Genomic DNA, 56,819 nt, shown 5'->3' on the forward strand with positions numbered 1-56,819 from the left:
CTGCTGATCTTCGCGCGTACCTCCTCGGCGCGCGCGTGGCCCAGGCCGTCCAGCCGGTCGGCCGCGCGCCGCCAGGAGCGCTCCGCCGCCTCGGTCGCGCCGAGCCGGGCGTACGCGTCGCCGAGGTGGTCGGCGGCATCGGCCTCGTGGAAGGGATCACCGAGATCAGCCAGCATCCCGACCGCGTGTTCGAGGCAGTCGACCGCCTCGCGTACCTCGCCGAGGGCCAGGTAGGCGTAGGCCAGGCTGTCCCAGGTGAACGCCTCGGTCCGCCGATCACCGAGCCGGTGCAGCAGATCCAGCGCGGCCCGGCAATGGGTGACCGCGTCCCACGGCCGCCCGAGCAGGCACTCGTACCAGCCGACGGCGTTGAGCGCGCGGGCCTCGCCCGGCTCGTCGCCGCACTCGCGGAACAGGTGCAACGCCGATGCGCTGTGCTGCAACGCCTGTGTCAGTTCGCCGCCCTGCTGTTCGTGGAGGTAACCGAGATTGTGGTGGGTCCGGGCCAGGCCGTCGATGTCGCCGATCTCGGCGTACGCGGTCAGGGCCAGGCCCAGCCGTTCATGCGCCTCCACCCACGATCGCCGCCACATCGCCGCCCGCCCCGATCCGGCCAGGCACCGCGCTTCGGCGGCGCGATCGCCGAGCCTGCGCGCGGCGGCCAGGGCGATCTCGTGCGTGGCCGACCAGTCCTCCCACCGGCCGAGCCGCTCGAACACCTCGGTCAGGACACAGGCCAGCTGCCAAGCCTCTCTGTCCAAACCGGACTGTGCGGCGAGCGGCACGGCGTTGACGAGGGCGGCGTACTCCGTCGTGAACCACGCGAGCGCCGCCGCGTCGTCGGCCGCAATCTCCTGCGTCACGCCGTCGACCGGCGGCGACACCTCCAGCGGATCCCGGAACTCGTCCAGGACGGCGGCGTTGGCATGCGCACTGTGCAGGTAATGGTCGACGAGCCGATGCCGTGCGGCCGTCGACTGCTCATCGGTCTCGGCCAGCTCCGCGGCGTACAACATCAGCAGATCGTGGCTGGAGAAGCGCGGTCCGTCACTGATCAGCTGCGCGGTGGCCAGTTCGCGGAGCAGCCGGCGCGTCTCGCTGAGCGTGCATCCGGCGGCGCTCGCGGCCGCAGGCGCACTGACCGACGGGCCGGGACGCACCCCGAGCAGCCGAAACATCCGCCGCGCCGGCTCGCTCACCGCACGATACGACCACGACAGCACCGCGCGGACGTCGGCAGCCGGATCGCCGCCGTCGAATCCGTCCAGGTCGGCGAGGTCCGCGGCCAGCTCGCGCAGCGGCAGCCCGGTGGTCACGGCCCGCGCCGCCACCACCGCCAGCGCGAGCGGCAACCGCGCGCACGCGGCGATCAGCTCGTCGGCCGCCTTCGGCTCCGTCTCAACGCGATTACCCAGGCGATACGCCAAAAGCAGCCGGGCGTCGTCCTGCGACGGAAGTTCGAGCGGGACGGGGGTCGCGCCGTCGACCGCCACGAGACCGGTGAGCCGATGACGGCTCGTGACGAGCGCGAAGCACCCTGGCGTGCCCGGCAGCAGGGGCCGGACCTGGTCGGCCGAGGCGGCGTTGTCGAGGAGGAGAAGCATGCGGCGGCCCGCGAGACGACTGCGCAACGCGGCGGCTTGAGCGTCCGCGCCGTCCGGGTGCGTCACCCCGAGCGCGCTGAGGAAGTCACGGACGACGTCGGACGCGGGCACCGGCCCGGCCGCGTCGAAGCCACGCAGGTTCGCATGCAGTACGCCGTCCGGAAACCGGCCGGCGACCCGATGCGCCCAGTGCAACGCGAGCGAAGTCTTGCCGACGCCGCCCGTGCCGCTGATCGCCGCTACGCGTACGCCCTCGTCGAGGAGCTTGTCCAGAAGGGACAGTTCGTCGGCCCGGCCGGCGAACCACGGGATCGCTGCGGGAGCCTGTCTCAGCGTACGCTGCGGCAGCTCGATACGGGGATCCCGGGTCAGGATCTGCTGCCGAAGGCGCTGCAACGCCGGACCGGGATCGAGGCCGACCTCTTCGGCGAGCGCTCGCTCGACGACGGCGTACGCGTCCAGCGCCGCCGGGGCGCGCCCGGCCCGATAGAGCGCCAGCATCAGTTGCCCGGCCGGACGTTCCCGCAGCGGATCAGCCGCCACGGTCGCCGACAACTCCGGGAGCAGTTCGGCCTGGCGGCCCAGCCGGAGCAGGGCGTCGGCCCGATCGTCGACCGCTTCGATGCGCGCCTGCATGAGCCCGAGGCAGAGCTGTTCGCGTACCTCGGCGGGCACGACGCCGGCGAGGACCTCGCCGTGCCACAACGCCAGCGCGTCTTCCAGGAGCCGCACCGTCTCGGTGTCGTCGCCGGTCTGCGCCGCCTGCTGGACGAGGTGCTGGAATCGGTGGGCGTCGACCGTCATCGGGTCGGCCCGGAGCAGATAACCGCCGCCACGTGCCTCGATCTCGGCTCGCCCCTGCAACGCCGTACGCAGATCGGAGGCGCACACCCGGACGGCGTGCACCGCCGTGCGCGGCGGATCGACCGGCCACATCAGGTCGACGATGCGGTCCACCGGCAGCGCCCGGTTGACCTCCAACGCCAGCAGCCCGAGCAGGTACCGTCGCTTGCGCGGGCCCAGGGTGATCGCGGTGCCGTCGGCGTACGCCGCGACCGGACCGAGCACGCGGATCTCCATGCCCCGATGGTGCCCGACACCGCAGGGCTTCGGCAGACAAGACCAAGATTCCGGACATCGCCCTTCCCCTCGCGCCGAACTCCCAGCACCATCGGGTGGACGAGGGAGGAGCACGACATGGGCAGGGTCTCGGAGACGCTCGCGAACGGCGGCTCGTGGCGCCGATTCTGGTGGCACTACGCCCAGATGGTGATCGCGATGATGATCGGCATGGCGTTGGCTCCACTGGCGCGGCTGCTGTTCAACACGCTCGGCGCCGCGGAGGCGTACGCGCGTGCCGACGTGATGGTGCTGGTCATGGCGACGACGATGGTCATCGGGATGACGGCGTGGATGCTGTTCCGCCGCCACGGCTGGCGGCCGATCGCCGAGATGGCGGCGGCGATGTACGTCCCGTTCCTCGTCCTGCTGCCATTCCTGTGGGCCGGCTTGATCGACCGGATGATCCTGTCGACCGCCGGTCACGTGCTGATGTTCCTCGCGATGGCCGGCGTGATGCTGCTGCGCCCGGCGGAGTACATGCTCCCGCACAGCACACACCGTCATCACGCGACGAACGAGGCCTAGGGCCTTTCGCCACAGATCTGGCTATCGCCGATCGATCAGGTGGCCGACAAGCCAACGCAGCAGCCGTCGGCCGTTGCCGCTGGCAGCTGTCTCCGCTTTGCGAGACGCTTCTACGGCGGCGAAGCCGTAATCACGCATGCGCTCCTCGTAGGCCCCGATCGCTGCTACGGGGTTGTCGCCGCTGTCGGCCAGGGAGCGGCAAAGGATGGCGGCATCCATGAACGCAGTGTTGGCGCCCGATCCGCGAGCAGGGCTCATGGCGTGGATCGCATCGCCGAGGAGGGTCACTCGGCTGGGCGTCCAGGCGGCCACGCGCTCGGAGCTGCGCACTCGGATGAGGAATGTGTCGGGAATCGACGCCGCATCGAGCAGCGCCCGCACGTGGGGGTGCCAGCTGCGCACCATGTCGCAGGCCACACCGTGCAACTGTGCTGCGTCCATCGAGGCCGTCGCCGGGTCGGGCACCGTGAACTGGGCTGCCGGCGCCGAAACGGCCCACATCAGATAGTCGTCGGCGGCCGTCAGACGGGCGACCGATCCCAGTGCCTCCACGGCCCGATCGGGTCGGTGCCGGAATCGCATCATTCCGGTGGCCAGCCCGACGTGTCCGCCGACGATGGCGGTGAACCCATTGAGCAGAGCCGGCGGGACGAGGGCCACGGTGCGATCGTCGAGGAGGGTTTTGCCGTAGATGATGCGATTACCGGTGTCGTGCACTCTCGCCGCCGGCAGGAGCCGGGAGCGTATGGCGGAGTTGACGCCGTCGGCCCCGACCAGGACGTCGGATCGCTCGCTCGACCCATCGGCAAACAATACGGTCACTCCGGTGTCATCCTGTTCGAATCCGGAAACCTCGCTCCCGTAGGTGATCCGGTCGGCCAACCCGGTAGTCAGGATTTCGCGTAGCGTCGCGCGGTTCACCGACGTGGACAGCGTCTCAGCCGCGTAGGGATCGCCGGTCGAACCGACGCTCGTCTCATGCAGAATCCGCAGCCGGGAGTTCATCACCGTGAAGCCCCTGCTCGGCGTGCTCGCCGTCGCGAGGACCAATCCGAACAGCTCCGACGGCAGGCAGTCACGCAACGACGTGCCCGCACGCGCATCCACGTGCAGACGGTAGCCTTGCCTGCGGCCATCTGCGGCTGCATCCCGTTCGTAGACTCGAACGTCGACGCCGGCTCGCTGCAACCCCTGCGCCAGGCACAGGCCGCCTAAGCCGGCGCCCGCCACCGCCACCGTCAATCTGCTCATGCTCACTCTCCACCCGCCCCCATACGCGTGCCCGACGATACGCGCACCTGTCCACAAGGGAGCATGTCGATAGATCGCGCTGAATCGCTGCGGAGTCTCAGGGGGCGTAGGGCGGGGCGGTCGAGGCTCGGACGACCAACTCGGGTTCCAGCCGGACCTGCCGGTGTTCGTGCCTGTCCCGCGCCTCGTCGAGCAACAGGTCGGCCGCCGTCTCACCGAGCCGATAAGGCGACTGCCGGACGGTGGTCAGCGGTGGGGTCAACCTGCGCGCGAAGGAGAGGTCGTCGTAACCGACCACCGACAGATCCTGCGGTACGCGTACCCCTTGATCTTCAAGACCGTCGAGCAGCCCGAGGGCGGCGGTGTCGTTGAGGCAGACCACCGCCGTGACCGGGGGTGACGCGGACAGGATCTGCTCAGCGGCCGCCGCCGCGGCTTCGGTGAGCGAGGGCGGCCGCAGCTGGAGGCGAAGGTCGAGCAGCGCGGCGGACGGATCGAGCCCGAATCCGGCGAGCGCCTGGCGCAGACCTTCGCGACGCCCCGCCACGGGAGCCGGATTGACCGAGTCCCCGAGGTACGCGATCCGCCGGTGGCCCAGCGCGAGCAGGTGCTCGCCCGCGAGCCGTCCACCGAGGACGTCGTCCGCGCCGACCGCGCAGAGACCGAGCCCGTCACCGGGATGATCGACCAGGACGACCGGCGTGCCCTGACGGCTCAGCGCCAGCAGTCGCGACAGGTCGGTCCCGAACGGGGAGATGATGACGCCGCGGACGGCCTGCGCCTGCAGCAGACGGAGTAGGCGCGTCTCCTTGTCCTCGCGGAGATCGGTGCTGCCCGCCAGGAGGAGGCAGCCCTCGGGGGCGAGCCGGTCCTCGATGCCGCGATTGACCTCGGCGTAGAACGGATTGGCCAGATCCAGCGTGATGCTGCCGACCATGGGACTCGGTACGCCGCGCAGCTGACGCGCCGGGCCGTGGGGCACGTAACCGACTCCGGCGATCGCCGCCTCGACGCGTTGCCGCGTCTCGGGAGCCACGATCGCCGGCCGGCTCAGCACATTGGCCACTGTGGAGACCGAGACTCCGGCCGCTTGCGCGACTTCACGCATACCACTCCGGCGATTCCGGCCAGTCATGGCACCTCCCCCGATTGCCACCGTGGAACATAGAAGCGTATCGTTCACAGCCTCCACGGAAATTACAAACGTTACAACCGAGGAAGGGCCATGAAGAAAGCACTGCTAGCTCTCAGTGCCGCTGCGCTCACAGCGGCCGCGTCGTTGTTCGTGTTCGCTCCGCCCGCGTACGCAGCCACCGGGCTGCACATCAGTGGCCGGAACGTCGTCGAGGCCAACGGCCAGAACTTCATCATGCGCGGGGTCAACCACCCGCACGTCTGGTACACCAGCCAGACCAGTTCGTTCGCCAACGTCAAAGCCTTGGGCGCCAACACGATCCGCGTCGTGCTCGGCAGCGGCAAGCGCTGGGGCCCGTCGAGCGACGTCGCCAACGTCATCAGCCTGTGCAAGCAGAACAAGCTGATCTGCGTATTGGAAGTGCACGACACGACCGGATACGGCGAAGACGGCGCGGCCGCGACCCTCGACGAGGCGGTCAACTACTGGATCACCCAGAAGAGCGTACTGGTCGGCCAGGAGAACTACGTCATCATCAACATCGGCAACGAGCCGATCGGCAACACCAACCCGAGCCAGTGGATCGACGCGACCTCGAACGCCGTGAAGAAGATGCGCAGCAACGGTTTCGAGCACATGCTGATGGTCGACGCCCCGAACTGGGGCCAGGACTGGCAGAACGTCATGCGGGACAACGCGCAGACGATCTGGAACGCCGACACCCTGAAGAACACGCTGTTCTCCATCCACATGTACAGCGTCTACAGCCAGGCCTCGACGATCACGTCGTACTTCGACGCGTTCCAGACGATGGGGCTGCCGCTGGTGATCGGCGAGTTCGGCTGGCAGTTCAGCTCCGGCGAGGTCGACCACGAGACGATCCTGGCCCAGGCACAGGCCCGCGGCCTCGGCTACCTCGGCTGGTCGTGGAGCGGCAACACCGATCCGATCCTGGACATGGCGACGAGCTTCAACCCGGCGCAGCTCACCACTTGGGGCCAGCGGATCTTCAACGGGACCAACGGCATCAAGGCCACCGCGAAGGAAGCCACCATCTTCAGCGGCGTCACCTCGCCGTCGGCGTCGACGTCCGCCTCGGCCTCGGCCTCCCCCTCGCCGTCCGTTTCGCCGTCGCGGTCACCGTCCGCCTCGCCCAGCACCTCGCCCACGTCCAGCGGAGGCAAGACGTGCACGGCGACTTATACCATCGTCAACTCGTGGCCAGGTGGCTTCCAAGCCGACGTCAAGGTCACCGCGGGCAGCGCCGCCATCAGCGGCTGGGCGGTCAGCTGGACGTTCGCCAACGGCCAGACGGTCACTCAGATGTGGAGCGCCACGCCGACCACCAGCGGAGCGTCCGTCACCGCCCGGAACGTGAGCTACAACGGCAGCCTCGCCGCGGCGGGCAGCACCAGCTTCGGGTTCCTCGGGTCGTGGAACGGCACCAACGCCGTACCGGCGGTGTCGTGCTCAGCTAGCTGACGCGTTCTCCCGGGCCGTCCATGATCATGGTCATTTCTGGTTTGCCACGGCGACGAAATTGACCATGATCGTGGACACCCCTCACCCACTCCACTTTGTCAGGTGGTTCGCGAGGGACTCGGGGCAGCTCAGGGCGCCCAGGTGGCCGCCCGGGATCTCGACGACGTCGAGACCCAGTCGCCGGCGAACGAGACGGCGCTGGAACTCCAGCGGGAAGAACCGGTCGTCCACGCCCTGTAAGAAGGTGGTCGGCACGTCGGGCCACGACGACAACGGCCACGGCTGGGTGAACAGCCGCTCCGACGGGCCGGTGGGCGTACGCGATGTCGCTTCGGCGGTGATCTCCGCAGGCACGTCGTGGAAGAAGTCCTCGAGCAGATCGAACTGCCTGCCCTGGCGCGCTTCGTCGTGACCGACGTTCGCCCACCATTCACCGGCCGACTCCCCCGGTGCCGGGACCATGGCGTTGACGAGCACGATCCCGGCGACCGGCGTACGCGCGGCGACGACGGGGGCGAGGAATCCGGCGAGCGACTGCGCCACCAACACCGGATTCGGGCGTCCGATCATCGCTTGGTGGATGGCCTCGGCGTACTCGTCGTAGCCCGCGTCGTCCGACTGCGGCAGATCCACCGCGACCGCGTCGTGGCCTTCAGCCTGCAGAAGCGGGAGGACGCGATGCCAGTACCAAGCCTGGCCGTCGGCCCCCGGGATGAGGACGAAGTCGGTCACGACAGCGCCCCCGGGAACCGGCTGACGAAGTCGAGCGTGCCGACCCAGTCGGGCTTCAGGCCGATGCGGACCATCTTCCGCCCAGACTGTTCGACATCCGCGATGTTGCGCGCGCCCTGCTCGGGTCCGTAGTAGTGGTGGTGCGCTGCAACGTACTCGGGAACGATGCCCTCGACCTCGGTCACCGTGGCCTGGCCGCGCAGCAGCAGGACTTCCGGCGGGGGGCCGGGCGTGTCGATGGTGATCGCCATCGCGGGGCGGGCGCGCAACGCGATGATCTTGGCGCTGCCCGCGAACGTGCCGAAGACCAGCTCGTCGCCGGTCCAGTGGAACATCACCGGGAAGACGCGAGGCGTGCCGTCCTTCGCCACGTACGCCACCCGCGCGAGCTCGGTCGAGGCGAGCAGCCGCTGGGCGAGGTCGGTCGTCAGCAGTCCGAGGTTTCCTTGCTTCATCTCCATACTCCTAAATTAGGAGTATCCACTACCAGAATGCAAGAGGGAGCACTATGATTTCTTCGTGGCAGGTAAACGAAGGTTCGACGATCCGTGCGGAGTGGCCCGGGCGCTCGGCGTCGTCGGGGAACGATGGGCCCTGCTCGTCGTGCGCGAATTGCTGCTCGGGCCGAAGCGGTTCACCGAGCTGAGCCGGGGGCTGCCCGGGTTGAGCCAGAACGTGCTCTCCCAGCGGCTCCGGGAGCTCGAAGAGTCCGGGGTCGTACGCAAGAGGCGGCTCGGCCCGCCGGTGAGCGCGACGGCGTACGAGCTGACCGAGTTGGGGGCGTTGCTCGATCCCGTGCTGATCTCCCTCGCGACCTTCGGCAGCCGGTTGCCGTTGCCGTCGGCGGAGACCCCGATGAGTGCGGACGCGTTCGTCCTCGCCTTGCGGACGACGTTCGACCCCGACGCCTCGAAGACGAAGCGGGACGGCACGTTCGAGCTACGCCTGGACGACGACGTCTTCCGTGCGTCGATCCAGGACGGCACTTTCAAAGTTGCGCGAGGTATTGCGACCGCACCCGATGCGGTCATCACCGGCAGCGTCGCCGCCGTGCGCGCAGTCGTGTTCGGTGGCCGGCCACTGACTGAAGGCGCGCGGCCATCGACCGAAGGTGGCCGATCGCTCACCGAAGAGGTGCAGGTCAGCGGGGATCGCCGGGCCGCCGAGCGGTTCGTCCGGCTCTTCCCGCGCCCGGCCACCGTCACGGGGTGAGGCGGCGCTGAGCCAGATCACGGATCTGGGTCGATCAGCGCTCAAGATTCGGCCTAGAACCCTGATCCAGCGCCAAAAAAACGCCGGCGGAGCCAGCGAAGTTGCCGCCGCACGTGGACAGCCTCGCCGCCTTCGTGGTGGTTGAACGGGTACACGTGGATCTCGTGCTCGCCGGCGTACTGGTTCGCGGCGGCGAACACCGTGCTCGGCGGGCAGACCGTGTCGCGCAGCCCCACCCCGAACTGCGCCGGAGCGACCGCCCGCCGGGCGAACGACACGCCGTCCACATACGACAGCGTACGCCGGACGACGTCCTCGGCTTCCCGATGGACCGCGAGGAATCGCACGACCTCGGCGTACGGGTCGGCGTCGGTGATCTCGATGGCGCGCTGGATGTGGCACAGGAACGGCGCGGTCGTCAGCACCGCCGCGAGGTCGCCGACCAGCCCTGAGACGGCGAGGGCCAAGCCACCGCCCTGGCTGTTCCCGGCCACGGCGACGCGAGACGGATCGACTCCCGGCAACGCCCGGACCGCCTCGACGGCGCGAACGGCGTCCGTGATCAACCGGCGATAGTAGAACTCGGCCGGGTCCAGCAATCCCCGAGTCACCGGCCCGGGTCCCCCGTACGCCGTAGCGCCCGGATCCGGCGTGTCACCACCATTGCCGTACTGCCCGCCTTGGCCGCGGCTGTCCATCAGCAGGTGGGCATATCCGGCGGCGGCGTAGGTCGGGCGTTCGTGCGGCAGGCCGCGGCCGCGTCCGTACCCGAGGAACTCCACGACGGCCGGGAGCTCCGACGAGACCCCGGCCGGCCGGGAGTACCAGGCCCGGATCGGGTCGCCCCCGAAGCCCGCGAAGGTGACGTCCCAGCACTCGATCAGGGCGAGGTCTGACGGCTCCGGTCGGACGTCGATCAGCACCGGCTTGGCGGCCGCCGTGGCCAGCGTCGCCGCCCAGAACTCCGCGAAGTCCGCCGGTTCGGCGACCTCGGGCGCGTATCGCTGAAGCTGATCGAGCGGAAGGTCGAACAACGCCATGAAACTTTCCTAATCGGTTCGGAAGTTTCGGAGAACTGTAACACCTCCTCCAACATCCAATGTGCTGTCCACATATGTGAACGGCGTCCAGAAGACCTTGACATGGCTGACTCGGGACGCCTACTGTGCCGCCAAATGTAACGGGCAATTATCGGAAATTTTCGAGGATGCGATGGCTGCGCGGACCTGGCGCCAGGCGTTACGCCGCGACTGGCAGCTCTACTCACTGGCGATCCTGCCCCTGTTGTTCTTCGTGGTCTTCCGCTACCTGCCGATGCTCGGAAACGTGATCGCCTTCCGGCGCTACCGGCCCGGCGGCGACATCTTCGGCGAGCGTTGGGTGGGGCTGCACTACTTCCAGATGTTCTGGAGCGACCCCACCTTCTGGCAGGTCTTCACCAACACGCTGATCATCGGCGGGCTGACGCTCGTGGTGTTGTTCCCGCTACCGGTCGTGCTCGCGCTGCTCCTCAACGAGGTACGCACCCGCGCCCTCAAGCGCTTGGTGCAGACCATCTCGTACCTGCCGCATTTCCTGTCCATCGTGGTCGTGGCCGGCATCGTCTTCCAGGTGCTCTCGGTCGACGGCATCGTGAACCAGGGGCTGAAGGCGCTGGGCCAGGAGGCGGTGCCGTTCCTCCAGCAGCCGGGCTGGTTCCGCACCATCTACGTGAGCTCGGAGGCGTGGCAGACGATCGGCTGGGGCACCATCCTCTACCTCGCCGCGCTGACCACGATCGACCCCGACCTCTACGAGGCGGCCCGGATCGACGGGGCCAACCGCTGGCAGCAGACCTGGCACGTGACGCTGCCGGGCATCCGGCCGACCATGGTGACCCTGCTGATCCTCAACATCGGCACCTTCATGGCGGTCGGGTTCGAGAAGATCCTGCTGCTCTACAACCCGCTGACCTATCCGACCGCCGACGTCGTCGCGACCTACCTCTACCGGGTCGGCGTGGTCTCCGGGAGTTTCAGTTACGCCGCCGCCATCGGGCTGTTCGAGTCGGTCATCGGGCTGGTACTGGTCCTGTCGGCCAACGCGATCTCCCGCCGCACAGTTGGGACGAGCCTGTGGTGACCGTCGAGGCTCCCGAGACGCTCGCGAGCACGCCCGCCAAGCCCAACAAGGGCCAACGACCCAGTCGCGGCTACCGAGTCTTCCAAGGTGTGAACGCACTGGTGCTGACCGGTGTCGTCGTCCTGACCCTGTACCCGCTGATCAACATTCTGGCGCGGTCGTTCAGCGCCGAGGACTACATCCGCTCCGGCCAGGTGAACCTGCTGCCGCGCGGGTTCAACCTCACGACGTACCGCCGGGTCATGTCCGACCCGATGTTCTGGACGAACTACCGGAACACCATCTACTACACCGTGGTGGCGACCGCGATCTCCATGGTGCTCACGGTCTGTTACGCGTACGTGCTGTCCAAGAAGCACCTGCGCGGCCGGTCGGTGCTGGTCGGTCTGGCCGTCTTCACGATGTTCTTCAACGGCGGGCTCATCCCGAACTACGTCCTGGTCAGCGGGCTCGGTCTGCGCAACACCATCTGGGCGATCGTGCTGCCCAATGCGATCAGCGTGTTCAACCTGCTCGTCATGAAGTCGTTCTTCGAGTCGATGCCGGTCGAGCTGGAGGAGGCCGCCGCCGTCGACGGCCTCAACACGTACCAGACCCTGCTGCGGATCGTGCTTCCCCTGTCCAAGGCCATGCTCGCCACGATGGTGCTGTTCTACGCGGTCTCCTTCTGGAACTCCTGGTTCTCGGCGTTCCTCTACCTGGACCGCTCGGAGATGTTCCCCGTCACCGTCTACCTGCGCAACCTGATCGCCGGCGCGACCGGCGGCTCCGACGTCGGGACGGCCAGCGAGACCGCGCTGCAGATCGCCGCCAACATCCAGTCGGTGACGATTGTCCTCACGGTTTTGCCGATCATGCTCGTCTATCCCTTCATCCAGCGCTACTTCGTCTCGGGCGTGATGCTCGGGGCGGTCAAGGGGTAGCGCGCTCCACGGAACAGCACTGCAGGAAAACACCCCATGAAACGCCCCATGAAATGGAGTGACCATGTACCAGCTCTCCCGGCGCCAGGTGCTCCTCGCCGCCGGCGCCGCCGCCTCCACGCTCGCGTTGGCCGGCTGCGGTGACGACGACGAAGGCGACGCCGACCTCTCCGGCAAGAAGGCCGGCGCGATGGACAAGTACGCCGCGGGCGACCAGTTCAAGGCGACCGAGGCGCTCAAGTTCTCCATCATGCTGCTCAGCAACGCCGCCTACCCGTACAAGGCGGACTGGCTGTTCTGGTCGGAGCTGACCAAGCGGACCAACGTCACCCTGGAGCCGACGGTCGTCCCCGGCAGCGACTACAACCAGAAGCGCAGCGTCATGGTCAGCGCGGGCGACGCGCCGATGATCATTCCGAAGACGTACCACCCCGACGAGGAGGCGCTCATCGCCGGTGGGGCGATCCTGCCGGTCAGCGACTACCTCGATCTCATGCCGAACTTCAAGGACAAGGTCGCCAAGTGGAAGCTGGACAGCGACCTCGACACCTACCGCCAGCAGGACGGCAAGTTCTACCTGCTGCCCGGTGTGCATGAGACGGTCTACGTCGACTACTCGATAGCCATCCGGACCGACATCCTCACCAAGCTCAACCTTCAGATCCCGAAGACCTGGGACGATCTGCACGCCGTGCTGAAGGCGATGAAGGCGGCGTACCCGGATCAGTATCCCATGTCCGACCGGTGGTCCACGCCCCCGCAGCCGGGCGCGAACAACCTGCTCGCCCTGCTCAGCAACGCGTTCGGCACCGGCGCCGGCTGGGACTACCAGAACGCCTGGTGGGACAAAGACGCGGGCAAGTTCGTGCTCACCGGCGCGATGGACCAGTACAAGCAGATGCTGACCTTCCTGAACACGCTGGTCTCGGAGAAGCTGCTCGACCCGGAGAGCTTCACCCAGCAGGACGACCAGGCCCGGCAGAAGTTCGCCAACGGCAAGTCCTTCGTGATCAGCTGCAACACCCAGACCCTGGTCAACGAGCTGCGCAAGGACATCGCGAAGATCCCGGGCGCGACGGTGGTCAAGATTCCGCGGCCGATCGGCCCGGCCGGTCCGAACAAGCCCGGCACCGCCCGGCTGGAGAACGGCATCATGATCTCCAAGAAGGCGTTGGAGAGCAAGAACTTCGTCGCGATGATGCAGTTCATCGACTGGCTGTGGTACTCCGACGCGGGCGAGGAGTTCGCCAAGTGGGGCATCGAAGGCACCACGTTCACGAAGGACGCCTCCGGTAAGCGCACCCTCGCGCCGGACGTCAACGTCGTCGGGCTGAACCCGTCGGGCACCAAGCACTTGCAGGTGGACTTCGGCTTCTTCAACGGCGTGTTCGCCTACGGCGGCAGCACCGAGCTGCGGGAGTCCTTCTACTCCGACGAGGAGAAGGAGTTCCAGAAGGAGATGAACACCCGGCAGAGCCTGCCCGTACCGCCGCCGCGCCCGTTCAGCGCCGACGAGCGGGAGCAGGCCACCCTCTGGGAGACGGGCATCAAAGACTACGTCAACCAGCAGACCCTCAAGTTCATCCTCAACCAGCGCCCGCTCGGCGACTGGGACAAGTACGTGGCCGAATTGAAGGGCAAGAACTCCGACCAGTTCATCGAGCTGGCGAACAAGGCGTACGACCGCTACAAGAAGGCGCACCCCTGACGATGACAGTCCACGTTCCCGAGCAGCCCGTCGGCACATTGAGCGACGCCTGGCACTTCTGCGTCGGCACCGGGGAGTTCCCGCTCGCCCTGCGGCGGGACTACCAGGAGTCCCTCGCCGTGATCCAGCGCGAGATCGGCTTCCGGCACATCCGCGGCCACGGGCTGCTCGGGGACGCCGTCGGGGTGCACCGGCCCTACGAATGGGCCGGTCGCCGCGACGTCCGGCACGTCTTCACCTACGTCGATCAGATCGTCGACGCGTACCTGGAGCTGGGGATCGCGCCGTTCGTGGAGCTCGGCTTCATGCCGTCCACTCTGGCCTCCGGCAGCCAGACCGTGTTCTGGTGGCAGGGCAACGTCACTCCGCCCACCTCCTATGCCGAGTGGGCCGATCTCGTCCGGGCGACGATCCGCCATCTCATCGACCGCTACGGTCTCGATCAGGTCCGCACCTGGCCGATCGAGGTCTGGAACGAGCCCAATCTGAAGGACTTCTGGCTCGACGCCGACGAGGCCGCGTACCACCAGCTCTACGAGGTCACCGCGACCACGATCAAGGAGATCGACGCCGGGCTTCAGGTCGGTGGCCCGGCCATCTCCCCCGGTTCCGACGAGTGGATGGTCCGCTTCGCCGACTTCTGCGCCGCGAAGGACGTCCCGGTCGACTTCGTCAGCCGGCACGCGTACAGCTCCGGGCCGTCTCAACACGTCCCGTTCGGGGTCTACCAGGCGCTCGCGCCCGCCGCGACGCTCCTCGACCAATTCGGCAAGCCCCGCGAGCAGCTGCGCGGCACGCCGTTCGAGGGCCTGCCGGTCCACATCACCGAGTTCAACTCCTCCTACCGGCCCGACAACCCCATCCACGACACCGCCTTCCACGCCGCGTACCTCGCGCCCGTGATCGCGCGCGGCGGCGAGCACGCCGACTCGTACTCCTACTGGACGTTCAGCGACATGTTCGAGGAGGCGGGGGTGCCGGCCACGCTGTTCCACGGCGGCTTCGGGCTGCTCACGCATCGTCAGATCAAGAAACCCACCTTCCACGTGTACGCCTTCATGCAGCGACTCGGCAGCGCGATCCTGTGCCAGGACGACTCCTGTCTGGTCACGCGCGACGAATCGGGCCGCATCGCCGTGCTGGCCTGGGCGCCTGTCGACGTGAACGGCACGGTCGAGGGCGTCGCGGGACATCACGTGCGACTGTCGATCCCCATGACATCGACACAGCCAGTTGATTCGGCGTTCCTGCTGCGCTCGTCGGTCAGCGAGACCATGGGCAACGTCCGGACGGCCTGGGGTGAGCTGGGCCGCCCGGCTTCACCCACCGCCCGGCAGCTCGACATCCTCCGGGAGACCGCCGAACCCGTACGCCGGCACGCCCGGCTCCCGGTCGTCGACGGACGGGTGGAACTCGACCTGTGGCTCGACGCGAACGAGGTCACCCTGGCCGAGATCAGCCCGGTGACCGACGAGACTCCACAGTGGTGGGACGACGGCCGGTTGCTCGGAGACCCGTCATGACGGTCAGCGCGCGCCGGGAATTCGGCGAGGGCCCGCTCTCCCGAGTCACCGCGTTCGTCTACACGATGCTCACGGTCGAGGCGCTCCTGCTACTCACCACCGCTCCGGCGTACGCGCTGCTGCTGTTGCTGGACCGGGACGTGAGCAACCTGCCGCTGGCCGCGTTGTGCGCGCTCCCGATCGGACCGGCCGTCGCGGCCGGCCTGTACGCCGTCCACCATCGGCGGGACACGCTCGCCGAGCTGCGCCCGGCGTCGGCGTACTGGCGGGGCTATCGGGCCAACATCGTTGGGGTGCTGCGGTTGTGGACGCCGTTGCTCGCCTGGCTGGCGGTCGTCGGCGTGATCGTGACCCATCGCGAGGCGGCCGGGGTGCCGGTCTGGTGGGCCGTGTTGCTGCTGGTCGTGGCGGCCGTCGCGATCGCGTGGGGGCTGAACGCGCTCGTGATCACGTCGCTGTTCGCCTTCCGGGCTCGCGACGTCGCCCGGCTCTCGGCGTACCATTTGATCAAGAGCTGGCGCGGCGCGTTGGCGCAGGTGAGCCTGCTGGTGTTGGCCCTGGGCGTCACGGTCTTCTTCTCCGAGGCGGTGCTGGCGCTGGCCGCGAGCCTGTTCGTGCTGGGGCTGGTCCGCGCGAGCCGGGCGATGACCGACGAGATCCGCGCGGAGTTCGTCCGGTGAATCCAAGTGCGGCGAAGATCTTGTTCGGCGGCGACTACAACCCGGAGCAGTGGCCGAAAGAGGTCTGGGAGCAGGACTACCGGCTGTTCGACCTGGCCGGGATCGACACGGTGACGCTCGGCGTGTTCGACTGGGCGCTCACCCAGCCCGCCGAGGACGTCTACGATTTCTCCACTTTGGACGCGGTCGTCGGCAAAGCGGTCGCCGAAGGCCGCCGGATCTGCCTCGCGACCGGCACCGGCGCGCACCCCGCCTGGCTGGCCAAGGCCCATCCGGAAGTGACCCGCGTCGACTTCGATGGCCGCAAGCACCGGTTCGGTCAGCGGCACAACTCGTGCCCGAGTTCACCGGTGTTCCGGCGGCTGTCGGCGGAGCTCGCGCGCCGGATCGCCCGCCGGTACGCCGGGACCGAGGCGATCGTGGCCTGGCACGTCGGCAACGAGTACGGCGGCGCGTGTTATTGCGAGCTGTGCGCGGCCGGTTTCCGCGACTGGCTCCGCACGAAGTACGCCGACCTGGACCGGCTCAACGACGCCTGGTGCGCCACGTTCTGGGCGCACACGTTCACCGACTGGGACGAGATCGAGCCGCCGTCGGCGCTGACCGAGCATTGGCGGGGTCCCGACCACACCGCGTTCCAGGGCATCACGCTGGACTACCTGCGGTTCATGTCCGACGCGATGCTCGCGAACTTCGTGGACGAGAAGGCGGCGATCCGCGAGTCCGATCCGGACACCCCGGTGACGACGAACTTCATGGGCATGTACCGGCCGATCGACTATCACCGGTGGGCGGCGCACCTCGACTTCGCGTCGTGGGACAACTACCCGCCGGACGACCAGTCGGCGGCGCGGATGGCGTTCACCCACGACCTGATGCGCGGGCTCAAGGACGGGCAGCCGTTCTGGCTCATGGAGCAGACGCCGAGTTTCACCGCCTGCCGGGACGTCAACCCGCTCAAGCGGCCCGGCATCATGCGGCTGTGGAGCTGGCAGGCGGTCGCCCACGGAGCGGACGCCGTGCTGTTCTTCCAGATGCGGGCCAATCGGGGCGCGTCCGAGAAGTACCACGGCGCCGTCATCGGCCACGCCGGGCGGTCCGACACCCGCGTGTTCACCGAGGTCGCGGAGCTCGGCGCGGAACTGACCCGGCTCGGTTCCGTTTCGCTGGGGGCGCGTACGCCGGCTCGGGTGGCGATCTTGTTCGACTGGGACAGCTGGTGGGCCCTCGACCTGTCGGACGGGCCGTCCCGGCTGGTGCGTTATCAGGAAGTCGTGCTGGCGTACCACCGGGCGCTGTGGGACCTCGGCGTCGACGTGGACGTCGTGCCCGTCTACGCCGACCTGTCGCGCTACGACGTCGTGGTCGCCCCGGCGTTGCACATGCTCAAGGGAAGTATCGCCACTCGATTGGAAGACGTGGCCCGCCGCGGTGGATCGGTCCTCACGACGTTCCTCTCCGGCCGGGTCGACGCCGACGACAACGTCTTCCTCATGGACGTTCCCGGCCCGCTCGGTGAGCTGCTGGGCGTACGCGTGGACGAGTGGGACGCGCGCGAGGCGTCGTTCGTGAACCCGGTCCAGCTGGCCGACGGAGTGACCGTCGACTCCCGGCTGCTCTTCGAACTCGTCATCCCGCAGGGGGCGTCGGTCGTCGGCACCTACCAAGCCGACTGGTACGCCGGAACCCCGGCCGTCACCCGCAACGCGTACGGGGCTGGGGATGCGTGGTACGTCGGAGCGGGGCTGGATCAGGCCGGGGTGTCCTGGGTCGTCCGTCAGGCGCTCGACCGCCACGGGGTCATCGGCCTGTACGCCTCCTCATCCTCGTTGTCCGATGTGGAGGTGGCTCGCCGGGTCGCGCCCGACGGCCGGACCATTCTGTTCGTGCTCAACCACTCTGCCGTCGCTGTCTCGCTACCCGCCGCCGTCTCGGGCGTCGACCTGCTGACCGGGATCCGCTTCACCCTCGGCGACCCCCTTCGTCTCGCACCTTCCGACGTCCTCGTCCTCCGCGTCGATCCCTGAACCCTGCACCGTTTCCGCTCTCCGCGTTGATCATGAACCTACGGTCCCCCTCGACGGCGTGTCGCCGCCCCCGACCTCGTGATCAACTCCGCCTGGATCGTCGGCATCCGACGATCTTGGCCGCACGTGTCAGTAGATCCGGCGTCCTCGCGCGTCCGGTACGCCGGACTTCCGGTAGAAGTACGTGTTGATCTGGTCGCGCCACTCCTCCGCCGACCGCAGCTGCTCGGCCAGCCGCTCGGAGATCCGGGTCGCGACCGCCTCCTCGACCAGCCCGGCCACGCGCTGCCATCGCAGGATCATCGCCTCGACGCGTTCGACCCCGGCGAAATGGGTGTCGTAGATGTGCTGGACGACTGTCGATCCATTGTGGAGGAGGTGGGCGTACGGGACGTGGTGGAAGAACAGCAGCAACTCGTCCGGGCAGTCGGCCCGGGACTCGAACACGTCCCGCCACGGAGCCGGGTACTGCCCGGTGAATCCGGTGCCGGTGGCGCGCGTACGGTCGACGCCGATCCCGTCGCGGTCGGCGAAGTGGTAGGTGCCCCACGGCGTGTACTCGTAGCCGTCGACGTCCGGCCCGTAGTGGTTGCCGGGGCGGACCATGAAGCCGACGCCGAGCGGCGCGGTGTATCGCTCGTACACCGGCCACGACTCGTCCATGACGGCGCGCAACGCCTCCCGCAGCGCCGGATCGTGGCCCGGGAAGGTCAGCGCGATCCACTCGTCGAGCAGCGCCAGCGGGTCGAGCCGCGGGTTCCAGCCGAGCCGGGCCGCCGCGTACAGGTTCGCCTGGGCGAGCGGATGACCGGTCCAGAACGGGTCGTCGCCGACGTTGGCCACGGTCACCATGCCCTGCACGAGGTCGGCCACCGGCCGTCCCAGCGGGAACCGCAGCACCTCGCTCCACATCGGACCCAGGTAGCACACGTGCCGCTGCTGCCCGGTGTACTCCTGCGTCGCCTGCACCTCGACCGCCACCCGGGTCGAGGGCATCGCCCCGATCAGCGGCGACACCGGCTCGCGTACCTGGAAGTCCATCGGGCCGTGCTTGACCTGCAGGATCACGTTCGGCGCGAACCGGCCGTCCAGTGGCGTGAAGTGGTCGTACGCCGCGCGCGCCCGATCGGTCGAGCGATCCCGCCAGTCCTGCCGATGGTTGTAGACGAACGCCCGCCAGTGCACGACCCCGCCGAACGGGGTCAGCGCCTCGGCGAGCAGGTTCGCTCCATCGGCGTGACTACGGTGGTACGCGGACGGGCCGGGCTGGCCCTCCGAATCGGCCTTCACGACGTACCCGCCGAAGTCCGGGATGCGGGCGTACACGGCTTGGGTCGCCTGCATCCACCAAGCGCGTACGCGTTCGTCCAGCGGATCGGCGGTGGGCAGCCCGCCCAGCGCCATCGGGGCGGCGAAGTTGACGCTCAGGTGCACCCGGATCCCGTACGCCCGGAACTGCTCGGCCAGCGCGGCGACCTCGCCCAGCCGGTCGGTCAGCAGCTGCGCCTCGGTCTCGTGCACGTTGACGTTGTTGACCGCGACCGCATTGATCCCACCGGCCGCCAGCAGCCGTGCGTACGCCCGCACCCGGCTCAGGTCCTCCCGCAGGCGGCCCGCCGACCAGAAGATCGAGCCACCGGCGTACCCCCGCTCGACCTGGCCCATCACCGGATGAACGTCCACATTGTCCCAATGGGACACCAGCCGGATCGGCAACGCCGGGGCGTGCCGTTCGTCGAAGTCCCCGGCGAACGCCCGCTCCCCCTGCCGTACGACGTGGAAGAACCCGTGCAGCAGCCCGGCCGGGTCGGCCGCACGGACGACGGTCACCCCGTCGCCCCGGGCATAGGTGAACTCCTCGGGCGCCAGGTCGGCCTGCGACGAGACGGCGAACGACAAGTCGCACGGACCCGCGTCGGCCAGCGCCCCACCGAACCGGCGGGCCGCCGTGGACACCTCTGTGCGTACCGTATCGAGAAGCAGGCCGTCACCGCGGACCTGGACCCGGCGGGAGCCGAGCGCGCGGAAAGCCTCGGCGGGCAACCACGCCGGATGGACGTCGGGGATCATCGACCGGAAATCTACCGGAAGAAGTCAGCGCGCGACGGGCTCGGCCGCCTCGATTTCGACCCGCTCGACCGTCGTGCTCGCGGGGCGTCGGCGTGGCCGGTGCAGCAGATGCATGAGCAGCCCCGCGACCAGCCCCCAGAAGGCCGCCCCGATGCCGAACAGGTTCATCCCGGAGGCCGTGACCACCAGCGTCACGATGGCCGCGTCGCGGCCTTCCGCCGACGTGACCGCGGCGACCAGCGCGCTCGCGAACGCGCCGAGCAGCGCCAAGCCGGCGACGGCCTCGATGAGGATCGGCGGCGACACCGTCACCAACGTCATGGCGAGACCACCGGCGAGACCGAGCCCGATCATGCCCGCACCCGCTGTCGTGGAAGCGATCCAGCGCCGCCGCGGATCCGGGCCGCCCTCGGGACCGGCGGCGAGCGCGGCCGAGATCGCGGCGAGATTGAGCGCGTGCCCGCCGAACAGCGACGCGCCCATGCTCATCGCGCCCGTCGCGGCCAGCAGCGGGCGGACCGGCGGGTGATAGCCGAACCCGGCGAGGACCGCGATGCCCGGAATGTTCTGCGCGGCCATTGTGACCAGGAACAACGGCACCGCCACACTGACCAACGCCGGCACCGTGAAGGTCGGCATCGTGAACACCGGCTCCGGCCACAGCCCGCCGGACAACGGGTGATCGGTGCCGCTGATCGCGATCGCGGCGATGGCCGCGACCAGCGCCGCCGGCACCGCCCATGCCCGCGCGACCCGATACAGCACGGCCCAGACGAGCACGACCGGGACGGCCAGCCGCGGCACCTGCACGATCGCGTGAGCTGGCGCCAGACACAATTCCAGCAGTACGCCGGCCAGCATGGCCGAGGCGATCGGCCCCGGAATGGCCGTGATCCAGCGGCTCAGGACCGGGAACAAGGCGGCCAGGACGATGAGTAACCCGGCGACGAGAAACGCGCCCTCGGCGGCGGCGAATCCGCCCGCGACCGATCCCGTGGTGACGAGCAGCGCCGCTCCGGGCGTCGACCACGCGATCGTGATCGGCATCCGGTACCGCAGCGACAACGCGATCGCCGTGATCCCGATGCCGAGGCATACCGCGAACAGGCCGGACGCCGCCTGCCGGTCGTCGGCCCCCATCGCCCGCAAGCCGGCCAGCACGACCGCGAACGAGCTCGCGAAGCCGACCAGGGCCGTGACGATTCCGGCCATCATCGGTTGCACCAGCTTCACGGTGTTCTCCTCGGGATTCGCTGCGTTTAGGAGGCGTTCCGTTTATGGAACGATCGCGCCTCTGGCACGATAGCCCCATGGCCCCGCCGCCCGCCAGCCCCGATTCGGCCAACGCCGCCGTCGGACAGCGCCTGCGCCACCTCCGCGAGCGGCGAGGCCTCTCGCTCTCGGCTTTGGCGCGGGCGGCCGGGATCGGCAAGGCCACCCTCTCCGGCCTGGAGAACGGCACGCGCAATCCCACGCTCGAGACGTTGTACGCGATCGCGACCCAACTGGATGTGCCGCTGGCCGAGGTGCTCACCGATCCGGCCGGGCGCTCGGCTCCGGCCGTCGTGCCGGGCGCAGCCGTGCGGGGCACCCTCCTGGAGGTCTTCCACGACCCCGGGGTGACCTCCGAGCTCTACCGGCTCGAAGTGCACCCGGGGCGTACGCAGACCTCGCCCGCCCATCCGCGCGGAGTCACCGAGCACATCACCGTCTACAGTGGAACGCTGCGTACCGGTCCGGCGGACGATCCGCAGGTGCTGCGGGCCGGCGAGCACTTCAGCTGGACCTCGGACGTCCCGCACGTGTACGCCGCCGTCGGCGACGAGATCGTGCAGGCCAGCCTGCTGATCCGCTATCCCCGGCCGGTCCCGTGACCCGTTAACCGGTTGTGCCCGTCGATACCCTGCGAACATGGCGCGGCAGCAGCGAGGACGGGGAGCGGCGACCCCACGACCGGCGGCGTATCGCGGGCCTGGCCGGTCCCGGCCGCCGACCCTCGGCGTCGACGTCGGCGGCGTGATCGTGGCACTGGCCGGACGCGAGGAGGACACGTCGTTCTTCGGTACGCGGCCGCTCGAGACGCCTGCGACCGACGGCGTCTTCGCCGCGCTCGCCGTGCTGACCAGCGCTTTCGCCAGCCGGGTACATGTGGTTTCGAAGGCCGGCCCCAAAGTCGAGGCGAACACCCGGGCCTGGCTCGACCATCACGACTTCTATCGGCGTACCGGGGTGGATCCCGGCAACGTGCACTTCGTCCGGGAACGGCGCGACAAGGCGCCGGTGTGCGTACGCCTCGGCATCACGCACTTCGTCGACGATCGGCTGGATGTGCTCGCGTACCTGGAAACGGTCGAGCATCGGTTTCTGTTCACCGGCGGCACCTCCACCGCTGAGCCCGCTGCTAAGCCCGCGGCTGGACCTGCCGACGGCCTGCCCGATTGGGCGACCGCCGTCGACTCGTGGGCAACCCTCGTCACGCTTCTCACGGATTAGGGTCGGGTGGTACGCCACCGACCTCTCCGGACCCGGCAAAGGTGCATGGCGTACCACCCGAGCGGGAGAATCAGGCGTGGATGGCGCGTTCGATCGCGCCGACCGTCGTACGCGGGTCGTCGACCTGCACGATGAGGCGGGCATACCGCTCGTCGCGGAGTTCGATGACGACGGCTTTGGCCGGGTCCCGGACATCCCAGAAGATGCGTTCGCCGTCGACTCGGAAGGTGCCGGCGGTGATGACGCCCGGCATGTGCGTACCGGCGGTGCGGATTCCTTTGGATTCGCTGATGACGCCGGGATCGGCGGTCGCACCCCGCACGTTGGCCAGCGGGATCTCCAGGCGGCTCTTCAGCGCCCACAGCTTGTCCATGCCTTCGATCTCGACGACCAGCGTCGCGCCGTCGATGCCCACCTGTGCCATGCGTTCCCTCACGTTCCCGATGATTGAATGTGGTGCAGCAGAACGGTTCCCGCGTCCGGTGCCGTACCGCCCGCCCGGGCTCGCAGGCGCAGGCCCAGGATCGTGGCGGTGAGCGCAGGCGCGATCGCCTCCGCCGGAAGCGCTCGGGCGACCGCGGCGTCCACCTCCCGGAGCACTCCCGCGACGAGATCCGCGACCTCCTGATCGGCGGGCGCCCGTTCGACCACCGCCAGGATCAGCAGATCCAGGTCGTCGCGGTCGGACGTCAGCAGCGCCTGGAGTCCGGCCGCCGGGTCGGCGGTCGTACGCAGTTCGGCGAGCACCGGCGAGACCCGTTCGGCCAGGTACCAGCGCAACGCCGCGAGATACAGACCGCGCTTGCTGCCGAACACCTTGTAGAGGCTGTTGCGGTGTACGCCGAGCGTGGTCACCAGGTCGTCGACGGAGACGCCGTCGTAGGCACGACTGGCGAACAGCTCCGCCGCCGCCCGGATCACCTCGGTCTCGTCGAACGCTCTCGGCCGTCCCATGCCCCGACGGTAGCAAGATTAGGAACGATCAGTCAAGAACGACCGTTCCTCAATTGGGGAGAGGGGTGTCGGAAAGCCGATCACCGGGGTATTGCGCGCGGTCAGCGGATGACGTTTGATCACCGGGTGCCCGAGAAGCAGTCCCGGTTCCTGACCTTCTTCACGACGTTGCCCGGTGTGATCACCGCGGTCGCGACGCTCATCGCGGCCGTCGGCGGGCTGCTCGTCGCGATCAACGAGTTCGGCGGCGACAAGCCCGCCAGGGTAACCGCCGAGTCGCCGGACCCTCGACCGTCTGCCGTCGTCACCTCGCCCGCGACGAACCCGTCGACTAGCCAATCATCGAACGAGTCGCCGTCGCCGTCGACGGAGGCGTCGAACGCGGACCCGACGGACCTGAACCTCGACCTCAGCGGAGTCATCGTTCAGAAGACGATGACCGTGAAGCTGGACGACATCGTCTATCTGTCCGACGGCACCACCGGCGGGGCTTGGGCGAACGGCGACTTCAAGCTGATCACCGGCGACACTGGGACCCTCCGGCTCTACGGAGGACGGCCGATCTTGGACGAGTTCGCCCGGATCACCAGTGGCACCGTCAGCAAGCGGTCGTGCTCGTCCCTTTTGGACCATCCGGCCGGCGAATTCCGGGTCAAGTCGTCCGACACGGGTACCTGGGTCTGCATCGTCCGACCGGATGGCTACAACGGCTCCTACGGCGCGATCCACTTCGACCAGGTGGATCTGGTCGAGCGCCGGATCACGATCTCCTACGTCGTCTGGAGCTGAGCGGGCTCAGACGAACCGCCACAGGTGGTCGTTGGTGCCGTTGTCGTCCCAGATGACCACCTGCGCGCCTTGTGCGGTCGACGCTCCGGTCACACCGAGGACCCGGCCGCCGTTCGCGCACTGGATCCGGAAGTAGCCGTTCGCGCCGTACCGCAACCGCCACCGGTGATCCGCGGTGCCGTTGTCCGCCCACTGCATCACCCGGGCGCCGTTCGCGGTGCTCGCGCCCTCGACGCCGAGCACCTTGCCGCTGTTGCCGTTGCGCAGGCGGAGATAACCCCCGGTGTCCACGACCGCGGTCCACAGGTGGTCGGCCGTGCCGCTGTCCGCCCACTGCACGACCAACCCACCGTCCGCAGTGGACATGTTTTGTACGCCGAGGACGAGCCCGCTGCCGAGATTCTGGATGCGCCGCCCGCCGTTGGGGACGAACCGCCACAGGTTGTCCGCGGTGCCGTTGTCCGAATCCTGCACGGCCTGCGCGCCGTTGCCCGTCGAGCCGTTCAGAATGCCCAGTAGCTTCGAGCTGTTCACGTTACGCAGCTTGTGGGTGCCGTCGCCGTTGTCCACGATCGTCCACCGGTGGTCGGCGGTGCCGTTGTCGGTCCACTGCAACACCGTCGCTCCGTCTGCCGTGGACATGTTCTGTACGCCGAGCACTTTGCCGCTGTTGACGTTGCGGAGGCGTACGGCCGAACCGTCGACGATCAGCTCCCAGTTGTGGTCGGCGGTGCCGTTGTCGGTCCACTGCAGAGCGAGCCCGCCGTCGGCCGTCGACATGTTCTGGACCCCGAGCACAAGCCCGCTGGCCGCGTTGACCAGCCGGTATCCGGATCCGGCGGACCCCGTGCTCCAGTAGACGCTGTAGTTGAACCCCTGGGCGTCTTGGAACGGGCCGAGGTTGACGGTGGCGCCATTTGCCGTGGCGGTGAACGCCAGCGAGCTCGTGCTCGTGCGGGTCACCGACGAAGTGGTCAGCGCCGGAAGGGCCGACAACGTAGTGCTGCCGTAGTTCCCGGCCAGCACGGACGGGCCGTAGGTCAGTGCGACCACGTTGGCGTTGTCGTTGGCCGGGCGTACGGTGACCTGCATCGGCAGGCGTACGGTCACCGTGTCGCCCGACGTCCAGTTCCTCGTCAGGACCGCATACGCGCCCGGGGTCACGGAGATGTCCTGGACGGTTCCGTTCACGCTGACCGTCGCGCCCGACGCCCACGCCGGGATGCGTACGCGCAACGACCAGGAGCCGCTGACGCTTCCGGTGACGGTCAGCGTCGTCGTGTCGCCGACCGGATACGTGGTGGTCTGAGTGACCGTGATGCCGCGCTGCGACCAGGTGAGCACCGACGGGATGAACAGGTTCACGGTCAGGGTGGTGCCGTTGTAGAAGTAGATCGAGTCCATCAGTTTGGTGTTGACCTCGACGCCGGTGCCCTGACAGCACCAGAACGACGCGTAGTCGGTGCTCCACGTGCCACCGCCCCAGGCCGGGCCGACCCCGCGGTGGCCGCCCGGGTTGAGCGGGGTGAAATAGGTGACGTGGCCATGGCTGTCGGCCGGGTTCTGCGCGCCGACGACGTGGTTGAGCAACGCCCGCTCGAAGAAGTCGAAGTACGCCGCCTGATCCGGATACAGCTGCCACACCTCCCGGGTCAGCTTGAGCATGTTGTAGCTGTTGCAGTGCTCGCACGTGTCCTGCGTCAGGTATCCCGCGATGGCGTTCGCGGGCCGGAAGTGCTCGGCCTGGCTGTTGCCGCCGATCACGTAGCTGTGCGCGTTGACCGTCATCGCCCAGGCGTTGACGGCGATGTCGCGATACCGGGTCGTGCCGGTCGCCTTGTACTCGCGGGCGGCCCCGATCCACTTGGGCACCTGGGTGTTCGCGTGCAGGCCGTTGAGCTGGTCGGTGTTGCTCGCCAACGGCGTGAACACGGCGGCATGGTCGAAGCGCTGAGCGGCGGTGAGCCAGCGGGCGTCGCCGGTCTGCTGGTAGAGATCGGCCAGCACCTCGTTCATGCCGCCGAACTCCGTGTTCAGCACCGACTGCATCTGGCTCGAACTCAGCCGCGCGGTACGCGTGTCGACCCACCCCGCCAACGCGAGCAGAACGTCTCGGGCCTGCGTACTGCCGAGGTAGCGCCAGACGTCGAGCAGCCCGGCGAGGGTCTTGTGGATCACGTAGTACGGCACGTTGCCGTTCGACAGCGTCCCCGCTTCGAGGTTGGTGAAATCCGATTCGGGGAAGCCGCACAGGTATCCGGCGGCGAATCCGGCCGCACCGTTGTTCGCCTGGCACTTGGCCAGCTCCGCGACCATGTAGACCGCCTTGTCCCGGCAGGTCGTGTCCCCCTCGACGGCGTACGCCTGCGCCCAGGCGGTCAGGAAGTGGCCCTGGGCATGCGTCCGGAACGGGAACGTCGGCGCATCCCAGCCCCCGTTGGCGGCAGCGCCGTTGGTCGAGAGCTTGTGGTTGGCGCGGAAGTTGTACAGCAACCGGTCGACGTCGACGAACCGCAGGTACGCCAGCGTCCGGTTCTGATTGTCGAGCAGGCGGCCGGCGGTCAGCCGCACCTGACCCAGGTCGAAGGCGTACGCGCCGACACCGATGTCGGACCGCGTCGGTGGGACGACTGCGGCTGCTGCGGTTCCTTCCAGGGCGGGCAGGGCGGCTGCGGCGGCGGTCACTCCGGCGGCCTGCAGCAGACCCCGGCGGCTCAGGGGAAACGAGGGCATGACGGATCCCTTCGTACGACGCGGTCGGCGACGACCGCGGGAGCGGTGAGGTTCCGTTGCGGGGACGGGGCAACGCCGCCCAGTGTTAACGTTCACATCGGTATCCGTCAAGCCCTCGATGACGCGTCAGGCGCGGATGCGCCACAGGGCGAACCCGGCGAGCAGCACGGTGAGCCCGAGGAACACCGCCAGCTCGATCCATTGGAACCGCCAGTAGCGGTCGGCCGGGTGATAGGTGTAGCTGAAGTGGATGTTCTGCGAAACGGTGCAGGCCATGTCCTCCTGCTGATTCGACCCGTGGCACTTCTCGGACTGCGCGGCGGTGTAGGGAGTTCCGTCGGCGTTGTAGAGCTTGCTCGTCGTCGTCAGCGACCACGCCCCGGGCATGGTGTAGCCGTCGATGCGCGCCCCGTCCGGCCCGATGCCCATGAAGTCCGAGCGCGACATCGCCGCCAGGTCCAGCTTCACCGTGGTGGTCACCGGTGTCATGAGGTGCTGGCGTACGGCGATCGGCATGACGACTTGCAGCACGGCGAAGACGGCAAGCGTCACCGCCATGGCGGGCAGCGTACGCCGGACGAGCAGCCCGATCACCGTCCCGAGCAGGAAAGCGAAGGCGGCGTACCCGATGGGTGCGAGATTGCGCGACGCGAACGCCAGCGCGCCGAATCGACCACCGACCAGCTGGTCGTAACGACTGGCGCTCCAGGTCAGCAGCAGGCTGTAGAGGCCGGTGACGGCCATGGCCGCCAGACCGAGGACCGCGAGTTTGACCGCGAGCCAGTGGACCCGGGTGATGCTTTGGTTCCACACCATGCGATCGGTCTTCTCCTCTAGCTCCCGCGTGATCAGCGGCGCGCCCCAGAAGACCCCGATCAGCGCCGGGACCCCGAGCAGCACCGCTCCGGCGAGCGCGACCGGTACACCGTAGGCGTCCTCGAAATCGCGGCGAGCACTCGTGCACATCTCGGGCAGACAGCCGACGATGTCGGTGGAGTACGCGTGCCGCATCTGGTTTCCGAGCACCACGAGGTAGATCGCGAGAACGGCCAGCGCACCCGCCGCGACCGCGGCCTGCGTGCGGAACTGCCGCCAGGTCAACCAGATCATCGGGCCACCTCCAATCCACGCACCGACGCCACCGCCGCGCGAGTCATGTACGCCAAGCCGACGTCTTCGAGGTCGGCGTGCTCGGCGCCGGTAATCGGCACGGAACTGCGGACGATCACGGTGGTCTCCCGGGCGGTGCGTTCGGTGTGAATGACTTCTGCCCCGGCCGGCAACCGATCGGCCTGCTCGGCCTGCTCGCCGGTGAGCCGGTAGTGCTCGGCCAGCACGTCGGGCACGTCCCCGGCGAGCTGAATCCGGCCGCCGGCCAGCACGATGAGGTGGTCGCAGACCCGTTCCAAGTCGCCGAGCAAGTGGGAGGACAGCACGACGCTGACCCCGAGTTCGGCCACGAACTCCAGCAGATCCCGCAGGAAGGCGCTGCGAGCCAGCGGATCGAGCGCGGCCACCGGCTCATCGAGGATCAGCAGCTCGGCCCGTTTGGCGGCGGCCACGGTCAGGGCGAGCTGCGCGCGCTGGCCGCCGGACAGCCGGCCCGCCTTCTGCGCGGGGTCGAGGCCCAGCTGCTCGACGCGCCGCCGGGCCAGCGCCATGTCCCAGCGCCGGTTCAGCCTGCGGCCCAAGGTCAGGTGGTCGGCGACCGACAGCCCCGCGTACACCGGGGCGTCCTGCGCGACGAATCCGACTCTCGCCAGCTGCGCCGCTCCGGCCGCCGGGCGGTCGCCCAGCACGGTGATCGTCCCGCTGGTGGGCGCGATCAGGCCACAGGTCAGCCCCAGCAGCGTGGATTTGCCCGCGCCGTTCGGGCCCACCAGGCCGACGATCCGCCCACTTGGTACGCACAGCGTGCAATCGGTCAGCGCCGCCTTATGGCGGTAGCGCTTGCCGAGATCACGTGTCTCGATGATCGGTGTCATGCCGACCAGTTCTAGTGAGCATGCGGTCACAAGAGCGTCCGCGCCGCTGTGACCGCACTGTGACGGCAGGCCCGTTAACCTCGGCTGATGAGGGTGCTGGTGGTCGAAGACCAGACGGAGCTGGCCGACTCCGTCGCCCGGGTGCTGCGCCGCGAGGGCATGGCGGTCGACGTCGCGTACGACGGGACGGCCGCGCTCGAACGCACCCAAATCGTGGACTACGACGTCGTCGTCCTGGATCGCGACCTGCCCGGAGTGCACGGCGACGACGTATGCCGGGCGCTCGTCGGCCGGGAGGCGCCGAGTCGCGTACTGATGCTGACGGCTTCGAGCACGATCGCCGAACGAGTGGAGGGCCTGGGACTCGGGGCGGACGACTACCTGCCCAAGCCGTTCGCGTACGCCGAACTCGTGGCCCGCATCCGCGCAGTGGGCCGGCGTACCACCCCGGCCGCCCCGCCGATCCTCGTCCACGGCGACCTCCGAGTCGACCCGGGGCAGCGCCTCGCGACCCGGGCGGGTGAGCGCCTTTCGTTGAGCCCCAAGGAGTTCGCCGTCCTCGAATACCTGCTGACCGCCCAGGGCCGGGTCGTCTCCGCCGAAGAACTGCTCGACCGAGTGTGGGACGAGGCCGCCGATCCGTTCACCACCACCGTCAAGGCGACGATCAACCGGTTGCGTACCAAACTCGGCGAGCCGCCGGTCATCGAGACCGTCAACCGTTCCGGCTACCGGCTGTGAAGCCGACCGAGCCGGCTGACGCGCCGCCGCAGCGGCTCCGCCGCCGCTTCACCGCGCTCTACGGCCTGATGTCGGTGCTGTCCGGCGTCATCCTGCTCGCCATCGTCTTCGTCCTGGCCCGGGATCTCCCACCGGCCGACGCGCCCGCCCCGGCCGGTGGCCCGACCGCCGGCACCGAGATCATCGGCGTGCCACCGGCCGCCTTCCTCGACTTCCGATCCGACATCCTGCTCGTCTGCGGCATCGCGCTGGTGATCATGGCCCCGCTGTCGCTCGGCCTCGGCTGGCTGTACGCCGGGCGCATGCTCCGCCCGGTACGCCGGATGGCCGGCCGGCTGCGGCACATCTCCGGCTCCACCGTCCACGAGCGCCTGACCGTCACCGGTCGGCGCGACGAGTTCAAAGACCTCGCAGACACGATCGACGGACTGCTGGCGCGCCTGGAAGCGGCGTTGGACGGGCAGAAACGATTCGTCGCCAACGCCGCCCACGAACTGCGTACGCCGTTGACGGTCGAGCACGCGCTCATCGAGGAACCGCTGATCGACCCCGACGCCACCGTCGAGGCGTACCGGGCGAACTTCGAACGGCTGCTCGCTGTGAACCGCGAGCGTGGCCGATTGCTGGAGGCGCTCCTGACCTTGGCCGACAGCGAGCAGAACGGCAGTCGTCGCGACGAACTCGTCGACCTCGCCGGTCTGGTACGCCAGGCGGTCGACGATCGGACGGCGGCGGCCGAACTCCGAGAACTGCGCGTCAAAGCCTCCGTACGCCCAGCCCGGCTGCACGGCGATCCGGCCTTGCTCGCCCGGCTGGTGGCGAACCTCTTCGACAACGCCCTCCACTACAACGTCCCTGGTGGCGTGATCGAAGTCGGCACCCGGACGGATACCGGCCTCGCCGTGCTCGTCGTCTCGAACACCGGCCCAGTCGTCCCGCCCGACGAGGTGCAGCGCCTGTTCGAGCCGTTCCAGCGGCTGCACCGGGTCGCCGACGACGACCGGCATGGGCTCGGGTTGTCCATCGTGCGAGCCATCATCGCCGCGCACTCCGGGCAGCTCACCGTGACCGCTCGGCCGGACGGCGGGCTCACCGTGGAAATCGCCTTTCCCACCACTTAGCCTCTCGGCTGAGTCGATCACCGTTGAGCGCCTCGGCCCGGCCGGTCACACCGCGTAAGCCGTCCTAGGGTGCTGGGTCAGTGGCCTGATCGTTGCCCGTCACCGCTATCGTGCTGCCCGTGACTGATCAAGGTCCCATCGAGTACGTCGGCCGCAAGAAGCTCCGGCCCCCGAAGCAGCCGAAGCAGCGGCCTGCTCAGCCGTCGGCCCCGGCGGCGGCGGAGGATCAGCGGACCGGCCGTCCACCGAGGAAGTCGTCGCGGTGGGGTTGGCTGCAGGCGCTCCTCGTCTTCGCCGGCATCGTCGCGGCCTTCATCGCGTACGCCTTCCTCGGCAGAATCCTGCGCCCGGCGTACGTGGCCGCCGCTTGCAATCTGTCGGCATGTTCCACCGGCGGCATGGTCGTCGCCGGCTGGCTTGTCATCGCCCTGCCCGCCCTGCTCATCGGCGCGTCGGTGATCGTTGAGTCCCGGGCCACGATCGCCCGGCGGCAGGGTCGCACCGAGCAGGTGCGAGCCGGGCGGACGACTAGACGAGTCCTGCTCGGGCTCACGATCGCCGCCGTGTTGATGGCACTCACCTTCGTCCCCGGCCGCCGACGCAACGACCTGTCCGACCTGGTGAAGGGGCCCGGTGCGGATCAGTTCATCGACGGCTTGATGTGGGGGCTCGCGGGCGTCGGGGCGGCCTTGGCGATGATGGCCCTCCTAGGTGCGATCGGCCGGAAGGCACCGGCGGTTCGACGTCACTATGCCGTCATTTCCGCCGCCCTCGGCACGATGTTGCTCGTCGCCGCCATCCCGGTGGCGGTTTCCAACACCTACTCCACCGCGACGACCGCCGAGGAGATCTTCCCTGTCGTGCTCGAGATGAACGACGACGTCCTCACCCGGACTGCGACGGCGAACCAGCGCGGCTGCGACGGAGTGCTGCCCGACGACTCGTTGCTACACGTCGAGAACTGCATCCTATCGCTGCGGGTGGCGTACCGGACGGATGACAGTGATGCGGTCGCCGACCTTTGGGCGGTGCTCTACACCAGCAACGACGCCGCCCGGGCCGTACGCGCGGCGCTCCCCTCCGCTTCGTCGGACACCCGGATCGCGGTCTACTCGACGACCCAATCCTGGCTGCTCCTGGGCACCGCCGCGCACGCCGACGGCAGCACCATCGCGAAGGCGGATCGGGCCTGGGTGGTCTGGCCGTTGCGGCAGGTGGCGTACCGGTTCATCGGATTCCACAATGGACTGCTCATCGACCCCGACCCGGGCGACGAGGTCCATCCCCGTGGCGTGGCGGGCTGACCCGTCACTGGCTGCCATGATCACCGACGAGTAACCGCAGAACCGGCCGGGCGGCCTCCACCGGATCGGCATCGGGCGGCATGCGCAGCGCGCCGCTGATCCACAAGCTGGCGAAGCCGTGCGCGATCGACCAGGCGGCCAGCGTCGCGTCCCCCGGCCGGGCGGCCGCGCCCGGCACCGCGTTGGAACCCTTGCGCAGCACCTCCGCCGCGCGCGTCTCGGCTGCCCGCAGGGTCTCGTCGTCGGGCCGGTACAGGGCGGGCTGGAACATCACCGAGAAGTGCACCGGATGACCGACGGCGAATCCCACGTATGCGACTCCGGCGGCGAGGAAGTCCGGCTGCGCTTCCTCGAGCGCGTCGGCGAGCAGGCCGAATCCGTCCGCCGCGATCGCCGTCAGGACGCCCGCCTTGTCACCGAAGTGGTACGCCGGAGCCGCGTGCGAGACCCCCGCCCGGCGGGCGAGTTCCCGCAGGCTCCAGCCGTCGAGACCGGACTCCCCGATCGCCTCGACGGCGGCGGAGACGATGGTGCGGCGCAGGTCTCCATGGTGGTATCCGGCCTTGGTCACGGCGTTCCTCCAGTCCAGCCAACTTGCCAATGACAAGATATCGCATACGGACGGGCTTCGGCCATCGCGCTAGCGTCGGCGCTTGAACGGCGTGGGAGCGCCGTCCTCGACGTAGATCTGCCGGAACGTGGCCCAGCTCATGCCGTCGGCCCGGGCCGCCACCGGACGCCCGTCCGCGTCGAAATTGAACGGCCCGCTCTCCACCTCGCCGACGAAGCCGTCCATGAACGCCTCCGCCTCGTCCACCGCCGCCTCGAACTCCTGTTCGGTGGCGTAGTCGGCCGACCGGATGTGGAATGCGAGCTGGAGCTCATCGAATGCCTCGCCCCAGTAATAGTGGTACTGCGTCATGTCTGTAGGACGCGCAGGAGGTCGCTTCCGGTTGCGCCTGCTACAATACCCCCCAGGGGTATACGAACCAGGAGTTGGCACCAGTGGCACATGTCATCGCGATCGACACGCCGAGCCTGGGCGACCGGAGCTATCTCGTCCACGACGGCGACGTGGCCTTCGTCGTCGACCCGCAGCGAGACATCGACCGGATCCTCGACTTGGCGGCGGACGCGGGCGTGCGGATCACGCACGTCTTCGAGACCCACATCCACAACGACTACGTGACCGGCGGCCATGCGCTCGCGCTCGCCACGGGGGCGGCGTACCACGTCAACGCGGCCGACGCGGTGGACTTCGACCGCGTACCGATCACGGACGGTGACCAGATCCGCGTCGGCGATCACCTCAGCGTCGCCGCCATCGCCACGCCCGGCCACACCTTCACCCACCTGTCCTACGCGCTGTCCACGGACGAGCGCGAGATCGCGGTCTTCACCGGCGGCTCGCTGCTCTACGGCTCGGTGGGCCGCCCCGACCTGCTGGGTCCTCAGCACACTCAGGATTTGGTACGCCGACAGCACGCGTCCGCCCACCGGCTGGCCGCCTCATTGCCCGAGTCCGCCGACGTCTACCCCACCCACGGATTCGGCAGCTTCTGCGCGGTTTCGCAGTCGTCGGCGTCGGCCTCCACGCTCGGCATCGAGAAACGCGTCAACCCGGCGCTGTGGCAGAGCGAGGACGAGTTCGTGAACGGCGTCCTCGCCGGACTGGACGCGTGGCCAGCGTACTACGCGCACATGTCGGCGTTGAACACCGCCGGTCCCGCCGCGCCGGACCTGTCCACACCGGAACGCGCCGACGCCGGTCAGCTGCGCCGCCGGATCGCCGACGGCGAATGGGTGGTGGACCTGCGCAACCGCACCGCCTTCGCGGCCGGGCACGTCTTCGGCAGCCTGAACTTCGGGGCCGACGGGAACTTCGCCACCTATCTCGGCTGGCTGATCCCGTGGGGAACCCCGGTGACGCTGCTGGGCGACACCCCGGAACAGGTCGCGAAGGCCCAGCGAGAGCTCGTACGCATCGGCATCGATCGGCCTGTCGCCCACGCCACGGGCGACCCTCGCGACTGGACGGACGAACCGGTCTCCTATCCGCGCGCCACGTTCGCCGATCTCGCCCAGGTCCGCCACCATCGGCCGGTGATCGTCCTCGACGTACGCCGCAACCAGGAATGGATCGAGTCGCACCTGCCCGGCGCCGTCCACATTCCCCTGCATGAGCTGCCGCAGCGGCTCGCAGACGTGCCGCCCGGCGAGGTCTGGGTGCACTGCGCCAGCGGCTACCGGGCCTCGATCGCGGCGTCGCTGCTCCACGCGGCCGGACGGGACGTCGTCCACGTCGACGGCGACTACACCGTCACTCGTTGAGGGGTGAGGCGGCGAACTTCTCGGCGTCGAACCGGTTGTGTCCTTCGAGGAGCTTGCGTCCGATGCGGCGCAGATCGTCGAGGTCATCCCCGTCGAGCAGCGATCCGAAGCACTCCTCCAACGCCGCGTGGTACGCCGGTCGGGTCATCGTGGTCAGCGCCTCGAGCCCGGCCGCCGTGAGGACGGCATCGGTCTGCCGGCGATTCTCGGGCGGCACCTCCCGCGCCACCCAGCCTCGGCGTACCAGCCGGTCCACGAGGCGGGTGACTCCGCTCGGGCTCGTGTTGAGGTAGTCCGCCAGCCGTAGCATGGACATCCGCCGATTCGGCGCGGTGGCCAGCCGGAACAGCGCCCCGTGCTCGGTGAGCGAAGTCTCCGCCTGCCGTTCCATCCGGCTCGTCATCGCCGCTTGGACGATCTCGACCGCCTGCTGGATATGCAGCCAACCACTGAGTACTTCGGGATGCCGGTCGGGCACGTCGATCTCTGGCCAGTTCTCCACACGACGAAGCTTACACTTGACTCGGCAATGTTTTCACTGTCAAACTTTGCTCATGAAAACATTCGCTGTCACCGGGGCCACCGGCACCCAGGGCGGAGCGCTCGCCCACCTTTTGATCGACCGCGGTCACCACGTTCGTGCGTTGACCCGCTCGGTCGACTCCCCTGCCGTGCAAGCACTACGCGCTCGCGGCGCGGAGATCGCGTACGCCGACTTCACAGACGCCGTCTCGCTCGAAATCGCGTTCAAGGGCACCGACTCGGTGTTCCTCATGACGACGCCGTTCGGCACCGACACCGCGACCGAAGTCCGGCAAGGCAGGACGACCGTCGACGCAGCCGCCCGGGCGGGAGTCGAGCACGTCGTGTTCAGTTCCGTCGCGCACGCCGACCGGGAGACCGGCGTACCGCACTTCGACAGCAAGTTCCAGATCGAGCGGCACCTCGTCGCGAGCGGTCTCAGCTGGACGATCCTCGGCCCCGCCAAGTTCATGGACAACTTCGCGACCGGGTACGCCGCCCGCATGCTGGCCGCCGGAGACTTCGCCCTCCCGCTCGCCGCCGACCGATCCATCGCGTTGATCTGCGCCGCGGACATCGCCGGCATGGCAGCGCTCGCCCTGACCGACCCGCAACGCTTGGCAGGCAAACGCATCGACATCGCCGGAGAGGAAACCACGTCGCTGGCGATGGCCGACGCCTTCACCGCTGCGATTGGGCACCAGGTCACATTCCGGTCGACCCCGCCGGAGGAGTCCCGAGCGTGGGGCGACGACCTGTACAAGATGTTCCGCTACTTCGACACCGTCGGGCTCGACGTCGACGCTTCGGGACTGCGCCGTGCGTACCCGGAGGTGGGCTGGCACACCTTCGCGGACTGGCTGGCCACGCGTACCTGGTGACCAGCCGCGCGCCGCATCGGCGTCCAGGCTTCTCACTCTGCCGGGCCGAGGGGTGGGCCGTGCAGTCGCTGCTGGAAGTCTGCCGCAACCTGTGCCAGGCGTACGCCGGCCTCCGGAGCGGTTGGATCGAGCTCGACCCTGCGCCCCTCGTGATAGTCGAACAGCCAGCGGTGACCTCCGTCTTCGGCAGCCGCCTGGTGAATCGCCCGGAGGATCACGGGGCGATAGAGGAGCTGCGCTCGCCAGCCACCGATGTACGCCGCCTTGATATGGGCCACGACTGGACTACGGCGACGATGTGCGTACCCGAGGACGGTCACCGTGTCGTAGCCGGCGAACCCGCCGAGAACGTATAGCTTGGCGCCCGCCGGAAAGATCTTCTGACTGCGCAGGTGCGCCTGCGGGCCGTCAGGATGGTACGGATACGGCAGCAGCGTCCCGACAATGCACCACTCGGCGGCCAGATCATTCATCGCGGTCTGCCCGGCTCGCCAGCCATTCCGACCCGCGCCGGGCCGAGGCACGAGCCAGCCACGCGTCTTGGATGACTTCGGCCAGCTCCGCCCGGGTTATCTCACCGAGCCGGCTCGCCCGGATGAGGACCGATGGATGTCCATTGAAATGCGGTGTCGTGAAGAACGGCGACTTTTCGTCCTGCACCAGCGCCTGCTTGTCCGCCGCCGAACCGACCCAGAAGACGATCACGTCGGCGTACCGCTCGCCGGTGTCGGGATCGAACGCGTCGGGCCTCGGATTGCGGAAGAACACGAACGACTTCCCGCCGACCTGATAGACCGGATTGTCACCGGTGCCGTGCTCCACGGTAACGTGCGGCATGGCCAGCGCCAGCTCGTGCACATCCTCCACCCGCGCGCGGCGGCGTCTGTCACCCATGACCTCAGCGTAGGGTGCAGGCTGCCAGTCCGCGCCGGATTTCGGCCGCGAACCCGGCTCGGTTGACTGTCGACTGTGGATGGGTCAAGGGGTTGATCGTTTGTCGGCATCTTGTGTGCCGGTTGGGTTTTCCCCCGGTTAGCGGTCCGACAGGCGTTCTAACATTGGGTCATGAGCACGGGGGTGTTGGCGCAGGCAGAGGCGGATGTCGCCGAGCTTGCCGCCGGTCCCCTGTGGACGTTGTCCGACGCCGAGATCACCGACGAAGTCCGGCGTACGTTCGCGTTGATGCAACGGTTGTCGGCCCGAATGCTCGCGTTGGTCGGCACCGCTGAGGGCCGGGAGGTTCCGTACACCGCCGGTGCGACGGGTACGGCGAACTGGTTGACGTTTCTGCTGGCGATCCGGCACCGTGACGCCGAACAGTGGGCGAAACTCGCCCGGCAGCTGCCCGCGGTCCCGGCCGCCGAGCAGGCCTTGTCCGACGGTCAGGTCAACGTCGGTCAGGCGCAGGTGATCACCAAGACCGTGCACGACCTGCCGTCGGCTGTCGGTGAGCAGGGCAAGGCCAAAGCCGCCGAAGTACTCACCAAGCTCGCGGCCGAGGAACGGCTGCGGCCAGAGGTGCTGGAAAAGTATCGGTCGCAGATCTTGGAGCTGGTCGCCCCGGAGATCGCCGAGGAACGCCTGCGCAAGGAGCTGGAACGGGCTGAACGATCGGCGCACGACCGACGTGACTTCACCCTGATCCCCTACGGCGAAGGCGAATACCGTATCCGCGGCGTGCTGGATGCGGAGATGGCCGCGATCCTGCGCGCGGCGCTGGATCCGCTGTCGGCACCGCGCCGCCCGGCACCCACCGCTGTGGCAGACCAAACGCTGAGCGGCGACCGCCCGGATCTGCCGGATTTCAGCGGTGGCCAGTCGGACCTCGGCGCACCGTACGGCGGCGACGGCGATCGGTCGGCGTTCGGCGGGTCTGGCCCAGCTCGGGGCGGTGGCCGTGGCGCTGCGCCGGACGTCTTCGGCTCGACCGCCGCAGGAGATTCGGCCTCGGCAGGTTGCCCGGTCACGACTGCTGGCAACCTAAACGGCACGGCCAAGCGGGCGTTGCCGGGTGATCCGGATCTGCGGTCGGCCGGTGCCCGTCGCGCGGATGCGCTGATCGAGTTGTGTGAGCGGATTTTGCACGCCGGGGAGCTGCCGGACAACGGTGGCGAGAAGCCGCATCTGACGATCACTTTGCCGTGGGAGCAGCTGAAAGCCAAGGTCGGCGCGGGACTACTGGACACCGGTGACCTACTCACCCCGGAAACCGTCCGCCGCCTCGCCTGTGACGCGATCATCATCCCCGCCGTCTTGGGCGGCGACGGGCAGGTCCTCGACGTCGGCCGCGCCCGCCGCCTCATCGACGGCCCACTACGACGCGCGCTCGTGTTGCGAGACCGAGGATGCGCGTTCCCCGCATGCGATCGCCCACCCCAGTGGTGCGACGGCCACCACGTCCACTCGTGGGCAGACGGCGGAACCACCTGTCTGACCAACTCTGTCCTACTGTGTGGGTTTCACCATCGCGAAATCCACCACGGACACTGGGAAGTACGCATCAGAACCGACGGCTTCCCCGAGTTCATCCCACCCACCTTCATCGACCCACTACGCCGGCCCGTGCAGAACACCCTGCACAGACGCTGCTGATCCACTGGTGCCATGCCAGCGAGTGACATAGGTGTCGCCGGGAAGGCACTTCCGGGGCAGGCGCCATCTGACGCACTTTGCGTTCACGCCGAGACATCCGTCAACAGCATCACCGAGCGACTTCATCGTGGGCGAGGTCCCCGGTGTACCTTGGTCGCCTGCGGCCGAGGCCGCCGATCACCAATGAGCCCCGACGTGAGCGATGGCGGCACCCGTTCAGCAGCCGGGTGCCGCCACCACGGCTCAGTTGAGGCCGCGCTTTCTCCGGCGTACTAGAGGGCGGGGTCGGTTGCCCAACCGCACCAGCACGAGGCTGGCTCCAGGTAGGGCTCGAGCAAGTCGGTCAGCCCGGGATGGCTGGCCGCCACCGCGCCACCGGACATGATCTTCCGGGTGACTCCGGCGAGGACGTCGGCCACCTGCACCCGGGGCTCGATCCGCGAATCCGTCTGACGGAAGCGCAGGAAAGGTCCCTGGATGGGGCGGCTGATCAGCTCCAGCGGTGGTTCGGCCAAGACCTGTTCCAGTCGCTGAATCCGTTTCTCGGTCAGCGCCGACTGCTCGTCGTGGACGATTGCGATCGGCTGCGTACCGGCGCTCCAATGGAGCACCGTGCGAGCGAGCGCTGGGAGCAGCGGCTCCAGCACCGGCTGCAGGACGTGGTTGTCCAGCAGACGGATGCGAGCGGTGTAGCCGTCGCCTCGCGCGTTTCGCAGCTCGTCGAACAGTTCGCCGATCCAGCCGTCGCCGGCGAGTGGCCGCAGCGCGTCGACCTGATCGAAGAAGGCGTCGACTGGGGCGTGCACCTTCGGGTGGCGGTTCTCCCGTAGTACCAGGTTGATGGCGGCCAAGAAGGCGCGCCACCGTTCTGGGCCGAACACCTCGCGGCCGGTGCGGCACAGTTCGGCGGCTGCGCTCGCCAGCCGTGGGTCGGGGCGTAGACCCAGGCTCACGGTGTCGGCGAAGTCTCCGAGGAAGATGTCGAGCACGCGAAGGATGATGAAACAGGACTTGTGGGTCAAGTGGACCCGGGCCCGGCCGTGGACGGGACCGTCCGGACCGAGGAACGCGGCGAGGCCCGCGCCGTCGGTGTTGCGGATCAGGTGCCCGGCCTTGAACTCGTGCCGATGCCACTCGGAGCGGCCGCGCAGTAGCCGGATGCACTCCTCGGCCGCTTCGATCGGCAGGCGGACGCTCGCGTACGCGATGACGTCCGAGTTGGCGGCGGCGAAATTGCTGCCTTCCCAGCCGGACTCGTCACACGAGATCTCCAGGGCGGGTTCGGCGGATGTCTCTCTGGTCTCCAATGTCTCTCCTGGCACTCCAGCGGATACGTCGACGGGTGATCACAGGCCGACGTAAACGTCCACGGAGCTGCCAGAAGTAGTCATACGGCCATGGTGCCCCGTCGAGCCGGGATACGCCACCGGATATCCGGTGATTTGACATCTGCCTAATTAGGCGGCACTCTAAACAGCATGACCTTCACCGCCGTGATCGGAGCCGGCCCCGTCGGCCTGGCCGCTGCCGCCCAGCTCGCAACCCGAGGACTGGACTTCGTCGTCTTGGAGGCGGGCGACTCCGCCGCGGCGTCCATCGCCGAGTGGTCGCATGTGCGGCTGTTCTCCCCGTGGCGCTTCGACACCGATACCGCAGCAAGGGCGCTGCTCGACAGCACTGGATGGGCTCCGCCGGACCCCGACCGGCTGCCCACCGGCGGCGAGCTGATCGCCGAATACCTCGCTCCGCTCGCCGCCCATCCGGCGATCGCGCCGAATCTGCGGCTCGGCGCGGCCGTCACCGACATCGCGCGTCTGGGCTTCGACAAGGTACGCACCGCCGGCCGGGACGGCTCGCCGTTCGTTCTCCGGCTCGCCGACGGGAGTGAGCTGACCGCCTCGGCGGTGGTCGACGCCTCGGGGACCTGGCGTACGCCGAACCCGTTGGGCGGAAACGGAATCATCGCCCATGGTGAGGCCGGCGCGTACGCCGCCGGACGGATATTCGACGGCATGCCGGACGTGCTCGGCCGACTGCGTACGCAGTTCGCCGGGAAGCCGGTCGCCGTCGTGGGGGCCGGGCACTCCGCCACGGGTACTCTGCTGGCGCTGACCGAACTGGCCGAGACAGCGCCGGGCACTGTCGTGCAGTGGCTGTTGCGCGCGCCCAACCCCGATCGCGCGTACGGGGGCGGCGAGGCGGATGCGCTGCCCGCCCGGGGTGCGATCGGTTCCCGGCTCCGGGCGCTGGTCGCCGCCGGGAAGATCACCGTCCACACCGGATTCCTCCTGACCGAGGTCACCGACCAGGGCATCGTCTCGGCAGACGGGCGCAAGGTCGACGCCGCGGTGATCGTGAACGCCACCGGCGCCCGCCCCGACCACACGGTGGCGACCGAGCTCCGGTTGGATCTGGACCCGATCCTCGGTTCGACGCGGGCGCTGGCTCCGCTGATCGACCCGAACAAGCACTCGTGCGGCACCGTTCCACCGCACGGCGTGGACGAGCTCACTCATCCCGAGCCCGGGTTCTACGTCGTCGGCGCGAAGTCCTACGGGCGGGCACCGACATTCCTCCTCGCGACCGGGTACGAGCAGGCTCGCTCCGTCGTGGCAGCCATCGCCGGGGACTGGGCGGCCGCCCGGGACATCCACCTGGAGTTGCCCGAAACCGGCGTATGCGGTGCCAGGGATGACACCGAGGCGAGCCGGCATCCAAGGGCGCTGCCGTTGGTCGCGGTCGGCGGGACGGCGTCCGGTGGATCCTGCTGCGGCTGAGCGAGCCCGGCTGGCAGCTACGTTCGACATCTGTCAAACTAGAGACGTGTCGAAACAGCTGCTTCCCCTGCTCGAGAAGGCCGATGACGGTCCGTGCTGCGTACCGCTCGTGGCGCAGACCGTCGACGCGACGGACGCCGCCGACCTCGCTCCGGCGTTCAAGGCGCTCGGCGACCCGGTCCGGCTGCAGCTGATGTCGATGATCGCGTCGGCCGACGGCGGCGAGATCTGCGTCTGCGACCTGACTCCGGCGTTCGAGCTGTCCGGGCCGACGATCTCGCACCATCTCAAGACGCTGCGGGAGGCCGGCCTCGTCACCTCCGAGCGCCGGGGAACCTGGGTCTACTACCGCGCCGACCGGGCACGTCTCGGCGCGTTGTCCGCCCTGTTGAACGTCGCCTGAGGAGCCGGCCGGTGCGCAGTGTCCTGTTCGTGTGCGTACACAACGCCGGGCGGTCGCAGATGGCTGCGGGCTTCCTACGTGAGCTCGCCGGTGACGCCGTCGAGGTTCGGTCGGCCGGTTCCGTTCCGGCCGACCAGATCAATCCCGTCGCCGTGCAGGCGATGGCGGAGGTCGGCGTCGACATCACCGATCAGCGGCCCAAGATCCTCACCATGGAGGACGCCGAGGCCTCCGACGTCGTGATCACAATGGGCTGCGGCGACGTCTGCCCGGCCTTCCCCGGCCGGCGCCACGAGGACTGGGAGCTGGCCGACCCGGCCGGGCAGGGCCTCGACGCCGTCCGCGCCATCCGGGACGAGATTCGCGTACGCGTCGAGAGGCTCGTCAGCGAACTGGCAGGAGGACGTGCGTCCACACCGCCGTCTCGGTGAAGCCGAGCTTCGTGTTCACGGCGATCATCGCCGCGTTGGTCGTGTCGTTGCTGGTCGACACGGTGGTCACCTCGGGGCGTTCCTCGGCGAGCAGACGTAGCGACTCGTACTTCACGGCTTGAGCTAGGCCGCGATTCCGGTGCGCCGCAAGCACTGCGGTGTCGTCGACGTGGGCTTGCGTACGCGTGACGCGGAGGTCGGTGAACCCGGCCACGGTTCCGTCGGACGTGACGGCGGCGGAGATTCGCAGCTCGATGCCGCGGTCGGCGGCCGCTCGCTCCACCTCGCGCACGCGTTGCGCCGTCCACACTTCACTGTCGATGTCGGAGTCGCGGGGCGCGTCGTTGATCGCTTCCCGGGCGAGGACGAACGAGTCGAGCAGCTCCTCCGGCGTCGGCCCGATCCACGACCGCAGGTGGTAACCGTCGGGCAGGTCCCGGCGTAGCGTCGGGTCCAGCGGCGGATGCCAGACGCTTCGGCGGCTGCGATTCGACTCGCGCCCGCCCAGTGCGGCGACGAACGCGCGACCGGCGTCGGTCAGCACCGAACCGGCTATGGAACGGCATCCGCTGCTTTCGGCGTATCCCTGGATGTTCGTGATCAACGCGCGGCCGTGACCCTGGCGACGATGCTCTGGTGCGACCACCAGGTCGGAGATCCAGACGGTGCTCGCGGAGTGGATGACCGCCCAGGCGAAGGCGGCGATCTCGCCGGAGGGTCCACGATGGACCCACGCGGCGGGCCGCGCCGACGGCGGGAGATGGCTGAGCTTCGAGCGGTAGTCCGGCTCGGCCGAGATGGCCTCGGCCGGCGCGGCCCGAAGGCGATGACCTGCGTAGAGGCGGTAGATCTGAGCCCAGTCGGCGTCGGTTCCGGCGGTCAGGTCGAAGGGCGACATGGCCGTGGCCGCGCTTCCGGAAGACATGAGGGCAGCGTAAGTTCGGCGGCCCCACTCCGCCATGGATTTGGGCGCGACCGTCTGAAGTAGACGTTGACGGCGCACTGCCGCGACACTAGTCTCCAGAAACTATCGGGCCAATGTCGAGAAAGTTTCCAGGCATTAAACCTAAATTGGACACATCGCCGTGTCCGGCCCGAGATCGAGAAACGCCCATTTCTCGTCTGGAGGCGCAATGTCCTCATCTCCGAACAGAGGGTCCCATTCCACGAACCGAAGGTCCCCTTCCACGAACACAAGCCCGCTCGCGGCCGCACTAGCGGTCGCATTGGTCGCGGCCGGCGCTGCCGCTGCGATCACCCTGCCCGCAGCCGCCGCCACGGCCGCCACGGTCTCTATCGACGCCGGTCACCGGCTGGCCACCGTCCCCACCGAGGCCGTCGGCATGAACGTCGCGGTGTGGGACGGCCGGATGAACGATCCGGAGACAACGCAACTGCTGGCCAACGCCGGGACGAAGCTCGTGCGCTACCCCGGCGGCGGGTACGCGGACGGCTACCACTGGCAGACGCATACCGTCGAGGGTGGCGGTTATGTCGCGCCGAACACCGAGTTCGACAAGTACGTGGCCACCGTGAAGGCGGCCGGAGCACAGCCGATCATCACCGCGAACTACGGCTCGGGCACTCCTCAGGAAGCCGCGGACTGGGTGCGCTACGCCAACGTCACCAAGGGCTACGGCATCAAGTACTGGGAGATCGGCAACGAGCTCTACGGCAACGGCCACTACGGCGCGACGTGGGAGACCGACAATCACGCCGACAAGAGCCCGTCCGCGTACGCGACGAATCTGCTGCAGTTCGTGACCGCAATGAAGGCGGTCGACCCGACGATCAAGATCGGCGCGGTGCTGACCACGCCGGGCGGCTGGCCGGACGGGATCGTCGGACCGGGCGACACGATGGACTGGAACCACACGGTGCTGTCCATCGCCGGGCCGCGGATCGACTACGTCATCGTGCACCACTACCCGTACAGCACCACCGAGGCTGAGCTGCTCGGCAAGCCGCAGGCCGAGATCCCGGCCATGATGAGCACGCTGCATTCGCTGATCACCCAGTACGCCGGTGCTAACGCGCCGAACGTCGGCATCGCGGTGACCGAGGGCAACTCGCAGTACGCCGTCGACACCTCGCCCGCCGGGCTCTACGCCCCCGACACCTACCTGACCTGGCTGGAGAACGGGGCTTTCACGTTCGACTGGTGGAACCTGCGCAACGGCACCGATTGCAGCAAGGTCACCACGATCCAAGGCGCGACCGACTACAACGACGGCGGATTGGTCTCCAGCGGGGCGTCCTGCGAACCGGGGGCCAACACGCCGTTCGCGCCGTACTACGGCATCCAGATGATGACCAAGTTGTTCACCCCGGGCGACGCGCTCGTCTCGGCGACCAGCTCGTCGGCGCTGCTCTCGGCGCACGCGGTCAAACGAGCCAACGGCGACCTGTCGGTCATGCTGATCAACAAGGATCCAAGCAACGACGTGACCGTCGGGTTGTCGTACAACGGGTTCACTGCGGCGGCGGGTAGTCCCACCGTCTATTCGTACCTGAAGAACGCCAGCACCATCGGGTCGGCTTCGGCGGGGACCGCTGGTATGCAGACTGTTCCGGCGTACTCGATCGTCGTGGTGCGGCTGCGGCCCGGTTCGGGGAGCCCAAGTGCCAGCCCGAGCTCGAGTCAGGGCGGCGGCGGGTGCCGCGTGGCGTACGCGAAGTCGAGCGAGTGGCCCGGCGGCCTGGTCGCGAACGTGACGATCACCAACACGGGCGCGACTGCGGTCAACGGCTGGCGGCTCACCTTCACGTTCCCCGGCGACACCCGCGTCGGCAACGCGTGGAACGCCACCGTCACCCAGTCCGGCGCGGCGGTCAGCGCCGTCGACGCCTCCTACAACGCGACGATCCCGCCGGGCGGCACTCAGTCGTTCGGCTTCACCGGCACGTGGACCAGCAACGACGCGAGCCCGGCGAGCTTCAGTCTCAACGGCTCGGTCTGCGCTGCGGGCTGAGCCCGCCCGAACCGCCGGTGGCGGCCCGGCCTGGGTCTGGTCGGGCTGCCACCGGCACCCCACTCCCTCACTCTTCAAAGGCTGGTTTTCCCATGACACCGCGACTCTCAAGGCGCGCCGTGCTCACCGCTGCTGCGGCGGCGGCCGGTTCGCTCGCCACCGGCGGCCTGACCGCCTGCAGCTCGGGCGGCAAGACCAACGGCCCGGGCACCACCGGCGCGGACGAGCTCAAGCGGGTGCTGCCCAAGTACCTGCCCAGCTCCTCGGTCACACCGGACATCCCCAGCGTCACGGGCGCCAACGGCGCCGCGTCCGATCCGGCTTTCCTGAGCTATCCGGTCAATCCCGCTCAGACCGTCGCCGCTCCGCCGGGATCAGGCGGCGTCTATTCAACTCGTACGCCGTTGTGGGGAGCGATTCCGCCATCGAGTGGGAACACCTACTACGACGCGGTCAACTCGGCGTTGGGTGCTACGCTGAACATGCAGCCCGCCGACGGCAACACCTACGTCGACACCCTGCCCGCGCTGTTCGCCGCGAGCAAGCTGCCCGACTGGATCCAGATCCCTACGTGGGCCAATCAGAAGCTCAACCTGGGCAGCGCGGTCGCGCAGTTCGCCGACCTGACCCCGTATCTGTCGGGCGACAACGTCGCGCAGTATCCGAACCTGGCCAACATCCCGTCCGCCGCCTGGCAGGCCGGGGTATGGAACGGCAAGCTCTACGGGCTGCCGTCGTTCTCGTCGCCCAACAGCTTCCCGGGGTACCTGTTCTACCGCAAGGATCTCCTGGCCGCGGCCGGGGTCTCGCCGGAGATCAAGTCCGCCGACGACCTCTTCGCCGCGGGCAAGCAGCTGACCGACGCCGACGCTGGGCGCTGGGCGTTCGACGAACTGTGGCCGTACCTGCTGTTCCCGTACGGCGTGGTCAGCACTTGGAACGCCGATCCGAGCGGCAAGTTGGTGCACCAGTACGAGACCGAGGGCATCATCGAGGCGATCTCGTTCGCCGCCAAGCTCGCCAAGGCCGGATACGTGCATCCGGACGCGCTGGCCGGCAACACCGGAAACGGTCAGCAGCGGTTCTGGAGCGGCAAGGTCGCCATCGGCGGGGGCGGCACCGGCGCGATGGACGGCGACGATCACAAGGGCGGGACCGTTGCCAACCCCGCGTACAGCCGTCAGTTTTTCAAGGTGTTCAGCGCCGTCGGTGGCAAACCGCAGATCCAGCTCGGCGCGGGCGCGGGCTGGTTCAGTTACTTGAACAAGAAGTTGTCGGACAAGCAGATCCGCGAATGCCTGGCGATCGCGAACTTCGTTGCGGCACCCTACGGGTCGAAAGAGTATCTGCTGGTCAACTTCGGCGCGGCCGGGGTCGACCACACGATGACCGACGGCAATCCGGTGCTGACCCAGCAGGGCTCGAAGGACGTCGCGGCCAGCTACCAGTTCCTCGTCAGCGGCCCGCAGGTCTCGCTGGTCAAGAACGGCTACACCCAGGTCGTGCGGGACTACGCCGCCTGGCAGGCTGACGCGGTCAAGTACGCCGTCCGCCCGATGTTCTTCGCGATGAACGTGACCGAGCCCGCCCAGTACGCCTCGATCGGCCAGCAGGTCGAGGACATGATCAAGGACGTCCGAGCCGGGCGGAAGACGATCGACGACTATAAGTCGGCCGTCGCCGCGTGGCGCAAACAGGGCGGCGACGACGTCCGCAAGTTCTACGAGGACATCCGCACGAAGTACGGCACCGGACAGTGAGGGGAACCCGCACGTGAGCTCAACCGCTTGGCCCGACGACGCCTTCGCGAACCCGGTCATCGCCGGGTTCCACCCCGATCCCAGCGTCTGCCGCGTCGGCGACGACTACTACCTGGCCTGTTCGAGCTTCGAGTACTTCCCCGGCGTACCGGTGTTCCACAGCCGCGACCTCGTGCATTGGGAGCAGATCGGCAACGCCCTCGACCGGCCGAGCCAGCTCGTCCTGCCTGCCACCATGCCGTCGTCGGCCGGGGTGTACGCACCGACGCTGCGCCACCACGACGGCCGGTTCTGGCTGATCACGACCAACGTCGGGATCGGCAACCTCATCGTCACCGCCACCGACCCGGCCGGGCCGTGGTCGGAGCCGACGCCGTTGCCGGACGTCGCCGGGATCGATCCCGATCTGGTCTGGGACGAGCAGGGCCGGTGTTTCTGCACCACCGCCGGGGTGTCTCAAGTGGAGCTCGATCCGGTGAGCGGGAAGGTGATCGGCGAACCCCGGCGACTGTGGTCCGGTACGCCGGGCGCCCAAGCCCCGGAGGCGCCGCATCTTTACCGGATCGGCGACTACTGGTACCTGATGATCGCTGAGGGCGGAACCGAGCGCGGTCACGCCGTTTCGATCGCACGGGGACTCTCCCCCGAGGGCCCCTTCGAACCGTGCCCGGCCAATCCGATCCTCACCCATCGGGGCACCCACCGGCCGATCCAGAACACCGGGCACGCCGATCTCGTCGAGGGGCCGGACGGTTCGTGGTGGCTGGTGTTGCTCGGCGTACGCCCCGGCGGCGGCACGCCGGGCTGGCACGTGCTCGGCCGCGAGACCTTCCTCGCCCCGGTGACCTGGGTCGACGGCTGGCCGGTCGTCGGCGAGGTCGCGCCGAGGATGACGGCTCCCGGCTGGGCTCCTGCACCGGTTCCCACCCCGCCGACCCGGGACGACTTCGATGCCGGGGTACTGCATCCGCGCTGGTTGTCGATCCGCTCGCGGCCTTCGGCGTACACGTCGCTGGATGAGGGCCGGCTCACGCTGCGCGCGCGAGGCGACTCGCTGGACCACCCGGAGGTGATGTTCGTCGGCCGCCGTCAGCAGCATTCGTCGTGCACCGCGCGGACCTTGATCGATCCCGCGGACGGCCGGGGCGGCCTGGCCGTACGCCTCGACGAGGCGCACCACTACGAGGTCGAAGTGGGCGACGGACAGGTCAGCGTGATCGCCCGGATCGGCTCCGTACGCTCGGCCGTCGCGACTCGGACGGTGCCGAGCGGTCCGGTGACGCTGCGAGTCGACACGCAGCCGACCGGGTCGGCGGACTGGAGTCCGTGCAACGGCCCGGACGTGCTGCGATTGGGTTTCGAGAACATTGCCGGGGGCTTCGAGGTGCTGGCCGAACTCGACGGTCGCTACCTTTCGACCGAGGTCGCCGGAGGTTTCACCGGCCGGGTGATCGGCATGTACGCCGCGGCCGGCACCGTGCGATTCGACTGGTTCGACTACTCCCCGATCACTGACCCTGTCGAACCAACCGCGTAGCAGTATCCTTTGCGCCGTGTGCAGGTCCGTGACCCGGACCTGCCCGGCGCGGGAAGGAGGCAACGTGTCCGACGCCGAGGATCTCGCCCGGCCGGTGACCATCTCCTACATCGCCGAGTCGGCCGGGGTGTCGATCCCGACCGTCTCCAAGGTCATCAACGGCCGCCGGGGGGTCGCCGCCGACACCCGGGCCCGGGTCGAGGCGGTGATCAGCGAGACCGGCTATCGCAAGCCCGCCACCGGCGCGAACCAGAGCAAGCTCATGGAACTGGTCTTCGACGAGCTGGAACACCAGTGGGGTCTGCAGATCATCCACGGGGTGCAGCGGGTCGCCCGGGAACATCGCATGGGCGTCGTGCTGACCGAGTTCGGGCCGCACCACGGCGCGATCCGGTACTGGATCGACGACGCGGTGGCCCGGCGACCGTCCTGTGTGGTCACAGTTGCTCAATTGTCCGGCGAGCAACGCGGGCAGCTCAAAGCGCAGGGCATCCCGTTCGTGGTCTTCGACCCGAGCAACGAACTGCCCGAGGACGTCCCGTTCGTCGGGGCCACCAACTGGAACGGCGGCCGGACGGCCACCCGGCACCTCATCGAGCTGGGGCATCGGGAGATCGCGATGATCGCCGGGCCGGGCGACCAGCTCTACTGCCGGGCTCGGCTGGACGGCTACCGGGCGGCGTTGGAGACCGCCGGCCGGCTGCTCGTTCCGCGCTTCGTCGTGCACGCCGAGTTGACCCGCGAAGGCGGGTATGCCGCCGCGCAGACCCTGCTGAACCGGCCCGACCGGCCGACCGCCATCTTCGCCAGCAACGACCTGCAGGCCCTCGGCGTGTACCAGGCCGCCCGGGCGGCGGGGTTACGCGTACCGGCGGATCTCAGCGTCGTCGGCTTCGACGACCTGCCGGTGGCTGCGCTGACTGACCCTCCACTCACGACGGTTCACCAGCCGCTGGCCGAGATGGCCGCCGCTGCCACCGAGATGGCGCTCGCCCTGGGGCGCGGGGAACGGATGCCTCAACTCGGGCTGGAGTTGGGGACGACGCTGACCGTACGCGAAAGCACTGCGCCTCCTGCTAGCACATAGCTGGCCCGCTTCACCCGCTTGCCCTCGCGCTTTGTCCGCTTCACCCGCTTGGCCCGCGTGGCCCCGCTTGGTCCGGCGCTTATCCCGGGATATCGCGGCTTTGCGCGCGCTGGAGGCCACGATATCCCCGGATCCGTCGCACGCGCCCCATCCCGGAAGGCGCGCTGCCGTTCCTCTTCCTGATCATTTTCGCGCTCGTGCGGTAGCTCCGTCCGCCAGCGCCGCCTGCTGCGCGGGACTGAGCCGATCCGACCGCGCGACCAGCGCGTACTGCGACTCGGCGGGTGCCACGTCGCCGGTGGACTGAACAGCGAACGGGTCGGCGATCGCGGGCTGCTGCTCGATCGCGTCGAGCGCGGCGACCGCGCGCTTCCGTGGCCAGCCGAGCGCCTTCGCGAGGTCGGCCGCGGTCAGCGGGCGAGCGGCGTACATCAGGGCGGCGAGCACCGTCAACGCGTCGTAGACGACGGGTTCGGCGAGCGTACTGCCGCCCATGTGCTCACTCAGCCGCCCGAAGAACTGCCCCATCTGCTTCAGCCGCGCTCCCGCGGTCGACTCCGCGCCGAAGATCTCTATGCCACGCCGGGTCGCCGTCGCGATCTCGGTGTGCGCGCTCGTGTCGGCCTGCCACGCCCGCAGCCACACGTCGTCGTCGACCGCGTACCGCTCGCGGCGGCCGCCGGCGTCCGGCTGACGAACCACCAGTTGCATCGACTCCAGGTAGGCGATCGCCTTCGACACCGACGCCGGGCTCACTCGCAGGTCGCGGACCAGATCGGCGGAGGTCAGGCCCGCGTCCGCGGTCAGCAGCGCCACGAAAACCCGCGCGGTCATGCGGGGAAGTCCGGTCGCAGCCAGCAAGGCGGCGAAATGCTCCACGAACTCACGCCCCGCAGTACTGCCGCCAGGTGCGGGATCGGCACGTGAAGGCTTGCGACGTCTCGCCCGGTCGCCGGCGGCTTGCTGCGCGTGTTCGGCCAGATAATGCGCTGACCGAGAATCAGCTGGTACGCCGTTGCGAGCGACTTCGCGGCTGATCGTCGAGGTCGGGCGGCCGAGACGGCGGCCGATCTCGGCGTACCCGAGTCCGTCGGCGAGCCAGACGGCGATCTGCCGGCGGTCCTCCGGCGTCAGTCGTCCTCCCGGCATCGGGCGCTCCTCAGCTTGCTCACTGCTTGCGTTCACTCACAGTACAACGCAACGAGGTCGCCCGGGAGTTGCATTCACTCACAATTCTGTTGCAACGATTGGCTTGTAACAGCGTATTTAGTGACTCGATTCGTTGACGCTGCCGAAAACGCAACGTAGCTTTTCCTCATTCGGAAAGATTCACACTCGCCTGGTGAGGTGTTCGCGATGCATGTCATGGCCGTGTCGTCCGTATCGGACAACGCGAAGTTCTGGGGCGGCTTGAAGAAGGCGCATTCGAAGCTGCCCAAGGGAGCCAAGTGGGTCCTGGCGGTCGCGAGTAAGGACGGGGCGAAGGCGGTGAACGTGATCACCCATGACTCCGTCGACGGCGTACGCGAGTTCTTCGACAGCCACGCGGGTGCGTACGCGACGACGGAGTTCTTCGAGGCGGACGCTGCGAACGCGGTCGGGCTCCCACGATGACGCTCGACTTGCCGCAGCTGCGCGCCCGGGTCGCCGACCTGCTCGCGCAGTACGCCGTCCCGAGCGCTGCGATCGGCGTACTGCGGGATGGCGAAATGACCCAGTTCGCGGTCGGAGTGAAGGACGTGACGAACGGCGAACCGGCGACGATCGACACCGTCTACCAGTGCGGGTCGATGACGAAGACCTGGACGGCCTTGGCCTTCCTGCAACTCGTGGACGAGGGCCGGGTGGACCTCGACGAGCCGGTGCGGATCCATCTGCCCGGCTTCGCCGTCGCCGACCCCGAGGTGGCCGCCCGCGTCACCCCACGTCAGCTGCTGAATCACACGAACGGGATCGAGGAGGCGTACGGCGATCCCGGCGAGGACGACGACGTCTACGAGCGCATGGTCGACGGCGTCGCCGACGCGCCGCAGGTCTTCCCGCTGGGCCGGACGCACGGTTACAGCGCTGCTCTCGGGTACGCGATCCTCGCGCGGATTCTGGAGGTGTGCGACGGCAAGCGCTGGGACGACGTCATGCGCCACCGCCTCTTCGACCCGATGGGCCTGACCAGCACCAGCAGCCGCCGTGAGCAGGTGGACCCGGCTCGGGCCGCCACCGGGCATCTGGTGTTGTCCGAGGACTCCGGCGCTGTCGTCACACCGGTGGACTACCTGCCGCGCGCGTTCGGCCCTGGCGGGAACATCACGTCGACGGTCGTCGAAGTGCTCGCGATGGCGCACGTTCTCCTCACCGGTGGGGTCGCGCCGAACGGAACCCGCATCCTCTCGGCAGCCGGCGTACGCGAAATGACGACCTCGCGGGTGCCCGTGCCGGATCCTTACATGTTCGGGCCGGAGTGGGCGCTGGGCCTCATCGTGTGCGACTGGCACGGCCAGACCGTGTACGCCACGGACGGCAGCACGATCGGCCAGAACGCCCGGCTCCGGCTGCTGCCGGACGCGAACACCGCGATCGTGGTGCTGACCAACGGCGGACCCCGGGAAACCTTGTACCGCAAGGTGTTCACCGAGATCCTGACCAATCTCGGGCTGGACGGCGTACCGGACCTGCCCGAGCCGAATCCGGCGCTCGACCTGGACCTCAGCCGGTACGAGGGGGTCTACGAGCGGCCCGGAGCGCGGTTCGAGGTCTCCGCCGAACACGGACGACGGGGCCTGACGATGGTGCTCGATCCCATGCACGCCGAGTTCCTCGGCAAGCCCGACCGCATCCGATACGACCTGCTGCCGATCAGCGAGACGCATTTCCTGATGCCGCCGAGCGACCCGCTGGAAGACACCCAGACGGTCGCGCTCTACGACTTCACCGACGGTCCTACCGGCAGGTCAGCGCGGTATCTCCACACCAACTGCCGAGTGCACCCGCGAGTCGATTGAGGTGTCTCAGCCGGCGACGATCGTGGCGAAGTCGCGGATGACGTCGGTCTCCTCCGAGGTACGCCACACCATCGCCCAGCGCGACGGCGGGGCGTCCGCGATCGGCACGTAGGCGAGTCCGGGCCAGCGGTAATACTCGGCGGCTTCGGCCTGGGTCAGGGCGACCGAGGTGCCGCTGGTGACCGCGCTGAGCACTTCGGAGAAGGTTCTGATCAGCTGTCCGCGGGGAATCGGCCGCCCGCTCGGGGTGAAGAACGGGACGAGGCTGTCTTCCATGTAGCGCGGGATCGGCCCGTTCGGGCCGAGCATGACGCAGTCGGCGAGGTCTTCGAGCTCGATGGTGCTCCGCCCGGCGAGCGGGTGGCTGTCGGACATCATCGCCAGGACCGGGATGGTCCGGACGACCGGGCCGACAGTGAGGTCCGGTTCGTGCACCGGCAGCCACAGCACCGCGATGTCGACCTCGCCGGCGCGCAGCGCGCCGAACGGGTCCGGCGGATGGATCTCCTTGAACAGCAGTTCGACGCCGGGATGGCGGTCGCGGAACGCCTCGATCGGCTCGGCGAGCGTCTGCGCGATCGCCCCCATCGTGCCCAGCGTCAGCGTGCGCCGGGCACCGTTCGCCTTGGCAGTCAGCTCGGCGATGCCCTCGACGAGCTGCTTGTACGGCTGCTGAAGCCGGTCACGCAGTTCCTGCCCGATCGGGGTCAGCCGGACCGCCCGGCTCGTACGCTCGAACAGCGGCGCGCCGATCCGCCGCTCCTGCGCCTTGATCGACTGGCTGACGCGCGCTTGGGAGACGAACAACCGCTCGGCGGTACGGCCGAAATGCAGCTCCTCCGCGAGCGTCAAGAAGATCTCGATGTCGCGTAGCTCCACCCCGGCTCCTGCCTCTTGACCTGCGGTCGAGCTGGAATTCTACGCCGCGTCGAAGGTGCGTTGCCCAGGCGACGGAAAGGCCACCACGACCGTCAATCCACCGTCGGCGTTCGGCTGGACTCGAAGGCCTGCGGAGTGGCCCGCCGTGATGGCCCGGACGATCGCCAGCCCTAGACCGCTGCTTGGGGAAGAGGACGAGTCAAGACGCTGGAACGGCTGCAGGATTCGGGCGACCTCGTCCGCGGGAACGACGGGACCGGAGTTGGCGATGGTGAGGACCGTACGCCCAGCTGCAGCCGAGACGGCGAGGTCGACCCGGCCGTCGTCGACGTTGTGGCGGATCGCGTTGTCGAGCAGATTGCCGATCAAGCTGGCGAGCAGAATCGGGTCGCCCGGCACTACCGCGTGCGGGTGAAGGTCGGCCCGGACGGTCAGCTGCCGGGCCTCCGCCGCCGTCCGGCGTACGCTCAACGCCTCGGTGGCGAGCGCAGCCAGGTCCACCGGCTGGGCGGCGACCGTGGCCTGCTGCCCTCGAGCCAAGGCGAGCAGCGCCGCGACCAGTCGTTCCTGCTGCTCCCCCAACTGGAGCACCTCCTGGCACACCGCACGCAGGGAGGTCACATCGGCGTACGGGTCGGCGAGGGCGACCTGGATCAGCGCACGTTGGACGGTCAACGGAGTACGCAGCTCGTGCGACGCGTCGGCGACGAACCTCCGCTGGGCGGCGTACGCACTGTCCAGCCGCGCGTACAAGCCGGCCAGAGTCGCCGACAGCTCGGCGTACTCCTGGTATCGACCGAGTTGGCCGTGACCTGGCAGGTTGTCCGCGGCCGCTCCCCCGGCGGCGGCGGTCAGCTCGCGCAGCGGCCGGACGGCGCGCCCGGCGAGCGCCCAGCCGATCGGACCGGCCGCGATCGCCACGGCGAGCAGCCCGAGCGTGGCGGCGAGCAGGACGGTTCCCGTGTTGCCGGACGGCCCGGCGACGGGCGGCGCGCCGAATTCCTGAGTGGACCCGCCCGACCACGCCCCGAGACCGACCATGGCCACCGGTCCCGCGCCCAGGACCACCGCAGACATCGCATAGAGCACGGCGAGCCGCGTACGCAGCCGGGGCCGGTCAGGCGTCGACACGGTAGCCGCCTTCCCGGACGGTCGTGATGATCCCGGGTACGCCGAGTTTGGCGCGCAGCCGCCCGAGCGTCGTCTTGACGGTGGTGGTGAACGGATTGGCCGCTTCGTCCCAGACGTGGTCGAGGAGTTCCTCGGCGGACACCACCCGGCCGGGCCGGGCCATCAAGTACGCCAGCAGCGTGAACTCCTTCGCGGTGAGCGTCACCGGCTGCCCCGACCTTGAGACGCTGCGTCGGGCGGGGTCGAGTTCGACGTCGGCGACGCGGAGCACGGGGGGAACCGGGGCGACCGACCGGCGGCCGAGCGCCCGGACGCGGGCGACCAGTTCCGGGAAGTCGAACGGCTTGGTCAGGTAGTCGTCGGCCCCGAGATCGAGCCCGCCGACCCGATCGGCGAGCGTGCCGGCGGCGGTCAGCATCAGCACCCGCACCGGCCAACCGCGTACGCCGACCTGACGGCACACCTCGTCACCGGAGAGGACGGGCAGCCCTCGGTCGAGGACGAGCACGTCGTACGGGGTGATCTCCAACCGGTTCAGCGTTTCGCCGCCGTCGGTGGCAACGTCGACGGCCATGCCCTCGCGACGCAGTCCCGTGGCGATGGTCTCCGCCAGCAGCCGGTGGTCTTCGGCGACGAGTACGCGCATCGGCCCAGCATGACAGCCGTCAGGTGACACGGCGGTGACAGCGTTGAGTGACAGCGTGCGGGTCGGATCGGTGTGACCGGGCTGTCACCGGGTCCGGCGTAGAACTCGGCGGCATGACTCATCCGACTCTCATGCCGCAGACCGAGATTCTGCGGACCGAGGCGCTGGCTAAACGGTATCGACGACGTTGGGCGCTGCACGACTGCACGCTGAGCGTTCCGGAAGGAGCGGTCGTCGGGCTCGTCGGGCCCAACGGCGCGGGCAAGTCCACCCTGTTACAGCTGATCGTGGGGCTGCTGACGCCGACTTCCGGCAGCGTCCGGGTGCTCGGCGGCGTACCGGACGAGGTGATGCGCTCCGGCCGGGTCGGGTTCGTCGCCCAGGACGCTCCCACGTACGCCGGCCTGACCGTCGCCGAGCATCTCGGTCTCGGCGCGGGACTCAACCCGCATCGCTGGGACGCGGCAGCCGCGGCTGAGCGGATCGACCGGCTCGGGTTGCCGCTCAAGCAGCGGGCAGGTGCCCTCTCCGGCGGTCAGCGCGCTCAACTGGCCCTCACGATCGCCCTGGCGAAGAGGCCCGATCTGCTGGTCCTGGACGAACCGGTGGCGAGCCTGGATCCGCTGGCCCGGCGGGCGTTCCTCGACGAGACCGCCGCCGCGGCGACGGCTACCGGGACAGCGGTGGTGCTGTCCACCCATCTCGTCGCCGACCTGGCCCACATCTGCACCCACGTCGTCGTTCTCGCGGGCGGCCGGGTTCGGCTCGCCAGCGCGATCGCGGACATCTGCTCCTCCCCCGCCGATCTCGACCGCATCGTCCTGGCCGAACTCGCGGCCGCTCACACTGAGGGAGGGCCCGCATGATCAGGCTCGCTCTCCGCCAGTTCCGGGCGCCGGCGTGGACGGCCGTCGCCGGTCTCGTCGCGTTGGCCGCCGTCCTGCTCGCGACTCGTCCCCAGTTGACGGCTGCGGCCGCTGCCGCGCACCGCGCCTGCGGCGACGACACCAACTGCCCGGCACTTGTCACATTCGTGCACAGCAACTCGCCGTTGAGCACCGCGATCGGTCTCGTCGTCCTCGTAGTGCCCGCGCTCGTCGGGGCGTTCTGGGGCGCGCCCCTGGTCGCCCGCGAATTCGAGGCCGGTACGCACAAACTGGTGTGGACGCAGAGTGTCAGCCGGACTCGGTGGCTGGCGGTGAAACTGGCGGTCGCGGGAACAGCCGCAGTGGTGCTCACCGGGCTGGTGAGCGTACTGGTGACTTGGTGGGCTGAACCGCTCGACGAGGCGGCGGCTGCCGTCTACGCGACGTTCGACCAACGCGACGTCGTACCGATGGCGTACGCGCTGTTCGCGTTCACGGCGGGGATGACGCTCGGTCTGGTGACGCGGCGAACCCTGCCCGCGATGGCGATGGCACTTGGCGGCCTGCTTGCGGTCAGAATCGTTGTGACGCAATGGGTTCGGCCGTTGATCGCCGCGCCCGAGCAGACGACCTTCGCGCTCGATCCGGACCACACCGGGTACGGCTCCGGCGGCAACATCTTGCTGGGCATCCCGAAGGCCGCCCTGCAACCGCCGCCGCCGGACCTGCCCGACGCGTGGATCCGGTCCACCGCCATCGTCGACGGCGCC

53 protein-coding genes (1 of these 53 running past the window's edge) are annotated in these 56,819 nt (G+C 68.7%); 29 read left to right on the forward strand and 24 right to left on the reverse strand.

Annotated elements, in window-relative coordinates:
- Positions 1 to 2,684: AfsR/SARP family transcriptional regulator (locus tag HOV77_RS22380; protein ID WP_290864663.1), on the reverse strand; the 2,684-nt coding region annotated here is incomplete at its 3' end.
- Between the two features lie 117 nt (positions 2,685 to 2,801).
- Here HOV77_RS22380 and HOV77_RS22385 point away from each other — a divergent pair.
- Positions 2,802 to 3,251, forward strand: coding sequence for a hypothetical protein (locus tag HOV77_RS22385; protein WP_290864664.1), 450 nt, complete (start codon positions 2,802 to 2,804; stop codon positions 3,249 to 3,251).
- 21 nt (positions 3,252 to 3,272) lie between these two features.
- On the opposite strand, the gene HOV77_RS22390 is transcribed toward HOV77_RS22385, so the two are convergent.
- Positions 3,273 to 4,502, reverse strand: coding sequence for an NAD(P)/FAD-dependent oxidoreductase (locus tag HOV77_RS22390; protein ID WP_290864666.1), 1,230 nt, complete (start codon positions 4,500 to 4,502; stop codon positions 3,273 to 3,275).
- Between the two features lie 97 nt (positions 4,503 to 4,599).
- Positions 4,600 to 5,637 carry a LacI family DNA-binding transcriptional regulator gene (locus HOV77_RS22395; RefSeq protein WP_290864668.1) on the reverse strand — a complete coding sequence of 346 codons (1,038 nt, stop codon included), beginning with the start codon at positions 5,635 to 5,637 and terminating at the stop codon, positions 4,600 to 4,602.
- Positions 5,638 to 5,727: 90 nt separating this feature from the next.
- On the opposite strand from HOV77_RS22395, the gene HOV77_RS22400 reads away from it, so the two are divergent.
- Entirely contained in the window at positions 5,728 to 7,119 is a 1,392-nt protein-coding gene (locus HOV77_RS22400) for a cellulase family glycosylhydrolase (protein WP_290864670.1), read from the forward strand.
- 81 nt (positions 7,120 to 7,200) lie between these two features.
- On the opposite strand, the gene HOV77_RS22405 is transcribed toward HOV77_RS22400, so the two are convergent.
- Together HOV77_RS22405 and HOV77_RS22410 are read right to left on the reverse strand one after the other, a co-directional pair.
- On the reverse strand, positions 7,201 to 7,851 hold the full coding sequence (locus HOV77_RS22405) for an alpha/beta hydrolase (RefSeq protein ID WP_290864672.1): 651 nt from the start codon (positions 7,849 to 7,851) through the stop codon (positions 7,201 to 7,203).
- On the reverse strand, positions 7,848 to 8,312 hold the full coding sequence (locus HOV77_RS22410; protein WP_290864674.1) for a pyridoxamine 5'-phosphate oxidase family protein: 465 nt from the start codon (positions 8,310 to 8,312) through the stop codon (positions 7,848 to 7,850). The genes HOV77_RS22405 and HOV77_RS22410 overlap by 4 nt, the downstream gene beginning before the upstream one ends.
- A gap of 58 nt (positions 8,313 to 8,370) precedes the next feature.
- On the opposite strand from HOV77_RS22410, the gene HOV77_RS22415 reads away from it, so the two are divergent.
- Positions 8,371 to 9,063 carry a helix-turn-helix domain-containing protein gene (locus HOV77_RS22415; RefSeq protein WP_290864676.1) on the forward strand — a complete coding sequence of 231 codons (693 nt, stop codon included), beginning with the start codon at positions 8,371 to 8,373 and terminating at the stop codon, positions 9,061 to 9,063.
- Between the two features lie 53 nt (positions 9,064 to 9,116).
- Here the strand turns inward: HOV77_RS22415 and HOV77_RS22420 are convergent, their stop codons facing one another.
- Entirely contained in the window at positions 9,117 to 10,103 is a 987-nt protein-coding gene (locus HOV77_RS22420) for an acetylxylan esterase (protein ID WP_290864679.1), read from the reverse strand.
- 172 nt (positions 10,104 to 10,275) lie between these two features.
- Between HOV77_RS22420 and HOV77_RS22425 the strand changes: the two genes are divergently transcribed.
- From HOV77_RS22425 to HOV77_RS22450, 6 genes are all read left to right on the forward strand, one after another.
- Positions 10,276 to 11,184, forward strand: coding sequence for an ABC transporter permease subunit (locus tag HOV77_RS22425; protein ID WP_290864681.1), 909 nt, complete (start codon positions 10,276 to 10,278; stop codon positions 11,182 to 11,184).
- Positions 11,181 to 12,107 carry a carbohydrate ABC transporter permease gene (locus HOV77_RS22430; RefSeq protein WP_290864683.1) on the forward strand — a complete coding sequence of 309 codons (927 nt, stop codon included), beginning with the start codon at positions 11,181 to 11,183 and terminating at the stop codon, positions 12,105 to 12,107. Before HOV77_RS22425 ends, HOV77_RS22430 begins: the two co-directional genes overlap by 4 nt.
- 64 nt (positions 12,108 to 12,171) lie before the next feature.
- Entirely contained in the window at positions 12,172 to 13,815 is a 1,644-nt protein-coding gene (locus HOV77_RS22435) for an extracellular solute-binding protein (RefSeq protein WP_290864685.1), read from the forward strand.
- Between the two features lie 2 nt (positions 13,816 to 13,817).
- Positions 13,818 to 15,338 (forward strand): xylan 1,4-beta-xylosidase, encoded by a 1,521-nt coding sequence (locus HOV77_RS22440; protein ID WP_290864686.1) that lies wholly within the window; start codon positions 13,818 to 13,820, stop codon positions 15,336 to 15,338.
- Positions 15,335 to 16,018 (forward strand): hypothetical protein, encoded by a 684-nt coding sequence (locus HOV77_RS22445; RefSeq protein WP_290864688.1) that lies wholly within the window; start codon positions 15,335 to 15,337, stop codon positions 16,016 to 16,018. The genes HOV77_RS22440 and HOV77_RS22445 overlap by 4 nt, the downstream gene beginning before the upstream one ends.
- The gene (locus HOV77_RS22450; protein WP_290864691.1) at positions 16,015 to 18,045 is read left to right on the forward strand and encodes a beta-galactosidase; all 2,031 of its coding nucleotides are present in this window, start codon (positions 16,015 to 16,017) and stop codon (positions 18,043 to 18,045) included. The genes HOV77_RS22445 and HOV77_RS22450 overlap by 4 nt, the downstream gene beginning before the upstream one ends.
- Positions 18,046 to 18,174: 129 nt before the next feature.
- Here HOV77_RS22450 and HOV77_RS22455 read toward each other — a convergent pair whose 3' ends face one another.
- Both HOV77_RS22455 and HOV77_RS22460 read right to left on the reverse strand, forming a co-directional pair.
- Complete coding sequence (locus HOV77_RS22455; RefSeq protein WP_290864693.1) at positions 18,175 to 20,115, reverse strand: alpha-glucuronidase; 1,941 nt, start codon at positions 20,113 to 20,115, stop codon at positions 18,175 to 18,177.
- A gap of 24 nt (positions 20,116 to 20,139) precedes the next feature.
- Positions 20,140 to 21,348: a benzoate/H(+) symporter BenE family transporter gene (locus tag HOV77_RS22460; protein WP_290864695.1), complete on the reverse strand. Its 1,209-nt coding sequence runs from the start codon at positions 21,346 to 21,348 to the stop codon at positions 20,140 to 20,142.
- A gap of 77 nt (positions 21,349 to 21,425) precedes the next feature.
- Here HOV77_RS22460 and HOV77_RS22465 point away from each other — a divergent pair, with 77 nt between their 5' ends.
- Both HOV77_RS22465 and HOV77_RS22470 read left to right on the forward strand, forming a co-directional pair.
- Positions 21,426 to 21,989: an XRE family transcriptional regulator gene (locus HOV77_RS22465; protein WP_290864697.1), complete on the forward strand. Its 564-nt coding sequence runs from the start codon at positions 21,426 to 21,428 to the stop codon at positions 21,987 to 21,989.
- A 37-nt stretch (positions 21,990 to 22,026) separates the two neighbouring features.
- Positions 22,027 to 22,608, forward strand: coding sequence for a hypothetical protein (locus HOV77_RS22470; RefSeq protein ID WP_290864699.1), 582 nt, complete (start codon positions 22,027 to 22,029; stop codon positions 22,606 to 22,608).
- 70 nt (positions 22,609 to 22,678) lie between these two features.
- Here the strand turns inward: HOV77_RS22470 and HOV77_RS22475 are convergent, their stop codons facing one another.
- Positions 22,679 to 23,044, reverse strand: a complete 366-nt coding sequence (locus HOV77_RS22475) for a hypothetical protein (protein ID WP_290864701.1) — start codon at positions 23,042 to 23,044, stop codon at positions 22,679 to 22,681.
- Positions 23,041 to 23,562, reverse strand: a complete 522-nt coding sequence (locus HOV77_RS22480; RefSeq protein WP_290864703.1) for a TetR/AcrR family transcriptional regulator — start codon at positions 23,560 to 23,562, stop codon at positions 23,041 to 23,043. Before HOV77_RS22480 ends, HOV77_RS22475 begins: the two co-directional genes overlap by 4 nt.
- Before the next feature lie 108 nt (positions 23,563 to 23,670).
- Between HOV77_RS22480 and HOV77_RS22485 the strand changes: the two genes are divergently transcribed.
- Positions 23,671 to 24,351: a hypothetical protein gene (locus HOV77_RS22485; RefSeq protein WP_290864705.1), complete on the forward strand. Its 681-nt coding sequence runs from the start codon at positions 23,671 to 23,673 to the stop codon at positions 24,349 to 24,351.
- A 6-nt stretch (positions 24,352 to 24,357) separates the two neighbouring features.
- Here HOV77_RS22485 and HOV77_RS22490 read toward each other — a convergent pair whose 3' ends face one another.
- The 3 genes from HOV77_RS22490 to HOV77_RS22500 form a co-directional block, all read right to left on the reverse strand.
- Positions 24,358 to 27,084 (reverse strand): beta-L-arabinofuranosidase domain-containing protein, encoded by a 2,727-nt coding sequence (locus HOV77_RS22490; protein WP_290864707.1) that lies wholly within the window; start codon positions 27,082 to 27,084, stop codon positions 24,358 to 24,360.
- 126 nt (positions 27,085 to 27,210) lie between these two features.
- The gene (locus tag HOV77_RS22495) at positions 27,211 to 28,194 is read right to left on the reverse strand and encodes an ABC transporter permease subunit (RefSeq protein WP_290864709.1); all 984 of its coding nucleotides are present in this window, start codon (positions 28,192 to 28,194) and stop codon (positions 27,211 to 27,213) included.
- On the reverse strand, positions 28,191 to 29,069 hold the full coding sequence (locus HOV77_RS22500; RefSeq protein ID WP_290864712.1) for an ABC transporter ATP-binding protein: 879 nt from the start codon (positions 29,067 to 29,069) through the stop codon (positions 28,191 to 28,193). Before HOV77_RS22500 ends, HOV77_RS22495 begins: the two co-directional genes overlap by 4 nt.
- An 87-nt stretch (positions 29,070 to 29,156) precedes the next feature.
- Between HOV77_RS22500 and HOV77_RS22505 the strand changes: the two genes are divergently transcribed.
- The 3 genes from HOV77_RS22505 (at position 29,157) to HOV77_RS22515 (ending at position 32,235) form a co-directional block, all read left to right on the forward strand.
- Positions 29,157 to 29,810, forward strand: coding sequence for a response regulator transcription factor (locus HOV77_RS22505; RefSeq protein WP_290864714.1), 654 nt, complete (start codon positions 29,157 to 29,159; stop codon positions 29,808 to 29,810).
- The gene (locus HOV77_RS22510; protein WP_290864716.1) at positions 29,807 to 30,931 is read left to right on the forward strand and encodes a HAMP domain-containing sensor histidine kinase; all 1,125 of its coding nucleotides are present in this window, start codon (positions 29,807 to 29,809) and stop codon (positions 30,929 to 30,931) included. The genes HOV77_RS22505 and HOV77_RS22510 overlap by 4 nt, the downstream gene beginning before the upstream one ends.
- 119 nt (positions 30,932 to 31,050) lie before the next feature.
- Complete coding sequence (locus HOV77_RS22515; protein WP_290864718.1) at positions 31,051 to 32,235, forward strand: hypothetical protein; 1,185 nt, start codon at positions 31,051 to 31,053, stop codon at positions 32,233 to 32,235.
- A 4-nt stretch (positions 32,236 to 32,239) separates the two neighbouring features.
- Here the strand turns inward: HOV77_RS22515 and HOV77_RS22520 are convergent, their stop codons facing one another.
- Both HOV77_RS22520 and HOV77_RS22525 read right to left on the reverse strand, forming a co-directional pair.
- Positions 32,240 to 32,806, reverse strand: a complete 567-nt coding sequence (locus HOV77_RS22520) for a TetR/AcrR family transcriptional regulator (protein WP_290864720.1) — start codon at positions 32,804 to 32,806, stop codon at positions 32,240 to 32,242.
- Between the two features lie 69 nt (positions 32,807 to 32,875).
- Positions 32,876 to 33,157: a hypothetical protein gene (locus HOV77_RS22525; protein ID WP_290864722.1), complete on the reverse strand. Its 282-nt coding sequence runs from the start codon at positions 33,155 to 33,157 to the stop codon at positions 32,876 to 32,878.
- A gap of 83 nt (positions 33,158 to 33,240) precedes the next feature.
- Here HOV77_RS22525 and HOV77_RS22530 point away from each other — a divergent pair, with 83 nt between their 5' ends.
- On the forward strand, positions 33,241 to 34,566 hold the full coding sequence (locus HOV77_RS22530) for an MBL fold metallo-hydrolase (protein WP_290864724.1): 1,326 nt from the start codon (positions 33,241 to 33,243) through the stop codon (positions 34,564 to 34,566).
- Here HOV77_RS22530 and HOV77_RS22535 read toward each other — a convergent pair.
- Positions 34,556 to 35,068, reverse strand: coding sequence for a MarR family transcriptional regulator (locus HOV77_RS22535; RefSeq protein ID WP_290864726.1), 513 nt, complete (start codon positions 35,066 to 35,068; stop codon positions 34,556 to 34,558). The two genes, HOV77_RS22530 and HOV77_RS22535, sit on opposite strands and share 11 nt — an antisense overlap.
- Positions 35,069 to 35,120: 52 nt before the next feature.
- Here HOV77_RS22535 and HOV77_RS22540 point away from each other — a divergent pair, with 52 nt between their 5' ends.
- On the forward strand, positions 35,121 to 35,969 hold the full coding sequence (locus tag HOV77_RS22540) for an NmrA/HSCARG family protein (RefSeq protein WP_290864728.1): 849 nt from the start codon (positions 35,121 to 35,123) through the stop codon (positions 35,967 to 35,969).
- 32 nt (positions 35,970 to 36,001) lie between these two features.
- Here the strand turns inward: HOV77_RS22540 and HOV77_RS22545 are convergent, their stop codons facing one another.
- Entirely contained in the window at positions 36,002 to 36,442 is a 441-nt protein-coding gene (locus tag HOV77_RS22545) for a hypothetical protein (protein WP_290864730.1), read from the reverse strand.
- Entirely contained in the window at positions 36,435 to 36,863 is a 429-nt protein-coding gene (locus tag HOV77_RS22550; RefSeq protein WP_290864732.1) for an MmcQ/YjbR family DNA-binding protein, read from the reverse strand. Before HOV77_RS22550 ends, HOV77_RS22545 begins: the two co-directional genes overlap by 8 nt.
- Before the next feature lie 171 nt (positions 36,864 to 37,034).
- Here HOV77_RS22550 and HOV77_RS22555 point away from each other — a divergent pair, with 171 nt between their 5' ends.
- Positions 37,035 to 38,561, forward strand: coding sequence for an HNH endonuclease signature motif containing protein (locus tag HOV77_RS22555; RefSeq protein ID WP_290864734.1), 1,527 nt, complete (start codon positions 37,035 to 37,037; stop codon positions 38,559 to 38,561).
- Positions 38,562 to 38,833: 272 nt separating this feature from the next.
- On the opposite strand, the gene HOV77_RS22560 is transcribed toward HOV77_RS22555, so the two are convergent.
- A complete protein-coding gene (locus HOV77_RS22560) occupies positions 38,834 to 39,868 on the reverse strand; it encodes a hypothetical protein (RefSeq protein ID WP_290864736.1) in 1,035 nt (344 codons plus the stop codon).
- A 171-nt stretch (positions 39,869 to 40,039) separates the two neighbouring features.
- Here HOV77_RS22560 and HOV77_RS22565 point away from each other — a divergent pair, with 171 nt between their 5' ends.
- The 3 genes from HOV77_RS22565 to HOV77_RS22575 are packed head-to-tail and all read left to right on the forward strand — an operon-like array spanning position 40,040 to position 42,172.
- Complete coding sequence (locus tag HOV77_RS22565; RefSeq protein WP_290864738.1) at positions 40,040 to 41,338, forward strand: FAD-dependent oxidoreductase; 1,299 nt, start codon at positions 40,040 to 40,042, stop codon at positions 41,336 to 41,338.
- Between the two features lie 46 nt (positions 41,339 to 41,384).
- The gene (locus HOV77_RS22570) at positions 41,385 to 41,741 is read left to right on the forward strand and encodes a metalloregulator ArsR/SmtB family transcription factor (protein ID WP_290864740.1); all 357 of its coding nucleotides are present in this window, start codon (positions 41,385 to 41,387) and stop codon (positions 41,739 to 41,741) included.
- Entirely contained in the window at positions 41,738 to 42,172 is a 435-nt protein-coding gene (locus HOV77_RS22575; RefSeq protein ID WP_290864865.1) for an arsenate reductase ArsC, read from the forward strand. The genes HOV77_RS22570 and HOV77_RS22575 overlap by 4 nt, the downstream gene beginning before the upstream one ends.
- On the opposite strand, the gene HOV77_RS22580 is transcribed toward HOV77_RS22575, so the two are convergent.
- Entirely contained in the window at positions 42,126 to 43,097 is a 972-nt protein-coding gene (locus tag HOV77_RS22580; RefSeq protein ID WP_290864741.1) for a GNAT family N-acetyltransferase, read from the reverse strand. The two genes, HOV77_RS22575 and HOV77_RS22580, sit on opposite strands and share 47 nt — an antisense overlap.
- 301 nt (positions 43,098 to 43,398) lie before the next feature.
- On the opposite strand from HOV77_RS22580, the gene HOV77_RS22585 reads away from it, so the two are divergent.
- From HOV77_RS22585 to HOV77_RS22600, 4 genes are all read left to right on the forward strand, one after another.
- On the forward strand, positions 43,399 to 45,144 hold the full coding sequence (locus HOV77_RS22585; RefSeq protein WP_290864743.1) for a cellulose binding domain-containing protein: 1,746 nt from the start codon (positions 43,399 to 43,401) through the stop codon (positions 45,142 to 45,144).
- Between the two features lie 92 nt (positions 45,145 to 45,236).
- A complete protein-coding gene (locus HOV77_RS22590) occupies positions 45,237 to 46,904 on the forward strand; it encodes an extracellular solute-binding protein (RefSeq protein ID WP_290864745.1) in 1,668 nt (555 codons plus the stop codon).
- Between the two features lie 13 nt (positions 46,905 to 46,917).
- The gene (locus HOV77_RS22595) at positions 46,918 to 48,441 is read left to right on the forward strand and encodes a glycoside hydrolase family 43 protein (RefSeq protein ID WP_290864747.1); all 1,524 of its coding nucleotides are present in this window, start codon (positions 46,918 to 46,920) and stop codon (positions 48,439 to 48,441) included.
- A 64-nt stretch (positions 48,442 to 48,505) separates the two neighbouring features.
- Positions 48,506 to 49,528, forward strand: coding sequence for a LacI family DNA-binding transcriptional regulator (locus HOV77_RS22600; RefSeq protein WP_290864749.1), 1,023 nt, complete (start codon positions 48,506 to 48,508; stop codon positions 49,526 to 49,528).
- A gap of 183 nt (positions 49,529 to 49,711) precedes the next feature.
- On the opposite strand, the gene HOV77_RS22605 is transcribed toward HOV77_RS22600, so the two are convergent.
- A complete protein-coding gene (locus tag HOV77_RS22605; protein ID WP_290864751.1) occupies positions 49,712 to 50,677 on the reverse strand; it encodes a MarR family transcriptional regulator in 966 nt (321 codons plus the stop codon).
- Between the two features lie 207 nt (positions 50,678 to 50,884).
- Between HOV77_RS22605 and HOV77_RS22610 the strand changes: the two genes are divergently transcribed.
- Together HOV77_RS22610 and HOV77_RS22615 are read left to right on the forward strand one after the other, a co-directional pair.
- Positions 50,885 to 51,142, forward strand: coding sequence for a hypothetical protein (locus tag HOV77_RS22610; protein WP_290864753.1), 258 nt, complete (start codon positions 50,885 to 50,887; stop codon positions 51,140 to 51,142).
- On the forward strand, positions 51,139 to 52,527 hold the full coding sequence (locus HOV77_RS22615) for a serine hydrolase domain-containing protein (RefSeq protein ID WP_290864755.1): 1,389 nt from the start codon (positions 51,139 to 51,141) through the stop codon (positions 52,525 to 52,527). The genes HOV77_RS22610 and HOV77_RS22615 overlap by 4 nt, the downstream gene beginning before the upstream one ends.
- 6 nt (positions 52,528 to 52,533) lie before the next feature.
- Here HOV77_RS22615 and HOV77_RS22620 read toward each other — a convergent pair whose 3' ends face one another.
- Genes HOV77_RS22620 through HOV77_RS22630 form a run of 3 tightly spaced genes read right to left on the reverse strand, consistent with a single transcriptional unit; the run spans position 52,534 to position 55,183 of the window.
- The gene (locus HOV77_RS22620; RefSeq protein WP_290864757.1) at positions 52,534 to 53,406 is read right to left on the reverse strand and encodes a LysR family transcriptional regulator; all 873 of its coding nucleotides are present in this window, start codon (positions 53,404 to 53,406) and stop codon (positions 52,534 to 52,536) included.
- A gap of 39 nt (positions 53,407 to 53,445) precedes the next feature.
- Complete coding sequence (locus HOV77_RS22625) at positions 53,446 to 54,537, reverse strand: HAMP domain-containing sensor histidine kinase (RefSeq protein WP_290864759.1); 1,092 nt, start codon at positions 54,535 to 54,537, stop codon at positions 53,446 to 53,448.
- Positions 54,524 to 55,183: a response regulator transcription factor gene (locus tag HOV77_RS22630; protein WP_290864761.1), complete on the reverse strand. Its 660-nt coding sequence runs from the start codon at positions 55,181 to 55,183 to the stop codon at positions 54,524 to 54,526. The genes HOV77_RS22625 and HOV77_RS22630 overlap by 14 nt, the downstream gene beginning before the upstream one ends.
- Positions 55,184 to 55,296: 113 nt before the next feature.
- Between HOV77_RS22630 and HOV77_RS22635 the strand changes: the two genes are divergently transcribed.
- Both HOV77_RS22635 and HOV77_RS22640 read left to right on the forward strand, forming a co-directional pair.
- The gene (locus HOV77_RS22635; RefSeq protein WP_290864763.1) at positions 55,297 to 56,049 is read left to right on the forward strand and encodes an ABC transporter ATP-binding protein; all 753 of its coding nucleotides are present in this window, start codon (positions 55,297 to 55,299) and stop codon (positions 56,047 to 56,049) included.
- A protein-coding gene (locus HOV77_RS22640; RefSeq protein WP_290864765.1) for an ABC transporter permease subunit crosses the window boundary here: on the forward strand, positions 56,046 to 56,819 show its 5' portion. It continues 273 nt past the right edge of the window; the window shows 774 of its 1,047 coding nt (coding positions 1–774); the start codon lies at positions 56,046 to 56,048; the stop codon falls past the right edge of the window. Before HOV77_RS22635 ends, HOV77_RS22640 begins: the two co-directional genes overlap by 4 nt.

The organism is Hamadaea sp. (assembly GCF_013362815.1).
Classification (GTDB): Bacteria; Actinomycetota; Actinomycetes; order Mycobacteriales; family Micromonosporaceae; genus Hamadaea.

What these genes read in the sequence shown, in the direction of transcription:
- HOV77_RS22500 (WP_290864712.1), bottom strand. Translation starts at nt 29,069, where the DNA reads ATGACACCGATCATCGAGACACGTGATCTCGGCAAGCGCTACCGCCAT.
- HOV77_RS22610 (WP_290864753.1), top strand. Translation starts at nt 50,885, where the DNA reads ATGCATGTCATGGCCGTGTCGTCCGTATCGGACAACGCGAAGTTCTGG.
- HOV77_RS22540 (WP_290864728.1), top strand. Translation starts at nt 35,121, where the DNA reads ATGAAAACATTCGCTGTCACCGGGGCCACCGGCACCCAGGGCGGAGCG.
- HOV77_RS22420 (WP_290864679.1), bottom strand. Translation starts at nt 10,103, where the DNA reads ATGGCGTTGTTCGACCTTCCGCTCGATCAGCTTCAGCGATACGCGCCC.
- HOV77_RS22435 (WP_290864685.1), top strand. Translation starts at nt 12,172, where the DNA reads ATGTACCAGCTCTCCCGGCGCCAGGTGCTCCTCGCCGCCGGCGCCGCC.
- HOV77_RS22410 (WP_290864674.1), bottom strand. Translation starts at nt 8,312, where the DNA reads ATGGAGATGAAGCAAGGAAACCTCGGACTGCTGACGACCGACCTCGCC.
- HOV77_RS22545 (WP_290864730.1), bottom strand. Translation starts at nt 36,442, where the DNA reads ATGAATGATCTGGCCGCCGAGTGGTGCATTGTCGGGACGCTGCTGCCG.
- HOV77_RS22590 (WP_290864745.1), top strand. Translation starts at nt 45,237, where the DNA reads ATGACACCGCGACTCTCAAGGCGCGCCGTGCTCACCGCTGCTGCGGCG.
- HOV77_RS22505 (WP_290864714.1), top strand. Translation starts at nt 29,157, where the DNA reads ATGAGGGTGCTGGTGGTCGAAGACCAGACGGAGCTGGCCGACTCCGTC.
- HOV77_RS22455 (WP_290864693.1), bottom strand. Translation starts at nt 20,115, where the DNA reads ATGATCCCCGACGTCCATCCGGCGTGGTTGCCCGCCGAGGCTTTCCGC.
- HOV77_RS22495 (WP_290864709.1), bottom strand. Translation starts at nt 28,194, where the DNA reads ATGATCTGGTTGACCTGGCGGCAGTTCCGCACGCAGGCCGCGGTCGCG.
- HOV77_RS22565 (WP_290864738.1), top strand. Translation starts at nt 40,040, where the DNA reads ATGACCTTCACCGCCGTGATCGGAGCCGGCCCCGTCGGCCTGGCCGCT.
- HOV77_RS22470 (WP_290864699.1), top strand. Translation starts at nt 22,027, where the DNA reads ATGGCGCGGCAGCAGCGAGGACGGGGAGCGGCGACCCCACGACCGGCG.
- HOV77_RS22400 (WP_290864670.1), top strand. Translation starts at nt 5,728, where the DNA reads ATGAAGAAAGCACTGCTAGCTCTCAGTGCCGCTGCGCTCACAGCGGCC.
- HOV77_RS22550 (WP_290864732.1), bottom strand. Translation starts at nt 36,863, where the DNA reads ATGGGTGACAGACGCCGCCGCGCGCGGGTGGAGGATGTGCACGAGCTG.
- HOV77_RS22525 (WP_290864722.1), bottom strand. Translation starts at nt 33,157, where the DNA reads ATGACGCAGTACCACTATTACTGGGGCGAGGCATTCGATGAGCTCCAG.
- HOV77_RS22580 (WP_290864741.1), bottom strand. Translation starts at nt 43,097, where the DNA reads ATGTCTTCCGGAAGCGCGGCCACGGCCATGTCGCCCTTCGACCTGACC.
- HOV77_RS22385 (WP_290864664.1), top strand. Translation starts at nt 2,802, where the DNA reads ATGGGCAGGGTCTCGGAGACGCTCGCGAACGGCGGCTCGTGGCGCCGA.
- HOV77_RS22490 (WP_290864707.1), bottom strand. Translation starts at nt 27,084, where the DNA reads ATGCCCTCGTTTCCCCTGAGCCGCCGGGGTCTGCTGCAGGCCGCCGGA.
- HOV77_RS22390 (WP_290864666.1), bottom strand. Translation starts at nt 4,502, where the DNA reads ATGAGCAGATTGACGGTGGCGGTGGCGGGCGCCGGCTTAGGCGGCCTG.
- HOV77_RS22425 (WP_290864681.1), top strand. Translation starts at nt 10,276, where the DNA reads ATGGCTGCGCGGACCTGGCGCCAGGCGTTACGCCGCGACTGGCAGCTC.
- HOV77_RS22605 (WP_290864751.1), bottom strand. Translation starts at nt 50,677, where the DNA reads ATGCCGGGAGGACGACTGACGCCGGAGGACCGCCGGCAGATCGCCGTC.
- HOV77_RS22635 (WP_290864763.1), top strand. Translation starts at nt 55,297, where the DNA reads ATGACTCATCCGACTCTCATGCCGCAGACCGAGATTCTGCGGACCGAG.
- HOV77_RS22480 (WP_290864703.1), bottom strand. Translation starts at nt 23,562, where the DNA reads ATGGGACGGCCGAGAGCGTTCGACGAGACCGAGGTGATCCGGGCGGCG.
- HOV77_RS22445 (WP_290864688.1), top strand. Translation starts at nt 15,335, where the DNA reads ATGACGGTCAGCGCGCGCCGGGAATTCGGCGAGGGCCCGCTCTCCCGA.
- HOV77_RS22440 (WP_290864686.1), top strand. Translation starts at nt 13,818, where the DNA reads ATGACAGTCCACGTTCCCGAGCAGCCCGTCGGCACATTGAGCGACGCC.
- HOV77_RS22555 (WP_290864734.1), top strand. Translation starts at nt 37,035, where the DNA reads ATGAGCACGGGGGTGTTGGCGCAGGCAGAGGCGGATGTCGCCGAGCTT.
- HOV77_RS22630 (WP_290864761.1), bottom strand. Translation starts at nt 55,183, where the DNA reads ATGCGCGTACTCGTCGCCGAAGACCACCGGCTGCTGGCGGAGACCATC.
- HOV77_RS22395 (WP_290864668.1), bottom strand. Translation starts at nt 5,637, where the DNA reads ATGACTGGCCGGAATCGCCGGAGTGGTATGCGTGAAGTCGCGCAAGCG.
- HOV77_RS22465 (WP_290864697.1), top strand. Translation starts at nt 21,426, where the DNA reads ATGGCCCCGCCGCCCGCCAGCCCCGATTCGGCCAACGCCGCCGTCGGA.
- HOV77_RS22485 (WP_290864705.1), top strand. Translation starts at nt 23,671, where the DNA reads ATGACGTTTGATCACCGGGTGCCCGAGAAGCAGTCCCGGTTCCTGACC.
- HOV77_RS22615 (WP_290864755.1), top strand. Translation starts at nt 51,139, where the DNA reads ATGACGCTCGACTTGCCGCAGCTGCGCGCCCGGGTCGCCGACCTGCTC.